Annotated in this window: 48 protein-coding genes and 2 pseudogenes (1 of these 50 running past the window's edge); 27 read left to right on the plus strand and 23 right to left on the minus strand. The window is 40.3% G+C overall.

The features are described 5' to 3' along the window. Positions 1-385 precede the first annotated feature (385 nt). The 3 genes from ACNKW3_RS17320 (at position 386) to ACNKW3_RS17330 (ending at position 3306) form a co-directional block, all read left to right on the plus strand. Complete coding sequence (locus ACNKW3_RS17320) at positions 386-925, plus strand: gamma carbonic anhydrase family protein (protein WP_427400588.1); 540 nt, start codon at positions 386-388, stop codon at positions 923-925. A 159-nt stretch (positions 926-1084) separates the two neighbouring features. Then, the gene (locus ACNKW3_RS17325) at positions 1085-2338 is read left to right on the plus strand and encodes a S1 family peptidase (RefSeq protein ID WP_427400589.1); all 1254 of its coding nucleotides are present in this window, start codon (positions 1085-1087) and stop codon (positions 2336-2338) included. Beyond that, positions 2329-3306, plus strand: a complete 978-nt coding sequence (locus ACNKW3_RS17330; protein WP_427400590.1) for an FHA domain-containing protein — start codon at positions 2329-2331, stop codon at positions 3304-3306. The genes ACNKW3_RS17325 and ACNKW3_RS17330 overlap by 10 nt, the downstream gene beginning before the upstream one ends. Positions 3307-3309: 3 nt before the next feature. Here the strand turns inward: ACNKW3_RS17330 and aroE are convergent, their stop codons facing one another. The 8 genes from aroE to ACNKW3_RS17370 all read right to left on the minus strand — a co-directional run bounded on the left by aroE (position 3310) and on the right by ACNKW3_RS17370 (position 9833). Beyond that, the gene (gene aroE / locus ACNKW3_RS17335; protein WP_427400591.1) at positions 3310-4122 is read right to left on the minus strand and encodes a shikimate dehydrogenase; all 813 of its coding nucleotides are present in this window, start codon (positions 4120-4122) and stop codon (positions 3310-3312) included. 109 nt (positions 4123-4231) lie between these two features. Beyond that, positions 4232-4933: an OmpW family outer membrane protein gene (locus tag ACNKW3_RS17340; RefSeq protein WP_427400592.1), complete on the minus strand. Its 702-nt coding sequence runs from the start codon at positions 4931-4933 to the stop codon at positions 4232-4234. Positions 4934-5072: 139 nt separating this feature from the next. Beyond that, entirely contained in the window at positions 5073-5996 is a 924-nt protein-coding gene (hemF, locus tag ACNKW3_RS17345) for an oxygen-dependent coproporphyrinogen oxidase (protein WP_427400593.1), read from the minus strand. Further along, positions 5996-6547 (minus strand): Sua5/YciO/YrdC/YwlC family protein, encoded by a 552-nt coding sequence (locus ACNKW3_RS17350; protein ID WP_427400594.1) that lies wholly within the window; start codon positions 6545-6547, stop codon positions 5996-5998. Before ACNKW3_RS17350 ends, hemF begins: the two co-directional genes overlap by 1 nt. Before the next feature lies 1 nt (position 6548). Next, a complete protein-coding gene (locus ACNKW3_RS17355; protein ID WP_427400595.1) occupies positions 6549-7118 on the minus strand; it encodes a topoisomerase DNA-binding C4 zinc finger domain-containing protein in 570 nt (189 codons plus the stop codon). A gap of 3 nt (positions 7119-7121) precedes the next feature. After that, positions 7122-7598: a DUF494 family protein gene (locus tag ACNKW3_RS17360; protein WP_427400596.1), complete on the minus strand. Its 477-nt coding sequence runs from the start codon at positions 7596-7598 to the stop codon at positions 7122-7124. A gap of 2 nt (positions 7599-7600) precedes the next feature. After that, positions 7601-8722: a DNA-processing protein DprA gene (dprA, locus tag ACNKW3_RS17365; protein WP_427400597.1), complete on the minus strand. Its 1122-nt coding sequence runs from the start codon at positions 8720-8722 to the stop codon at positions 7601-7603. Between the two features lie 25 nt (positions 8723-8747). Beyond that, positions 8748-9833: a LysM peptidoglycan-binding domain-containing protein gene (locus ACNKW3_RS17370; RefSeq protein ID WP_427400598.1), complete on the minus strand. Its 1086-nt coding sequence runs from the start codon at positions 9831-9833 to the stop codon at positions 8748-8750. A gap of 211 nt (positions 9834-10044) precedes the next feature. On the opposite strand from ACNKW3_RS17370, the gene def reads away from it, so the two are divergent. Genes def through trkA form a run of 4 tightly spaced genes read left to right on the plus strand, consistent with a single transcriptional unit; the run spans position 10045 to position 14234 of the window. Further along, entirely contained in the window at positions 10045-10554 is a 510-nt protein-coding gene (def, locus tag ACNKW3_RS17375; protein ID WP_427400599.1) for a peptide deformylase, read from the plus strand. Positions 10555-10562: 8 nt separating this feature from the next. Beyond that, a complete protein-coding gene (gene fmt / locus ACNKW3_RS17380; RefSeq protein ID WP_427400600.1) occupies positions 10563-11489 on the plus strand; it encodes a methionyl-tRNA formyltransferase in 927 nt (308 codons plus the stop codon). Then, the gene (gene rsmB, locus ACNKW3_RS17385; RefSeq protein ID WP_427400601.1) at positions 11486-12835 is read left to right on the plus strand and encodes a 16S rRNA (cytosine(967)-C(5))-methyltransferase RsmB; all 1350 of its coding nucleotides are present in this window, start codon (positions 11486-11488) and stop codon (positions 12833-12835) included. Before fmt ends, rsmB begins: the two co-directional genes overlap by 4 nt. Before the next feature lie 19 nt (positions 12836-12854). After that, on the plus strand, positions 12855-14234 hold the full coding sequence (gene trkA / locus ACNKW3_RS17390) for a Trk system potassium transporter TrkA (RefSeq protein WP_427400602.1): 1380 nt from the start codon (positions 12855-12857) through the stop codon (positions 14232-14234). 24 nt (positions 14235-14258) lie between these two features. Here the strand turns inward: trkA and ACNKW3_RS17395 are convergent, their stop codons facing one another. Beyond that, positions 14259-15710 carry a TrkH family potassium uptake protein gene (locus ACNKW3_RS17395; protein ID WP_427400603.1) on the minus strand — a complete coding sequence of 484 codons (1452 nt, stop codon included), beginning with the start codon at positions 15708-15710 and terminating at the stop codon, positions 14259-14261. Positions 15711-16137: 427 nt separating this feature from the next. Between ACNKW3_RS17395 and polA the strand changes: the two genes are divergently transcribed. Continuing rightward, a complete protein-coding gene (gene polA / locus ACNKW3_RS17400) occupies positions 16138-18915 on the plus strand; it encodes a DNA polymerase I (protein WP_427400604.1) in 2778 nt (925 codons plus the stop codon). Positions 18916-19039: 124 nt separating this feature from the next. Here the strand turns inward: polA and yihA are convergent, their stop codons facing one another. Next, positions 19040-19648 carry a ribosome biogenesis GTP-binding protein YihA/YsxC gene (gene yihA / locus ACNKW3_RS17405; protein ID WP_427400605.1) on the minus strand — a complete coding sequence of 203 codons (609 nt, stop codon included), beginning with the start codon at positions 19646-19648 and terminating at the stop codon, positions 19040-19042. A gap of 172 nt (positions 19649-19820) precedes the next feature. On the opposite strand from yihA, the gene ACNKW3_RS17410 reads away from it, so the two are divergent. The 3 genes from ACNKW3_RS17410 to ACNKW3_RS17420 all read left to right on the plus strand — a co-directional run bounded on the left by ACNKW3_RS17410 (position 19821) and on the right by ACNKW3_RS17420 (position 21761). Further along, positions 19821-20444, plus strand: coding sequence for a c-type cytochrome (locus tag ACNKW3_RS17410; RefSeq protein ID WP_427400606.1), 624 nt, complete (start codon positions 19821-19823; stop codon positions 20442-20444). Between the two features lie 337 nt (positions 20445-20781). Further along, positions 20782-21297, plus strand: coding sequence for a Der GTPase-activating protein YihI (gene yihI / locus ACNKW3_RS17415; RefSeq protein WP_427400607.1), 516 nt, complete (start codon positions 20782-20784; stop codon positions 21295-21297). 11 nt (positions 21298-21308) lie between these two features. After that, positions 21309-21761: a DUF2489 domain-containing protein gene (locus tag ACNKW3_RS17420; protein ID WP_427400608.1), complete on the plus strand. Its 453-nt coding sequence runs from the start codon at positions 21309-21311 to the stop codon at positions 21759-21761. A gap of 27 nt (positions 21762-21788) precedes the next feature. Here the strand turns inward: ACNKW3_RS17420 and ACNKW3_RS17425 are convergent, their stop codons facing one another. Then, positions 21789-22106: a hypothetical protein gene (locus tag ACNKW3_RS17425; protein ID WP_427400609.1), complete on the minus strand. Its 318-nt coding sequence runs from the start codon at positions 22104-22106 to the stop codon at positions 21789-21791. Between the two features lie 573 nt (positions 22107-22679). Further along, the gene (locus ACNKW3_RS17430; protein ID WP_427400610.1) at positions 22680-25541 is read right to left on the minus strand and encodes an Ig domain-containing protein; all 2862 of its coding nucleotides are present in this window, start codon (positions 25539-25541) and stop codon (positions 22680-22682) included. 580 nt (positions 25542-26121) lie between these two features. Between ACNKW3_RS17430 and glyQ the strand changes: the two genes are divergently transcribed. The 3 genes from glyQ to ACNKW3_RS17445 are packed head-to-tail and all read left to right on the plus strand — an operon-like array spanning position 26122 to position 29595. Next, positions 26122-27042, plus strand: coding sequence for a glycine--tRNA ligase subunit alpha (glyQ, locus tag ACNKW3_RS17435; protein ID WP_427400611.1), 921 nt, complete (start codon positions 26122-26124; stop codon positions 27040-27042). A 6-nt stretch (positions 27043-27048) separates the two neighbouring features. Then, on the plus strand, positions 27049-29130 hold the full coding sequence (glyS, locus tag ACNKW3_RS17440; protein WP_427400638.1) for a glycine--tRNA ligase subunit beta: 2082 nt from the start codon (positions 27049-27051) through the stop codon (positions 29128-29130). A gap of 18 nt (positions 29131-29148) precedes the next feature. Beyond that, positions 29149-29595 (plus strand): hypothetical protein, encoded by a 447-nt coding sequence (locus ACNKW3_RS17445; RefSeq protein WP_427400612.1) that lies wholly within the window; start codon positions 29149-29151, stop codon positions 29593-29595. Between the two features lie 46 nt (positions 29596-29641). On the opposite strand, the gene ACNKW3_RS17450 is transcribed toward ACNKW3_RS17445, so the two are convergent. Further along, positions 29642-31228, minus strand: coding sequence for an ABC-F family ATPase (locus tag ACNKW3_RS17450; protein WP_427400613.1), 1587 nt, complete (start codon positions 31226-31228; stop codon positions 29642-29644). 258 nt (positions 31229-31486) lie between these two features. On the opposite strand from ACNKW3_RS17450, the gene ACNKW3_RS17455 reads away from it, so the two are divergent. Both ACNKW3_RS17455 and ACNKW3_RS17460 read left to right on the plus strand, forming a co-directional pair. Beyond that, on the plus strand, positions 31487-31975 hold the full coding sequence (locus ACNKW3_RS17455) for an RNA polymerase sigma factor (protein ID WP_427400614.1): 489 nt from the start codon (positions 31487-31489) through the stop codon (positions 31973-31975). Positions 31976-31994: 19 nt separating this feature from the next. After that, on the plus strand, positions 31995-32744 hold the full coding sequence (locus ACNKW3_RS17460; RefSeq protein ID WP_427400615.1) for a hypothetical protein: 750 nt from the start codon (positions 31995-31997) through the stop codon (positions 32742-32744). A 24-nt stretch (positions 32745-32768) separates the two neighbouring features. Here ACNKW3_RS17460 and ACNKW3_RS17465 read toward each other — a convergent pair whose 3' ends face one another. The 5 genes from ACNKW3_RS17465 to ACNKW3_RS17485 form a co-directional block, all read right to left on the minus strand. After that, complete coding sequence (locus ACNKW3_RS17465; protein WP_427400616.1) at positions 32769-33533, minus strand: hypothetical protein; 765 nt, start codon at positions 33531-33533, stop codon at positions 32769-32771. A 716-nt stretch (positions 33534-34249) separates the two neighbouring features. Next, the gene (locus tag ACNKW3_RS17470) at positions 34250-35080 is read right to left on the minus strand and encodes a hydroxypyruvate isomerase family protein (RefSeq protein ID WP_427400639.1); all 831 of its coding nucleotides are present in this window, start codon (positions 35078-35080) and stop codon (positions 34250-34252) included. A 136-nt stretch (positions 35081-35216) separates the two neighbouring features. Then, positions 35217-36050, minus strand: a complete 834-nt coding sequence (locus ACNKW3_RS17475) for a DUF2306 domain-containing protein (protein WP_427400617.1) — start codon at positions 36048-36050, stop codon at positions 35217-35219. Between the two features lie 261 nt (positions 36051-36311). After that, positions 36312-36602 carry a type II toxin-antitoxin system RelE/ParE family toxin gene (locus ACNKW3_RS17480; RefSeq protein WP_427400618.1) on the minus strand — a complete coding sequence of 97 codons (291 nt, stop codon included), beginning with the start codon at positions 36600-36602 and terminating at the stop codon, positions 36312-36314. Next, on the minus strand, positions 36603-36833 hold the full coding sequence (locus tag ACNKW3_RS17485; protein ID WP_427400619.1) for a ribbon-helix-helix domain-containing protein: 231 nt from the start codon (positions 36831-36833) through the stop codon (positions 36603-36605). A gap of 247 nt (positions 36834-37080) precedes the next feature. Here ACNKW3_RS17485 and ACNKW3_RS17490 point away from each other — a divergent pair, with 247 nt between their 5' ends. Next, positions 37081-38157, plus strand: a complete 1077-nt coding sequence (locus tag ACNKW3_RS17490) for a helix-turn-helix domain-containing protein (RefSeq protein ID WP_427400620.1) — start codon at positions 37081-37083, stop codon at positions 38155-38157. Here the strand turns inward: ACNKW3_RS17490 and ACNKW3_RS17495 are convergent, their stop codons facing one another. From ACNKW3_RS17495 to ACNKW3_RS17510, 4 genes are all read right to left on the minus strand, one after another. After that, on the minus strand, positions 38158-39201 hold the full coding sequence (locus ACNKW3_RS17495) for a mechanosensitive ion channel family protein (RefSeq protein ID WP_427400621.1): 1044 nt from the start codon (positions 39199-39201) through the stop codon (positions 38158-38160). It lies immediately after the preceding gene. Between the two features lie 89 nt (positions 39202-39290). Further along, the gene (locus ACNKW3_RS17500; RefSeq protein ID WP_427400622.1) at positions 39291-40265 is read right to left on the minus strand and encodes an MDR family oxidoreductase; all 975 of its coding nucleotides are present in this window, start codon (positions 40263-40265) and stop codon (positions 39291-39293) included. A 221-nt stretch (positions 40266-40486) separates the two neighbouring features. Next, complete coding sequence (locus ACNKW3_RS17505) at positions 40487-43609, minus strand: efflux RND transporter permease subunit (protein ID WP_427400623.1); 3123 nt, start codon at positions 43607-43609, stop codon at positions 40487-40489. A gap of 20 nt (positions 43610-43629) precedes the next feature. Beyond that, positions 43630-44790, minus strand: a complete 1161-nt coding sequence (locus tag ACNKW3_RS17510) for an efflux RND transporter periplasmic adaptor subunit (RefSeq protein WP_427400624.1) — start codon at positions 44788-44790, stop codon at positions 43630-43632. Positions 44791-44923: 133 nt separating this feature from the next. On the opposite strand from ACNKW3_RS17510, the gene ACNKW3_RS17515 reads away from it, so the two are divergent. Together ACNKW3_RS17515 and ACNKW3_RS17520 are read left to right on the plus strand one after the other, a co-directional pair. Further along, entirely contained in the window at positions 44924-45538 is a 615-nt protein-coding gene (locus ACNKW3_RS17515; RefSeq protein WP_427400625.1) for a TetR family transcriptional regulator, read from the plus strand. 236 nt (positions 45539-45774) lie between these two features. Further along, positions 45775-46674, plus strand: coding sequence for a choice-of-anchor A family protein (locus ACNKW3_RS17520; RefSeq protein ID WP_427400626.1), 900 nt, complete (start codon positions 45775-45777; stop codon positions 46672-46674). Between the two features lie 264 nt (positions 46675-46938). Here the strand turns inward: ACNKW3_RS17520 and ACNKW3_RS17525 are convergent, their stop codons facing one another. Beyond that, positions 46939-48225 carry a nitrate- and nitrite sensing domain-containing protein gene (locus ACNKW3_RS17525; protein ID WP_427400627.1) on the minus strand — a complete coding sequence of 429 codons (1287 nt, stop codon included), beginning with the start codon at positions 48223-48225 and terminating at the stop codon, positions 46939-46941. A 489-nt stretch (positions 48226-48714) separates the two neighbouring features. Between ACNKW3_RS17525 and ACNKW3_RS17530 the strand changes: the two genes are divergently transcribed. The 8 genes and pseudogenes from ACNKW3_RS17530 to cobA form a co-directional block, all read left to right on the plus strand. Continuing rightward, a complete protein-coding gene (locus tag ACNKW3_RS17530) occupies positions 48715-49578 on the plus strand; it encodes a formate/nitrite transporter family protein (protein ID WP_427400628.1) in 864 nt (287 codons plus the stop codon). A gap of 74 nt (positions 49579-49652) precedes the next feature. After that, positions 49653-51290, plus strand: a complete 1638-nt coding sequence (locus ACNKW3_RS17535; protein WP_427400629.1) for a protein kinase domain-containing protein — start codon at positions 49653-49655, stop codon at positions 51288-51290. A 264-nt stretch (positions 51291-51554) separates the two neighbouring features. After that, on the plus strand, positions 51555-54098 hold the full coding sequence (gene nirB, locus ACNKW3_RS17540; RefSeq protein ID WP_427400630.1) for a nitrite reductase large subunit NirB: 2544 nt from the start codon (positions 51555-51557) through the stop codon (positions 54096-54098). Between the two features lie 10 nt (positions 54099-54108). Then, positions 54109-54459 (plus strand): nitrite reductase small subunit NirD, encoded by a 351-nt coding sequence (gene nirD / locus ACNKW3_RS17545; protein WP_427400631.1) that lies wholly within the window; start codon positions 54109-54111, stop codon positions 54457-54459. Positions 54460-54469: 10 nt separating this feature from the next. Further along, a pseudogene (locus tag ACNKW3_RS17550) lies at positions 54470-55951 on the plus strand (molybdopterin-dependent oxidoreductase); the annotation flags it as partial. A gap of 324 nt (positions 55952-56275) precedes the next feature. Then, positions 56276-56593 (plus strand): annotated as a pseudogene (locus tag ACNKW3_RS17555) (molybdopterin dinucleotide binding domain-containing protein); the annotation flags it as partial. 315 nt (positions 56594-56908) lie between these two features. Then, complete coding sequence (locus ACNKW3_RS17560; protein ID WP_427400640.1) at positions 56909-57223, plus strand: (2Fe-2S)-binding protein; 315 nt, start codon at positions 56909-56911, stop codon at positions 57221-57223. Then, a protein-coding gene (cobA, locus tag ACNKW3_RS17565; RefSeq protein WP_427400632.1) for a uroporphyrinogen-III C-methyltransferase crosses the window boundary here: on the plus strand, positions 57207-57671 show its 5' portion. 426 nt of this gene lie beyond the right edge of the window; the window shows 465 of its 891 coding nt (coding positions 1-465); its start codon is at positions 57207-57209; its stop codon lies beyond the right edge, outside the window. Before ACNKW3_RS17560 ends, cobA begins: the two co-directional genes overlap by 17 nt.

Below are 57671 nucleotides of genomic sequence, written 5' to 3' on the forward strand. Positions count from 1 at the left end.
CTTAAGCGGTCTTTTTCAAGTCCCTCTCAAGCGGGATGCGTATACTACGCGAATCCAATTTCCTGTCAACCTTTTTTTGCAAATTTATTTCATCTTTTTGCTTTTGATTAACAGCCCTTAAATTTTATTCAAAACGCCTAAAATAAAAGGGCGTAATGCTAGGCTGATAAAACCTAAGTAGTGTATTATCAGCCTAGCATTACGTTGCTGCCTGAGCCTTGACCCCGACAGCGAGCGCGCATTCTACAGACAAAGTTTTCCAACGCAACCTTTTTATTGTAAAAAAAGTGAAATATTTGACTGTTCGATTGAAAAACGTTCAAAATCTCAGTTTATGCAACACTAATTAAATATGAGCTCCATAATTTTCATAGGATGTTTACAAATGGCTATAGAAGTATACAAAGCAATATCCCCCTCATTCGACGAATCAGTATATATACACAATAGTGCTGTTATTGTAGGTGATGTTGAGCTCGACCATGATGCGAGTATATGGCCATTAGTTGCAGCGAGGGGCGATGTTAATTATATACGGATTGGTAAACGCTCTAATATACAAGACGGTACCGTTTTACATGTCACTAGGAAATCTGACTTAAATCCAGATGGTTTTCCTCTTATTATTGGGGATGATGTTACTGTGGGACATAAATGTATGTTGCATGGCTGTCAGTTAGGAAACAGAATTCTTGTTGGAATGGGCGCCATAGTAATGGATGGCGCTGTTGTAGAAGATGACGTGTTCATTGGGGCTGGGGCTTTAGTTGCCCCAAATAAAGTTTTAGAAAGTGGATTTTTATATGTTGGCAATCCAGCTGTAAAAAAGAGACCGCTAAAACAAAAGGAAATCGCGTTCTTGAAACAATCTGCTAAAAACTATGTTGTGTTAAAAGACGAATACTTAGCCATGGATAATGCCTGAGTAAGTAAAACTCAAAGAATTTAAAATATAATTATCTAACTTTACAATAGGCAAAGGATTTCTTAAGGTTGAAGAATATTTTACGTTTCTTTTTTCGTCGTCAAGATAAAGGATTCTTTATATAGGGAAATATTTATGTTGGGATTTAGCAGATGCCTGATGTTAGCATCCGCATTTTTGTGGTCAATCGTGAGTCACGCAGAAGAAAATGAAGCAGAACTTTTATTTGACCATTTTGCTCCTGCCCTCGTCCAAATAAAATCGATTAACAATGAATCGAATCAAAAATCATCAATTGGCACTGGCTTTTTTGTTGAAGATAGTGGATACCTTGTCACCAACTATCATGTAGTCGCAAGTGCAGTGCAGTCTCCTGAGCAATATAGCCTAGAGTACATTGACCATGATGAACAAACCCACGAAGCGACCTTAATAGATGTTGATATTGTAAATGATTTAGCAATTTTATACTCAACACAGAAACCAAGTGTTTATTTTTCTTTGGGTTCAAAAGCACCAGCAAAAGGGGCTGATGTCTATTCTCTCGGTAATCCACATGATCTAGGAATGATAGTGGTGCCTGGCACTTATAACGGAATAAAGAGTAAAAGTTACTATGAAAGAGTTAATTTAACTGGCTCCCTTAACCCCGGCATGTCAGGAGGACCTACAGTTAGCACTGAAGGACAAGTTATTGGTGTAAATGTATCTACTGCGGGAAATCAGCTTAGTTTTTTAGTACCCATTGAAAAACTTACCAAACTCTTCGCTGACGCGTTACAACTGAAGAATAATGATATTCAAAATAAAACTCTCATTGCGCGTATTCAACAACAACTTTTCGACAATCAAACTGATTTCATTTCTCGTTTACACTCATCTGAGTGGTCTTTTCATCAAGTGGGAGAAGTATCTATCCCCAAAGAAATGGGAGATATAATGCACTGTTGGGGTGACAGCAATAAAGATCAGGAAAAAACACAATTTATTATTGCTACCACTAATTGTTCATTAGAATCCAATGTTTACATTTATGACAATTTCCGTACAGGTTCTGCAAAAGTTTCTTTTCGATGGATTCAAAGTGAAAAATTAAATGCGTTGCAACTGGCAAATGTGTTTGAAAATAATTTAAAAAGTAGCTTTTTCAACATGTCAGCAGGAAAAGACGATGTCAGCAGTTATCACTGCCAAGAGAGCATTTTTGCAAATAATAACAACAACACTGCAAAAGGTGTCAGTTGCATTCGCGCCTATCGAAAATTTCACAGTCTTTTTGACGTAAAGTTTTCTACCATATTGTTACAGGACACAAAACAAACCTTAGTCGCTGAATACGCGCTTAATGGCGTTTCCCAAGATATGGCCAATATGTTTTTCAAAAAATTTGTGGATAGCATTAAATGGAATTAGTCATTGAATTTATTTCTCGGAATAAGAAAGTACAGCAGTTTGAAAAATGCAGTGGAAATCCAATATCAATAGGTCGAGCTTATAATAACGACATCATCATTCAAGATGAACATGTTTGTCCGCAACACGCTGAAATTTATCAGGATGAATCGGGAGAACTGTTTTTAATCAACAATGATTCTGTCAATGGTATTAAGGATTATAAAGGTAAGGAAATAGCTTCCCGCCATCCAGTCAAGGTTGGAGATATATTTCAACTTGGAAAACAATTCATTCGAATCCTTGACACATCTAGTGCAGTAGAGCCAACTAAAAAGCTACATCTACTTGAAAGTTTCTCGACCAAAATCAATCACTGGTATTTTTCTGCTGTGGCATTGCTTGTATTTTTCGCCGTAAACACTGCAATGACCTATTTTAACACCACCAGTAAAATCATATGGTCACAGATTTTTCTAGACGGATTCTTTGGGATTACTGCAGTAATTTTTATTAGTTTTTTGATTGGTTTATTCGCCAAAATATTTAAAAAAGAAGTGAAGCTTTTCACCATCCTAAACTTTGTTGTGTTTTGCGTACTGTCAATTGAATTATTACAAGCAATTGGGGCAGTGCTGATTTTCAATTGGGGCCAAACAAGTACATTGCAATTTGGTGATACTCTAATAAATTTATCTTTAATGTTGTTATTTCTTTGGGGTACTTTTTACCTAGCCTCGAGTATGAGATATCGCACCATTAGCATTGCTTCAGCCTCGCTCGTTCTTCTAATATTAGGGTTTCAAATTATAAGTTCTATCGATACTGACGAAGTCGTTTTGTATCCTCAAATTTCGCCGACAGTATTACCAGAATACTTTTTATTTGCTGAACCGCAAAGCATAGATAGCTATACTGAAAACACTGATTCGCTATTCTCGGAAGCGCAGAAAGAAGCTGAAAGACGAAACGCTGAATCAGAGAAATAAAAGCTAAAGATCAGATCTTAGTTGGGCTAAGACGGGATTCACATCGGGTCGTTTGCCAAACCACAAATAAAAGCTCTCGGCGGCTTGTCCAACTAACATACCAAGTCCATCTATGCATTTTTCGACTTGGTTTGACCCCGCCAGTGTCATAAATGCCGTCGGTTCATTTAAATAAACCATGTCATAACAGGTTGAACATTGGGTAAATATGTCCGAAGAAATTTCAGGTACCTGCTCGGTTAAACTAAGCGATGTTGCATTTATTATCAGATCATATCCGGAAGCTTGCTCAAATAATCTTATTGGCTGAACAGCATATTGCTGAACTAAGTTTACCAACTCTTGTGCTCGCTCTTGTGTTCGATTGTAAATTTCAATACTTGCGACACCACTATCTACAAGCGCAGGCAAAGCACCTTTTGATGCACCACCAGCTCCAATGACTAAAACTCGACTACCTTGAAGCTGCACGTCATGGCGAATCAAATCATCCACCAGCCCCTTTCCATCAGTGTTATCTCCAATCAAAGTGCCATCTTTTGCGATGAGCGTATTAACTGCGCCAGCTCGTTGAGCTTGGGAGTTCAATTTATCTGCCATCGGAAAGGCTCTTTCTTTGAAAGGCAAAGTGACATTTGCGCCCACCGAATTTGGGTTACTGAAAAATCCTTTAACTTGTTGCTCAAAATCAGCGACTTCTGGACAAGACTTGGTGTAATCAAACGCAAAGTCAAACTGTTTAGCAAAAGCTTGATGAATAAGGGGAGATTTACTTTGTTTTATGGGATTACCGAAAACACAAGCGGCAAATGTCATGTTAGGTCCAGTGCAATATTAAGTGACCTAAGTGTAAAACAAAAACAAGCATAAAAAAAAGCCCCGGCATTTCTGCTCGGGGCTATATAGCACAGTTGTGGTAAAGAAATTAGAATTTGTAGCCTACAGATAAAGTGTAAACCCAAGGATTAATTTCCACAGTTTCAACAGAACCTAAGTCAGCTCCATTTACTTTGAAAGAGGCTTCAGTTTCAATATCGATATAACGAACAGAACCGTTAATATAAATGCCTTCAGATACTTCATAGTCAGCACCTACTTGGAATGACCATCCGAAAGATGCATCTAAATCAAGATCTGAAACAGTTGCTTCTGCTGCATCTTCAATTACACCTACAGTGCCATCATTAAATTCTTCGTCGAAGAAGATAGTGTAGTTTAAACCAACACCAGCATAGGGTTGGAATTTTGCACTAGGATCTGCGAAGTAGTAGTTTACTGTCACTGTTGGTGGTAAATGCTTAGTTGAGCCTAGCTCTGCTGCACCGCCCAAAATATCAATGTCATGGCTAAATGGCGTAGCTGCTAAAACTTCTACATTGATGTTGTCGGTGAAGAAATACGCGATGTTTAAACCTAATTGAGTATTGTTGTCTACATCAACACCACCGACGGTCGCGCCACCAAGGGCGAAATCTGCGCCGCCAACTAGAATATTTGAACTGCTTGCATCTGGTGCAACTGTTGTTAAACCTGCTCGGACTAACCAATCGCCTTTTTCATAAGCAAAGGCATTTGATGTTAAGCCTAAGGCGCCAATTACTGCTACGGTTAATAAAGTTTTTTTCATGTGTTTTTTGCTCCTAAATTATGGGAGCGATAATACATGTCTAAAAACTATAAACTTTGATCTAGATTAACCTTTGAAAAATCATGCAGTTATCAGGCATTTATTCGTTGATCCAAATCAAGCTTTAGGCCTGATAAAGCTATTTTAGCCAATCTATGGGTTGCAAATATTTGTAAAGCTCTGCTTCTGGACTATCTGGGTTAGGGTGATAATCGTATTCCCATCTCGCCATCGGAGGCATCGACATCAGAATGGACTCTGTTCTTCCCCCAGTTTGCAGACCAAATAAGGTGCCTCTATCATACACAAGATTGAATTCGACATATCGTCCTCTGCGGTAGAGTTGAAAATCCCTTTCTCGTTGGGTAAATGAATTTGCTTTACGTTTTTCCATGATTGGGACATAGGCTTCAAGATATCCATCGCCTACCGCCTGCATGAATTCAAAGCAGGTATCAAAGTCCCAAAAATTTAGATCATCGAAAAATAGGCCACCAACACCTCTGGTTTCGTCTCGGTGCTTCAGATAAAAATATTCATCACACCACTTTTTATAGTTAGCGTAAACTTCTTCACCGAAAGGCTCACATAAGTTGGCTGCAACTTGGTGCCAATGTTTAGCATCGTCTTTAAATAAATAGGTTGGCGTAAGGTCAAATCCACCGCCAAACCACCAAATAGCTGGCTCACCTTCTTTCTCAGCAATAAAAAATCTTACGTTGGCATGGGACGTAGGAATATATGGATTATGCGGATGAATCACCAAGGAAACACCCATAGCCTGAAAACGTCGCCCGGCTAATTCGGGACGAGCGGCGGTGGCTGAAGCCGGCATTTGATGTCCAAACACATGAGAAAAGTTAACGCCACCTTGCTCTATTACGCCACCATTTCTTAATACACGAGAACGACCACCGCCACCTTCTTCTCTGTCCCATTTATCTTCTTTGAAATCGCCCTTACCATCAACCAATGACAGGGTTTGGCATATATTATCCTGAAGACCTAGCAAATAGTCTTTGACCGTTTGCACTTGTTCTGACGTAACTGGAGATAGTTTCATTATCGAATTGTGTCCATTGTAACTGCGTTAATAATTGTACTTGGCTTTTGTTGGTTTCCCAAATCACCTTCGAGCAATCTGACTCGCTCGCCGAAATATGCTTTGACCATCTCTTTTGACGTAGCTGGTGTTTGCCCAGCAGGGTTGGCACTAGTTGAAACCAATGGGCTATTAACGGTTTGGCATAATGTTCTTACCAAAGGATGCTGAGTAACTCTAACCGCCACTAGCGGATTATTTCCGCATATCCAAGCGGGCGTTTTAGCTCCCTTGGGAACAAGATAGGTAAATGGCCCCGGCCATGTCGCTTTAATTTTGTCGAAGTTGCTTGTAGAAAGCTGTTCAAAATCAACGTAACCGTTTAGTTGCTGTATTTCTCCTGCAATTAGAATAACCCCTTTTTCTACAGGACGTTGTTTCAAATCTAGGATTTTTTCCATCGCGGCTTGGTTTTGAGGATCACAGCCCAGGCCGAAAACGGCTTCCGTGGGGTACGCAAATACATCTCCCGCGGCAAATTGCCGACGAAAAAGCGTAGGATCAAGGTGCATATTATTCTCTTTGTTGCTTATGCTTACACTGTGGGTTGATACAAAGATACTGATTATCTTTAGGTAACTTTACCATAACTGAAGCATCACAGTTTTCGCATTTTACACCAACGGGTTCTTGATTTAACACAAATTTGCATTTTGGATAATTGTCACAAGCATAAAAATACTTACCAAACTTGTTTTGTTTCTTCTGAAGCGACCCATCACTGCACTGAGGGCAGCTCACCGCTTGATAATGGTCTTTCTTGTCGTGACTTTTATTGTAAGAAATATAATGGCATTCAGGGAAATTAGTGCAACCGATAAACATCCCATAACGACCTTTTTTAACCGCTAGAGGGCTTTGACATTCAGGGCAATGACTGTCATCCATTACTTTAAGCACCACCACTTCCAATGAAGAAAGGCTGTGCGTATAGTCACATTCAGGATAGGCTGAACAACCAATAAAACTGGATTTGCCTTTATGTTTTATAAGGAAAGGAGACTGGCACTTTGGGCAATCACCATATGCAGCTTGATGGGCTGTATGTTCATAAGAAAACAGCCCGTTATCCTGTTTTGACATTAGTTAATGGAGATAACCTTCTGGCACCTCAAAGAGCAATTCTTCCATTTGTTCATATGCTTTTTCCTTCCCTGGTACATTAAACAGTACCATTAGAACTACCCACTTCAAATCAACAACACAAAACTCTGTGGAATCCAATTCCATAACCCGATCAATCACCATTTCTCTGGTAGAAGAATCCAGAACATTGATGTTTTCAAGGAAAGAAATAAAACCACGGCATTGAGAGTCTAAGCGTAACTGCTCGTTGTAAGTATAAACACGGGTAGATGATGGAAGGATAACAGATGACAAATATGGCGTTTGCTCTGTCTGCTGTAACTCTGAAAGTTTCTCTAACCAATCTAGTGCTTTATAGATTTCATCGTGATGAAAACCCGCACGAATCAATTCGTCAGTTAACTCATCTTGATCAGTTTGAAGATCAGACTCGTGATAAACGAGATTTTCAAACAGATACATGAGGATATCAAACATAATTAGCCCCTCAACTTTACGTAGCCCTCCGCAGTGGAAGCTACTAAACCACGCAACTCATATTCTAATAATTGTGTTAACACATCTACAACTGGTGTGCCAGTGCGTTTAGCAATCAGATCAACTGATGTAGCGCTATCTCCTACACTATCTAACAATGGATCAGTTGCCAAGCTTTGATTGCAACTTTTTTCAATTTTTTTATCAAGCAAATTAAAATCAAAAAAATCCGGTACGTTTTGCATAATATCGGAAGCGGATCGCACTGGAACCGCACCTTCTGTTATTAATATATGAGCTAGCTCGCCATTGGGATTAAACATACTGCACGGAACAGCTAAAATTTCTTTGTTTTGTTCTAGTGCGCATTTGACCGTCACCATGCTGCCACTTTTAATTTTACCTTCTGTGATCAATACAGCACTGGCAAGTCCACTGATCAAACGATTTCTACGGGGAAAATGAAAAGCCTTTGGTTGGCTCCCAGGAAGAAACTCTGAGATCAGCAATCCTTGTTGCTTAATATCCGAATATAACTGACTGTGTCGTTTAGGATAGACAATGTCTATACCACAACCTAAAACACCTATAGTTGGTATCTTGTTGGCTAAACTAGCACGATGACATATTGCATCAACACCAAGCGCTAATCCACTTACGGTAGATAAACCTTTATACAGAGATAACTCAGGCATTAGGCTATTTATTACATCGTAAGCATATTGTGTTGGTGCTCGGGTGCCCACTATGGCCAACATTTTTGAGGTTAATAATTCGAGGTTACCTTCAGCAAAAATCACCAAAGGCGGACTATCCATAGTATAAAATTGTTCTGGATACAATGAAGAATAAATCGGAAGAATGTGTCTATTACTGCCGCTATTTAACCAACTTAGTGCTTGAGATATACGCTTTTCAAGCGGTTGATTTTGCCCTTGAAGCGCCTGAAGTTGAGATTGATTCCAACCCAAATCAACAAGTTTTTTTGGTTTAATATCGATTAATTCATCCAACGAACAACGTAAGTGTTCGCTGGTTTGCAGAATACGCTTGATACCAATACTAGGTAAGGACGCCAAGCGTAGATAGTGTTGCAGTTGTTGCGTATTTCCTTGAGTAACCATAGTCAATCCTTGACATTTATTTACTCTATGGTGCGGCGATTATCTCCCCACCTTTCAAGTGTGTTTCAACCTTAGTAACATAAGCATAGCTACCGTGTTCAAAGGTGTTAAATACTATTAGCTCTCCTACTTTATAAGCAGGCTGCTCAATAGTCTCAGACATACTAAACAAAGAATATAAACTCGCTCTTTCCAATGAATACGTTTGTTCTTCTTTAAACTTAATGTCCGCACCTTTTTCGTATATACCAAACACTGTACCAGGCGATACTTTGCGACCACCTAAATTGATGATAACTATGTCCTGTTTGCCTATAAGGGTTCGGCCAGTGACATTTTCAACCAATTCACCTCTTTGGTGTTCTTTGGCTGGAGTAATAACCAAATCTTTGAACTTCTTCTTATAATCAGGAGCTAATTTGTCACCTTTTCGAGCTTCAGAGTAACTACCTTCTAGTTTTACAAGATGACGACCGTTTTGGGCATCGGCAACCAAACTGGCTTCGCTAATACTCTCCACTTGCAATCCAAGAGATTGCCCTGCACTGTCTTTTACTTCTCGCAGCTTTCTCACTACTTTGTAATCGCTCTGCGAAGCATCAATGTCACGTGTGAGTACAAAATCTTTACTAGCAAACAAAGGTGAATCTGCTCTATCACCCAATAAATTGGGTAGCTGATGGTACTCTTCAATGTCCATTAACTGCCCATCTTTGATAAAGGGCGCTAAGCGTGACCAAGGCAAAATATCAATAGGAACAGGTTTAGAATTGATTTTAACGTCTGGGGTTAAAATGAGATTAGATTTTTCTCTTACCACTTCTAAAACTGGCTGCCCATTTTCGTAACGCAGTTTCAATACATCCCCAGGATATATTAAATGAGGATTTTCAATTTGTGTGTTGTTACGCCATAATTCTGGCCATAGCCACGGCTTATCTAGAAACAAATTCGATATGTCCCAAAGCGTATCGCCCTTTTGAACCACATAAGTTTGTGGTGCATCTGACTTGATGTTTAATACATCAGCAATGGCGCTTTGAATACTCATACAGAGTAGGCAAACTGCGACCGCAGAACTGCATATGAGTTTGACTATTTGCTTTGCCATAGGCTTACCTTTTGTTTTAGACGCTGAAATTCGTTTATCTATGTATCGCTTGTTTGTATAATTAGTTATCGGTTTGAATTCCGTTAAGTTAACCCTATTTACTATAAACAAGAGAAATACGTATCTGCATAGTACCGAAACAGCAGATAGGAAAAGATACATATTCTGCTAAATGCGTATTTAATTAGATACTGACCAAAAGAGTGATTTTATGTCTGTACTTGAAGTTTTAACCTTCCCTGATGAGCGGCTGCGCACTATTGCCGAGCCCGTTAGCGAAGTAAACGATGAAATCCGACAGCTTGTTGACGACATGTTTGAAACCATGAAAGATGAGAAAGGTATAGGTTTGGCCGCAACTCAAGTTAATGTTCACAAGCGCGTGGTAGTGATGGATGTGTCCGAAGAACAAAACGAACCTAGAGTATTTATAAACCCTGAAATTGTAGAAAAAGAAGGCTCTACCATTAGTGAGGAGGGTTGTTTATCTGTACCTGGGAACTATGCCAAGGTCGATCGTGCTGAAAAAGTCAAAGTAACTGCATTAGATAAAGACGGCAATCCGTTTGAACTAGAAGCAGAAGGTCTGTTAGCTATTTGCATTCAGCATGAATTAGACCATCTTAAAGGCAAATTATTTGTAGACTATTTGTCGCCATTAAAGCGTCAACGAATTCGTAAAAAATTAGAAAAAGAAGCAAGGCTAGCAGCTAAAGCTTAGGAAAAAGTGTGAGAATAGTTTTTGCTGGTACCCCAGATTTCGCGGCAGCCCATTTGCAAGCATTATTGGATGCTGAGTTTGAAGTGGTCGCAGTTTATAGTCAGCCGGATCGACCTGCTGGTCGTGGTAAGAAGCTTCAACCTAGTGCGGTAAAACAACTCGCATTAACGCATAATATCCCAGTCGAACAACCCGTAAAATTGTCGTCTGAAGAAGCTCAACAGCAGCTTTCCTCCTACCAGCCTGATTTGATGGTAGTGGTCGCTTACGGGCTACTTCTGCCAAAAGCTGTGTTGGATATCCCAACGAAAGGCTGTCTAAATGTGCATGGCTCTATCTTGCCCAAGTGGCGCGGTGCAGCACCTATTCAACGCGCCATATGGGCCGGTGATGAAGAAACCGGGGTCGCTATTATGCAAATGGATGTTGGTTTAGATACCGGCGATGTCATAAATATTGCCACCTTGCCTATTACACCTGAAGATACAAGCGCCACCTTATATACAAAGTTAGCAGAATTAGGACCGAAAACCCTAACTCACACGTTAGCTAATTTAGATTCTTTTGAGGCTAAGAAACAGGATGATTCCTTGGCCACCTATGCAAAAAAACTCAGTAAAGAAGAAGCTAAATGTGATTGGCAATTATCCGCTGAGCAGATAGAAAGAAATGTTCGCGCTTTTAATCCCTGGCCAGTCGTATGGTTTCCTTTAAATGCGCAACCGGTAAAAGTCTGGCAAGCCGAGGTCGTGTCTGGCAACACAGGAAATCCGGGCGAAGTACTGAGCTTTGATAAAAATGGGTTACAGATTCAATGCTCAGACGGCGTCATCAATATTACTGAGCTTCAGTTACCAAACAAGAAGAGACAACCGGTGTCACAAATCGTTAATGGAAATCCAGATTTACTTAGTCCAGGCGATCTACTCTCTTGAATAAAATAAACACCTCCAATAGAGCCGGTTCATTTAAACCTCATCATAAAGTACAGTTGCGAGCTGACGTTGCTTGGGCATTATATCAAGTTCTCGAATCTGGCAAGTCTTCTCGAGAATTACTTCCCGTCTTGCTACAGCGACATAAAAACGCCAAAGACAAAGGTTGGCTTCAAGAGGTTTTCTTTGGTGCATTGCGTGATCTACCCAAACTACTGTTTTGGACTCAACAGCTCATAGACAAACCGATAAAAGGTGATAATAAAATCATCGAGCACCTTATTATGGTGGGATTGTTTCAACTACACTTCATGCGCACATCTGATCACGCTGCGGTTTCAGAAACTGTAGAAGCCTGTAAAATATTAAAGAAACCTAAATTTGCCGGTTTGGTAAATGCTGTTTTAAGAAATTTCCAGCGTAATAAAATAGCGGAACTTGCTCTACCGTCAGAGCATATGGAACATGGGTTTCCCAAGTGGCTATTGAAAAGACTGCAATCTGACTATCCACAAAATTGGTTGAGTATAGTCCAAGCATCAAACCAAAAAGCCCCTATTTTCCTTCGAATTAATCTGCTTCAAACTACAAAAAAAGATTTTATAAAGGCTCTTAATGCGCAAGATATTGAATTTACAGAATTCGGCGACATTGGTATTCAATTATTATCAGCAGTGAATGTCCCGAGCTTGCCAGGTTTCGAACAAGGTTGGTTCAGTGTACAAGATAAAGCGGCTCAACAATGCGCACATCTTCTGGACGTTCAACCCAATGAAGTTGTTTTGGATTGCTGCGCCGCGCCCGGTGGTAAAACGGCAGCTATATTAGAAGCTTGTCCAACGCTTAAGTCTTTATATGCGTTTGATAACCAAGCCAAAAGATTGGTCACCATGCAGGAAAATTTACAGCGCTTAAACTATGATTTAAGCAATGTTCATATTCTAGAGGCAGATGCGACAAAACTTACACAACAGGCTGATTTGCCTCAGTTTGATAAAATTCTATTAGATGCCCCTTGTTCAGCAAGCGGTATTATTCGTCGCCACCCTGATATCAAATGGTTAAGAAAAGCATCAGATATTTCGACATTAGTTGAATTACAGGCAGAAATTCTTGAACAAGTTTGGCAAAAATTAAAAGATGGCGGTACATTATTGTATGCAACTTGCTCCATTCTACCTCAGGAGAATACTCAGCAAATTGCAAAGTTTCTAGAAAAGCATGACAATGCGGCATTGGTTCCGCTGCATGACAAAGAAACGCGAGAACTTCCTGGTTGGCAAATACTGCCGGGAGAGCAGCAAATGGACGGCTTTTATTATGCCAAAATTAAAAAGCTGCAATAATTATTAACTGAGCATAAGAATGAAAATAATCATCATTGGTGCCGGACAAGTTGGCGGCACTTTGGCAGAAAATCTAGTTGGTGAACAAAACGAAATAACCATAGTAGATTCAGATGCCCAAGTTCTGGAGAACTTGCAAACCCGATTAGATTTACAAGTTGTTTGTGGCATAGGTTCGCATCCCGATATATTAAAAAAGTCAGGAGCCGAAGATGCTGATATGATAATTGCTGTTACTAACAGCGATGAAAGTAATATGATGGCCTGTCAGGTTGCTTACAGTTTATTTAAAACGCCCACCAAAATTGCTCGCGTACGCTCAGAACAATACATTATTTATCAAAGCCAGTTGTACAAACATCAAGATATCCCGGTGGACCATCTGATTGCCCCTGAACAATTGGTAACAGTAGCGATTAAGCGTTTAATCGACTATCCAGGGGCATTACAAGTTGTGGAATTTGCCGAAGGTAAAGCCAGCTTGGTAGCGGTAAAAGCTTACTATGGTGGTTTATTGGTTGGCCACGCTTTATCAGCACTAAAAGAACATATGCCAAACGTTGAAACCCGAGTGGCAGCCATTTATCGTCGCGGACGTCCAATTCGTCCGCTAGGCTCTACTGTAATAGAAGCCGATGATGAAGTATTTTTTATCGCCGATACCAAGCACATTCGTGCGGTCATGAGCGAACTTCAAAAGCTCGAATCCAGTTACAAACGCATTATGATTGCCGGTGGTGGTCTCATAGGAGCGGGTTTAGCTAAACGACTAGAGTCTACCCATAACGTTAAACTGATTGAATTTAATCCTCAACGGGCCGAATATCTCTCAACAATTTTAGATGAGACCATAGTATTTCAAGGGGATGCTAGTGATGCGGCACTATTGAGCGAAGAAAACGTTGAACAAGTTGATGCTTTTATTGCTGTGACCAACGATGACGAAGCTAACATCATGTCTGCTATGTTAGCCAAACGCATGGGCGCGCAAAAAGCCATGGTGTTGATTCAACGAAGTGCTTATGTGGATTTGGTGCAAGGTGGTGACATTGACATTGCTTTTTCTCCTCAGCAAGCCACGATTTCTGCGCTACTTACTCACGTAAGACGAGGCGACATAGTAAACGTTCACTCACTACGAAGAGGCGCAGCAGAAGCTATCGAAGCTATTGCCCATGGCGATGAAACTACTTCTAAAGTGGTCGGGAAACAAATTCAAGACATTAAGTTGCCACCGGGCACTACCATAGGCGCTATCGTAAGAGAAGAGTCTGTTATCATTGCTCACAGCGATACGGTGATAAAAGCTAACGACCACGTAATTTTGTTCTTGGTGGATAAAAAATTCATCCGCGATGTAGAAAAACTCTTCCAACCCAGTGCGTTGTTTTTTGGATAAAAAACCTTTTCTTGTTTGGGTTACTTAACTTCGCCAAAACGTAGGTGAAAATAGTACTAACAAGGAAAAAACTTCCAAACGACCAAATAGCATAGCGACTACCAATAGCCATTTACCAGGATCGGATACTTCCGCGTAAGTGCCAGCAACTGTGCCTAATCCAGGACCTAGGTTGTTTAATGTTGCCGCTGTCGCTGAGAAGGCTGATATATTATCTAAACCAGTCCCAATTAAACCTATCATAATGAAAACAAAGACTATCGCATAGGCAGCAAAGAATCCCCACACCGCCTCGACCACGCGATTTGGCATTGCTCTATCCCCTAACTTAACCGCATAAACAGCTTTTGGGTGAATCAACCTATCGATCTCCCGTTTGCCTTGCAAAAACAGCAACAGCACTCGAATAACTTTTAGTCCCCCGCCAGTTGAACCTGCGCATCCCCCAATAAAGCTAGAGAATATGAGCAATATTGGTAAAAAAGCTGGCCAAGCAGAAAAATTCTCAGTGGCAAAACCTGCTGTGGTACTAATTGAAACAGCTTGAATCAACGCCTGATCTAGCGCCACTTCGGCTGAATCATAAACTTGGTAATTTACTAAAACTAAGAAACAAACAGTAATAAGACCAAATTGTATAGAGAAAAACGAACGACATTCAGGATCTCTAAAATAGTTTCGAATATTTCGTCCGTGAACGGCTGAATAATGTAGGGCAAAATTAAGTGCAGCGATCCATAAAAAGACAACGCATACCAAGTTAACCGCCACACTATCAAAGTAACCCAAACTTGCATCGTAAGTCGAGAAACCACCAATCGCGATAGTTGAGAATGAGTGACATACCGCATCAAACATATTCATGCCTGCCAGCCAGTATGCGACAGAACAAGCGATGGTTAATGAAAGATAAATATACCAAAGGTGTTTTGCTGTATCAGCAATTCGTGGGGTCATCTTTGAATCTTTCACTGGCCCAGGGGTTTCAGCTCTGTATAACTGCATGCCACCAACCCCAAGGATTGGTAAAATCGCTACAGCTAACACAATTATCCCCATACCACCAAGCCACTGGAGTTGTTGACGATAAAACTGAACAGCCTTAGGTAAAAACTCAATTCCCTCGATTACGGTAGCACCTGTAGTGGTCAAGCCTGAAAACGATTCAAATAATGAATCTGTAATCGTCATACTAGGCTGGTTTAGTAAAGCGAAAGGCAGCGCACCGAAACTTGCCAGTACCGTCCAAAACAAGACGACTATGAGAAAACCTTCTTTGGCTCTTAAGTCAGCTCGCACCCGCCGGTTGGGATACCAAAAGAGTAAACCGGTAAATAGTGATAAGAAAAATGCCGTTACGAATGCTAAACCACCCCCGTCTTCATAAATGAGGGAAATTAACGCAGGTGGGAGCATGGTGGCACTAAATAGTGCAACCAAAAGTCCTAGTATTCTTATTATGGCGCGATATTGCAAAACTGCAGGCCTTGATTATTGTTATGTGTTAATAAAATTTTAGATGTAACTGCTAGAGCACACTTTTCATCTAAAACATTAATGCCAATTCTTATTTTCTATTTATAACCTATTGACCAAAAAAGATAAAAAAATTTGTGCAATTATTTTCTTGGAATATGAAAATTTTGTGTTAAATTAGTCTGAATCGGGTCAACAAGAAACCCGTTTTCTACACAGCAAAATAAGAATAAAGGATATCGGCTCAACGCCTTCAGTGATTCATCCCTTTCAATACTTAGATACTTGTTTCAGTTGAAATAGGTAGATTTTTGATGGGCAAATGTTACTTATTCACAAAGTTATCCACAAGCAATGATTCGCTTTCCGAAAAAAATTCTAATAAAATCATAGACTAAAAAATTGAAGCTAGGTAGGCTAAATAATTATGCACAAAAATTCATCTTCCCCTTTAGTCCTAGTTGACGGTTCTTCCTATCTATTTAGAGCTTTCCATGGTTTGCCGCCACTTACTAACTCCAAAGGCAACGATACTGGGGCGATTTATGGCGTAGTCAATATGCTACGAAGCTTAGTTAAAGAATATAATCCCGAATGTATGGCGGTAGTATTTGATGCCAAGGGTAAGACCTTCCGTGATGACATCTATAAAGAATACAAAGCCAATCGCCCACCCATGCCTGACGAGCTAAGAACCCAAATTGAGCCCTTGCATACCATAGTAAAGGCCATGGGATTTCCTCTCATCGTAGAAGATGGCGTAGAAGCAGATGACGTTATAGGAACCCTTGCCCGTCAAGCCAGTGAACAAGGTAGAGCGTGCGTTATCAGTACGGGCGACAAGGACATGGCCCAATTGGTTGACGAGCATGTAACCTTGATCAACACCATGACTAAAACCACTATGGATAAACAGGGTGTTGTTGAAAAGTTTGGTATTCCAGCGGAATTGATTATCGACTTCTTAGCCTTAAAGGGCGATAAAGTTGACAACATTCCTGGTGTACCAGGCGTTGGCGATAAAAGCGCAATCGCTATGCTTAATGGCATAGGCGGTGTAAAAGCTATTTATGACAATCTAGAAAAAATAGCCGAATTAGATTTTCGCGGCGCGAAAACTATGGCTAACAAGATGGCTGAATATAAAGAGCAAGCGCTACTTTCTTATGAACTGGCTACTATAAAAACCGACTTATCTTTAGAATATAAGCCTGATTCTTTGCAAATGCAGGAAATGGATCGGGCAACATTAAAGGAATTATTCACCGAACTGGAATTTAAAAAATGGCTTGCTGAAGTCAGCGGTGAAGAAAAAGACTATATTGAAGAAGCTATAGGTTCAAAATCTGAATCTTCGTCTTCAACTACATCCGTCGATAGTGATTTCGACCTTTCTGCCTACAAAATTATTTTTGAGACATCCGAATTAGATGAACTGATCAGCAAATTAGAAAAAGCTGAAATCTACGCCATTGATACTGAAACTACCAGTTTAGATTATATGGAAGCAGAAATTGTCGGACTTTCCTTTGCTTTGTCGGATAACGATGCATACTACATTCCTGTGGCGCACGATTATCCAGACGCACCGGATCAGTTAGAGCGCGATCAAGTGTTGGCGAAATTGAAACCTCTTTTAGAAGATAAAAATGCGAAAAAAGTTGGTCAACACATAAAGTATGATCAAAACGTACTTGCCAACTATGATATCGAATTACAAGGTGTTATTTGCGATACCATGTTGGCGTCTTATGTATTAAACAGTGTCGCCACCCGTCACGATATGGACAGTTTGGCATTGAAATATCTCGGACATAAGTGTGTCAGTTTTGAAGAAATAGCGGGTAAAGGTGCAAAACAACTGACTTTTAATCAGCTAGATATTGAAACTTCCGGCCAGTACGCTGCCGAAGACGCTGATGTGACGTTAAGATTGTATAACAAACTATCAGCGTTATTAGCTGAACAAGACGGACTAACTGAAGTGTTAAATGACATTGAAGTTCCGCTTTCAAGTATATTGGCTAAGATGGAGCAAAGAGGTGTCTTAATTGACTCTCAAATGTTATCTCAACAAAGTCAAGATTTAGCTAAGCGCATAGTGTCGTTAGAAGAGCAAGTGCATGAACTCGCGGGGGAACCCTTTAATCTGGGGTCAACTAAACAATTGCAGCACATTCTATTTGAAAAAATGGAACTTCCTGTAATCAAGAAAACGCCAAAAGGCGCCCCTTCTACTTCGGAAGATGTGTTACAAGAATTGGCCAATGACTATGAACTACCAGCGTTGATAACCCAATATCGTGGCCTGACAAAACTTAAAAACACCTACACCGATAAGCTGCCCAAGATGATTAATCATCGTACTCATAGAGTACATACCTCTTATCATCAAGCGGTTGCCGCTACCGGGCGGTTATCGTCTAGCGATCCTAATTTGCAAAATATTCCTATTCGAACCCAAGAAGGGCGTCAAGTACGGCAAGCTTTTGTACCCAGAGAAGGCTGTAAAATTGTTGCCGCCGACTATAGCCAAATTGAACTTCGAATTATGGCGCATTTAAGCAAAGACCAAGGTTTATTGAATGCGTTTAAAGAAGGTAAAGACATTCACAGTGCCACCGCATCTGAAATATTTGGCACAGCTGTCGATGATGTAACTACAAATCAAAGGCGCAGCGCTAAAGCAATTAATTTCGGGCTAATATATGGCATGAGCGCGTTTGGTTTATCCAAGCAACTACATATATCTAGACAAGATGCCCAAACCTATATGGATAAGTATTTTGAGCGATATCCCGGCGTACTAGCTTACATGGAAGCAACCCGTGAAGGTGTAAAAAAGACGGGTTATGTTAGTACAGTCTTTGGACGGCGTTTATACCTGCCTGATATAAATGCGAGTAATGGCGCTCGCCGCAAAGGAGCAGAAAGAGCAGCTATCAATGCGCCAATGCAAGGTACAGCTGCAGATATTATTAAAAAGGCCATGATTGAAGTGTCTAATTGGATAAGCCAATTGGATGATCAAGAAGATATCAGCATGATCATGCAGGTACACGATGAATTGGTGTTTGAAATTAAAGAAGACAAACTCGATACCTTTATACCCAAAATCTGCCAATTGATGGAAAACTGCGTCGAATTGTCAGTGCCTTTAATTGTTGAAGCAGGGGTTGGTGATAACTGGGATCAGGCGCATTAAAAATTTTTTTAAAAAAAATTAAAAAACTTCTGAACTTAATTTAATTGGGAGACTCATAAGCTATGAATGTGTTGTTCTCCCTGAGTGGTTTGCCCCGTTAGTGTGTTACGGGGCTTTCTTTTTTCTAAGCCTCAGGTTTCTCAATCTCCAACCAATTCAGCAAAACATTTTCAGCCTCAGCAAGCCCAACGCCCGTTAAAGAAGAAAATGCATGCACCTTTATGTTTCCTTGAAAGGCTAATGAAGCTTCTCTAACCATCAATGTTTGCGCTTTACGTTTACCCGATTTGAGTTTGTCTGCCTTGGTCAACAGTATCAGCACAGGTAAGTTAGCATCCACTGCCCAATAAATTAAGTCCTGATCAAGATCTTTCAACGGGTGCCGAATGTCCATCAGCACCACTAAGCCACTTAAGCATTCACGCTTTTGAAGATACTCTCCTAATGACTTTTGCCATTTTTTCTTCATTTCAATTGGCACTTTTGCAAAACCGTAGCCGGGTAAATCCACTAAACGCCGAGTTTCATCCAACTCGAAAATGTTGATTAATTGAGTTCGGCCTGGAGTTTTACTGGTTCTAGCAAGGGCTTTTTGTCTTGTTAATTTATTTAACGCACTGGATTTTCCAGCATTGGAACGGCCAGCAAAGGCAATTTCTTTTCCCTCAAATGGTTGTAAGTGAGAAATATCCGGTGCGCTTGTAAAAAATTTTGCTTTGGTAAAATATGACATTAATGACTCTGAAACGCTAAAATTCAGCGATTGTTTACAGTTTTTTTGTAGTTTACATGATTTAAATCCATAGTATTAACAAGGAATTGTTTTTTTAACAGTATATTTGTGTAAAATACGCCCCATCTGCCGTTATAAGGTATCGAGATTCGATTCGTAAGAGAGTACATCTATGAAGAAATTATGTTTGCTGTTTGGTTTTGTTTTATTAAGCATGAATGCAATAGCCGCAGAAGGTGATCCTGAAGCAGGTAAAGCAAAGTCAACGACTTGTTTAGCATGTCACAATGCTGATGGTAATAGTACCATTGAAGATAACCCTAAAATTGCGGGCCAGCATGAAGGTTACCTTTTTAAACAGCTTACTGAATTTAAACTGGGCGCAGACACTGGTGGTCAACAAGGCAGAAATAACGCTGTCATGTGGGGCATGGTTGCGACCCTGTCTGAACAAGACTTTAAAGATCTAGCTGCATATTTCTCTTCTCAAGAACTTAAAATCGGTGAAACTCCTGAAGATGTAGTTGATGCTGGTGAAGCTTTATACCGAGGTGGCGATCCAGAGCGAGGCATTACCGCTTGTATCGCATGTCACGGTCCTAGTGGACAAGGTATGAACTTAGCTGGTTTTCCAGTCATTGGCGGCCAACACGCAAAATATACTAAAACCCAACTTGAAATGTTTCGATCAGGACAACGCAATAACGACCTAAACGGCATGATGCGTGACATAGCGGCACGTCTGACCGACGAAGATATTGATGTATTGTCAAAATATTTAGCCGGATTACACTAATCTTTTGAGTTTTTATTGCTGTATAAAAACCCATATTTGATTATTATTTATACAGCAAACGTGTAAAACTTGATAATTAAAATTTTTCTGGGTATAGTAGCAAAATAAGAAAGCGTAATGGATTACCCAAAACGACGTTGTTTGGTTTGTGAATAACAATAAAAAGCTGACTTTACAATAATATACACAAGAAGTGTAAAACGGGAGAGGTGTCATTAGACACTAATTAATATAAGGTGATAGTCTTCGGGTTATCACCTTTTTTCTTGTTTGTTGGAAACCTAGATCCTCAATTAGGTATTCCGTTCTGAATGATTTCATACTTGGATAGAAGATAATGGCTGGTCGCAAGAAGACACGCAAAGTTGGTAAAATTGGCGTTAGCAAAACAGATGCCCCTAGAGTTGTTCAAAAAGACAAAAAGGAAAAACGTCATAAAGGACACAAAGCTGGCTCTCGTCAGCATTTGGCAGAAAACAACAAGAATAAAGAACAATCTGCTGGAAAACTAGATCCAAGAATAGGCAGCAAAAAGCCGATTGATCTTTACAAGCATAAAAACAAAAAACCAGAATCAATGGATGCACCTAAAACACGTTTTTTCTCACCGCAGGAAGAGCTAGATGCGATCGAAAATGACCCAAGATTAGATGCCTTGTTAGAAAAACAAGAAACCAAACGTTTAACCAATGAAGAGCAAACTTACCTTGATAAAACCTTGGCCAGACACCGCAAACTTTGCGATTTGTTGGGCATCGATTTAGAGCAAGAAGACTCTAAGAACGATAAAGAATCTGATCCGTTTTCCGGTCTAGACGCAATTAAACTAGATGACTACGACGACGAAAAATAAAGAGTTTTAACATGCTACAGTGGATATTGGTTGGGCTAGGCGCGCTCATTATTCTTGGATTAGGGATTTATGCTGGCCGTTTGTTGTTTTTACTTAAGGCGCAAAATGATCGCCAACAAGCCGCGCGAAATAAACGCATCGAAACAATAACCAAAAGCATTCAGACCATTGCCTTTGCCATGGAGCAACAACAATGTGATCCTTCAGAAGGAGCTATACGCATTTGTAATTTACTAGAAGCGCTCCCGTTGGATCCTCAGCCCGACTTTGTACAAAAATATCCCGCTATGTTTGCACTCTACGCCGACATTCAACACTTCCCGACGCATGAGGCTCGTCAAGCCTTAAGCAAGGCAGAACGTCGTCAGCAAGATACCCAAAGAGAACAAATAGAAAGTGATTACGAAAGTAAAATTCAACCAGAGTTAGTTGAGTTAAAACAGTTCGATACTAGTAAGCTCTGATAAAGGCGTAATGGTCACGCCTCAAAGTTAGCTGATAGGTACTAGCCCTTTTTGTCTATCTTCAATTGCCTGCTGCAAACTGAATCCACTTTTACGCCAAGCAGCAGCTTCGGCAAAAGTGAAGTTTTCAGATGTCCATTTTGATGCTTCTTTTGGTGTAAACCCTGCTAACTGCCAGTTTTTTGCCGCTTCGGTCGAAAACCCCTGTTTATGCCATGCATTGGCTAGAGATTCAGAAAAACCTGTATTTGACCATACCTCCACTTCAGTTTCAGTTAATGAAGACGAGGTTGAACCACAAGCGGAAATAGCCATCAAAGTAATAAGAATCAATACTGGTTTCATAGTTTTACTGCCTAATTTGAAAATCAATAATAGTAGTTTAACTTATCTAAATCTTTTTGAATCTAATTAAAGTTTTAACAGATGTTTCAAACTAAGCCAGACGATGATGTTTTTGGCCATACATGGATAATCTTCATTACTCGAAACTGTGAATATAACCGATTCGACATCACTTGTTAGAAAGCTAAACTAAAAGACGGGATTTTGCTTTGTTAGGTGATTCTAATCAACCGTGTAATTATCACTTTTGGGTAGTTGCTTGCTTCAATAGATTTCAAAAAATAAAAACGAAACAAAGATTCGATAGCCATATCAGAATTATTTGCATCATAAGACCATTTTTAAGTTAGCTTAGTTGATTGACTTAATAAATTCAGCTCACCTATTTCCAAGTTTCCTTTAACATAAACTTCTTAGGAAATCTGTCTTTTTCAGCAGTAAGACTGGTGTTAAAGACAACTGATTTACAAAAATCATGGTGACGAGATCAAATAGATAGTTTGTCTTTAAGTCAAACAACAAGCCTTCAGCTAACACAACTCCGTTAAGGAATAATTGAAAAAGTAAAGTCGGTCACATCCAATACCTCAATCTTTTCATTTTTATTCCCTGTTTAAGAAAAAACACACTCAATAAATATATGAAAAACGGATAATGGAAACTTCCTCCCCCACTTTCTGCGACAGGGTTAGGGTTAGGAGGAGGTTGCACAGCTTGACCAACAACAATTTGTAATTGAAAAGTCAAAGTCGCTCCTTCATCATCACTAGCATTGATAGTTACAGTATAGGTGCCAGATGTAGCAATACTTCCTTCAATTACACCTTCAGTCCCTGCTGTCATTCCAGGTGGAATGTTTGAGTAGCTGTATGATACGCTTTCGCGATCAGGATCAGCGATATAATCTCTTAAATCACCGATATAAGTTTCGTTAACGTCTAAGTATTGAGTAGCTATAGATACTAATAATTCGGGGGCGTCATTTACATTTACAGGCGTTACCCCAAATGCTATTAGTAATTCAGAATCTAAAAACAAACTCACTAATATGTTATCAGAAGGAATATCAGAAGTATCATCAACAAACATATCTTCATTGGTTAATCTAAAAAATAAAGACTCTTCGTCCCATGTTATTTTTGAATGATTCAGTGACTCGATATTTTCCCCATTTATTTGAAGCTGGAGGCGTTCTTTATCATAGTTGATAAAACTGTCTGCTATATCAATTTCCAACACCGTATCTTGTAGCGCCTCTAAGCTACCAAAATTGAAATTGCTTTTAAATATCATGGGTTTTGTGTTTGTAAACGATGCGACTTTTAAACTTTTCATTTCGTCAATAGTGACGATGATCACCTTGTTATTAGAGGTTACCGCATAAATGTCACTATTAGAAACAGGATCTTCTTCTTGACCGCTTTCATAAAGGGTTTGGGTTTCCATATCAAATAGAAAGGGCTTGCCTCTTGAACCAATGAAATAATTGGTTTCGTTGGTTTTCAATGGATTTGTGAAAATCGAGTTATTATTTTGAATTTGTACTAGTTCCCAATCATTGTTTTCAGATTGTTTCGCGTAATGGAATAAGCGCCCAAAAGTAAAACTTAACTTTTTACCATTATCGTATTCAAATACATTATCAAGTCGACTAGATAATCCATTTTCATTGGGTATGTTCAGGCTTTGCACTAAATCGAGCTGTTCATTATTATCATTGACCTGAAACACCCATAAAAATGAGTTGTCAGAAGACATCGGTGGAGCCGCGTAAATGGCGTCTGAATCTTGTGGCTTTTGATAAGTTAATTCTCGATCTAACGGTATCACTTCGCCTTCAGGAAATAGTTGGTGAGTGTCGCAAGAGGAAATTAAGCCTGAATTATCCATCTCGCAAATAGAATAAGTTACATTACTTTCATTAGCGCTATAATGCATTAGAACAAGCGATGTATCATTTAATAAAAATGAACCTTGAAGGTTTATATTTTGGTTTGCCGGAAACAAATACTCTTGGGAAATATTTAAACCTACTTCGTTATACTCAATTACCAAAATTGATGTATTAAGTGTTTCATTCGAACGGGTTAATAAGTAAGCTCTATTCCCGATGTTACCTACTATTTTATAGTTAGACTGATTAGCCAAAGAAATACTCTGTGGAACTTCCAAAGAGCCTATGTACCCCATAGAATTTGATTCTTGAAAATATTCCCAAATAAAAATAAATACCGTTTCGTCATCAAAATTTCCTTTATGGCCTAATAAAACAAGTCTATTGGTTTCAATGTCAAAAAAGTAGCCTCGTACATTATCGGGTAAATAATCATTCAATATAGACGTAAATTTTGTTTCCAGTTTATTGAGTTGATTACCTTCTGTAATTTGGAATAATTCAAATGTTTCTCCAACCCCTAATATCAAATTATTGTCGACGAAAAGATAATCACTATGACTTATTGTAAGTGGCGTTCCAGATAATTCAATTCTGGTATCCGTCCAATCTATCACTGCGGCATAAAGGTTATCTTCAATTCCTACTATTAATTGTTTATTCAACTGATTTGAAACGTAGAAATTTAAACCTAACGAGTCATTAAGAGTTACTTGTTGGATACTTTTTTGTTGTAGGTCGAGACTAAACAGCTGGCTATTCGAATTATTTGCCACAAACATCGACTGTGTTAAATGATCATATTGCATCATTGCAATGCCAGCATTATTCACAAAGTCAAATTCATCATCAAATTCATAAATATAAGTTCCAATATCAACGATCGAACCGCCAATATTTTCAAATCCTTGAAAGATGTAAGTACCAATTTCGAGGGTACTTCCAATCCACAAAATTTCAGATTCAGAGTCGAATGTGGCAGATTTTGCGTAAACTGTTGGAGTCAACTCTTGCTCAGCAAGTATTGTCAACAAATTAGACTCGGTATTTATTGAAAATGTATAAAAGGATGAAACAGTTAAATTAACATAGAGACCGTCATAAATAGGGATTATTTTGAGGCTAGAAAATGCCGCTGAATATTCCGGGGACAATTGTTGATTGCCTTGATAGTTCAAATTACCGTTCGAATCTATATCCCAGTAAAAAATAAAACTGCCGGATATAATGATCAGCGAATCATCTTGAATTAAAAGTTTACTTTGTCTTTGAGTATCTAGAGCGCTTAGATCTATTGCGTTTTGAAATTCATAGTTTCCGTTAGAAGAAAGTGCGAACCTAATTATTTCATTTGACCTTTTCTGTTGGTTCCACGAAAGGGAAAAAGCTGAATTTGAATTTTCATCCAAGACTAAATTTTGGTCTAGACTGAAACTGGGTGAAATTAATTCTTCTTCAATGATGTAAGCATTCTCTGCCGAACTATAAAAACTTGATAGGAATGATAGGACAAAAAGCCATTTAATTACTACAGATTTCATTTTCTACTTCCATTTAGAAATGTATTATCAAACCAAATTTATAACTTTTAAATGATTCACTCAAGTGAAAAAGCTTTAGTTCGTGACTAATCAATGTACTGTAAAGCACTATCAAGAACATGTACATTATAGATTTATTAGTTCTGGAGAACTAGGGTTAATGGATACTAATTATTTTGCTTGTACTATCCTCTGGATAAAAAAGAGAAATTGAACTGAGCTTGCGGGTTTTTCTGAATACAATTATTAGGTTATCGCAGTGTAAGTTGTTTCTTTATAAAAGACTAATAAGTAAAAATAGAATTCTTATCACATATTTCTGCTGTAATCCTTTTAATCTAACCAATCAAAATAAAGATAAAAGTATTATTAAAAAAATTGAAAATCTCGGCCTTTAGTTCTTCTAAAAGTAGCTGATTCCAACTACCCTCATGTTTTTGCAAAATAAAGCCAAATTTCTATATCCCAACCACATATTACGAAGAGCCATTTTTCCCTCTATATGGATACCCAAAAGCGGTTAAAAACGCTATACTACCGCCCTTTTGAATCCCAAGAATTAAGACAAAACGATAAGCGAATGCAAAACACCGAGCAAAAGTACGATTTGAATACCTTTCAGGGACTAATTTTAGCCTTGCAAGATTACTGGGCACAACAAGGTTGTGTGATCATTCAACCGCTTGATATGGAAGTAGGCGCAGGTACTTTCCACCCTATGACATTTCTACGTTCACTTGGCCCAGAGCCAATGAACAGTGCCTATGTTCAACCATGCCGCCGACCTACTGATGGACGTTATGGTGAAAACCCGAATCGCTTACAACATTATTATCAATTTCAGGTGATGCTCAAACCGTCTCCTGACAACATACAAGAGTTGTACTTAGGTTCTCTTAAAATGTTAGGTTTTGACCCTTTAGTTCACGATATTCGCTTTGTAGAAGATAACTGGGAGTCTCCTACCCTTGGTGCTTGGGGCCTAGGTTGGGAAGTTTGGTTAAACGGCATGGAAGTCACCCAGTTTACCTATTTCCAACAAGTAGGTGGCTTGGAGTGTAAGCCTGTTACCGGCGAAATTACTTATGGCCTAGAACGTTTAGCCATGTACATGCAAGGTGTGGACAGCATTTACGATTTGGTATGGACTCAAGGTCCTTTTGGCACAGTGACTTACGGCGATGTGTTCTTACAAAATGAAAAAGAGCAATCTGCCTATAATTTTGAATATGCCGATGTGGATTTTCTGTTCGAGAGTTTTGATCAGTTTGAAAAAGCTTGTCAGCAACTTATTGAAGCTGAACTGCCCTTACCTGCTTATGAGCAAGTAATGAAAGCCTCTCACGTATTTAACCTGTTAGATGCCCGTCATGCTATCTCGGTAACCGAACGCCAGGGCTACATACTGCGCGTGCGTGCACTCGCCAAAGCTTGTGCAGAGATGTACTACGCCTCGAGAGAAAGCCTAGGATTCCCACTTTGTAATGGAGATAACCAATAGATGTCTGTGCAACACCAAAATCTACTAATCGAACTGGGTACCGAAGAATTACCACCAAAAAGCCTTAAAAAGCTTTCTGATAGTTTTGCGCAAAACGTAAACGACGAAATTAATAAATTAGGTTTCAACTTTGATGGCTTTACCACCTACGGCACGCCTCGTCGATTAGGTGTTTTATTACATACTGTCGAACGCGTACAAGCAGACAAGATCGTTGAAAAGCGCGGCCCAGCAGTAGCAGCAGCATTCGACGCCGATGGTAATCCAACCAAAGCAGCTCAAGGTTGGGCTAGATCAAACGGTATTGAAGTGGCTGACGCTGAGCGCCTGACGACTGACAAAGGTGAATGGTTATTACACAAAGCTAAAGTCGCTGGTCAGTCGCTAGATAGTGAGCTCACTGCCGCATTAGAGCGCGCAATTAAACAATTGCCGATTCCTAAGCCAATGCGCTGGGGAAGCTCAGATGCTGAATTTATTCGTCCAGTTCACACTATTTGTGCACTCTATGGCGACGAAGTGTTAGACGTTGAATTGTTTGGCATAAAAGCATCAAATCAAGCCTCTGGCCATAGATTCCACGGTGATCATCGCTTTACCCTTACTCACGCTGATAAATACGCTGAACAAATGAAAGCTCAGTATGTGTTAGTGGATTATGCTAGCCGCGCAGACGCAATTAAACAGCAGTTAGAAGCGAAAGCAGCTGAGTTAGGACTGACTGCAGATTTTGATCAAGACCTACTAGAAGAGATTTCCTCATTAGTTGAGTGGCCAGTAGTCTTGCAAGCGGAATTCGAACAAGAGTTTCTTGCTGTGCCTAAAGAAGCGCTTATTTACACCATGAAAGACGATCAAAAATACGTGCCTTTGTTGACCGCTGACGGTGAGCTAAGTAGCAAGTTCTTGTTCGTATCTAACATTGAGAGTAAAGACGCTTCCCAAGTCATTTCCGGTAATGAAAAAGTAATACGCCCTCGTTTGTCCGATGCGCGTTTCTTCTTTGAAACTGACCAAAAAACCACTTTGGAACATAAAGCGGAAAAACTTAACAGTATCTTGTTCCAGAAAGAACTTGGCACTATTGCTGAGAAATCTGATCGTGTTGCACAAATCACTCAAATTATCGGACAGTCTTTGTCACTGGACAAACAAACCTTAGAGTTCGCAGCTCGTGCGGCTAAACTGGCTAAAGCTGATTTGGTCTCGAATATGGTTATGGAGTTTACTTCAGTACAAGGTGTGATGGGCTATTATTATGCCCTGCATGACAACGAACCTTACGCCGTTGCTCAAGCGATTAAAGAACAGTATTTACCGCGTTTTGCCAATGATGAACTCCCCTCCAGCATGACAGGTGTTTTAGTTTCTTTAGCGGAAAAACTCGACACCCTAGTAGGTATTTTTGGTATCAATAAAATTCCTAAAGGTGACAAAGATCCCTTTGCGTTGCGCAGAAGCGCCATAGGTATTTTACGTATTTTAGTTGAAAACAATTTAGATATTGATGTTAAAGACCTGGTTGAAAAAGTGGTTACCACCTTTGGCGATAAACTGAAAAATGCCAATACCGCAGAGCAAGTTGTCAGCTTCTTATTAGACAGATGTAAACCCTTTTATGCCGAGCAAGGTATAAGTAGTGATGTCGTTACTGCGGTAATGATAGTCACTAAGCGATACTCGTTGTCTGATATTAACAAGCGCGTTGTGGCGGTATCAGAATTTTCAAAATCTGAAGCTGGTGCAAGTTTGATTGCCGGTAACAAGCGCGTTAGCAACATTTTGAATAAAAACGATATCAAAATTGAGAGTTACGCGTCTGTTGATCCTAGTCTATTTGAACATGACGAAGAACGCACATTGTTTGAAGCTTTTGAGAAAGTAAAAGCTAACTTAACGTCTTCTGACTTAGATTATTCGACCGTACTGACTCAATTATCATCACTAGAGCAGCCCCTTTCAGGCTTTTTCGATAAAGTGATGATAATGGTGGATGAGACCTTAATTAAGGAAAATAGAATACATTTAGTAGCGAATGTGCACCTAGGCTTTATGTCGGTGGCTGACATTTCCGTGATTAATGTGTAACGCTGGAATTAGTATTAAATGATGTTTAAAAAAGACTTTGTCTTAGTAGGAACAATGGCATTGCTGCTGACTGGCTGTGCCACCCCTAACGTTGAAGATATATTCACTCAACAACCCGACAAAGACTACTCTAATATGTACCTACGCGGCGTGTTCAATTGGTGGGAAGCAAGTGACGCATTTAAACTTCGCTCCGTATCACTAGATGAATATGCCGTTGTGATCGAATTAATTGCAGATGGCCAACCTTATGACTTCAAAGTGGCAGATTCGGGCTGGGCAAATGATTTAAACTGCGGCGTAGAATATGGTCAACAAACCTTAAAGCTAGATGACACAATCGAACTCTATTGCGCAGCAGATTCAGCTAACTTGCAATTTACCCCTAGCGAAACCGGCAATTACCGCTTCGTTTTTGACGTATCCGACAACGACGAACCTGAGCTCACCATCATCAAAATATAAAATGAACTACGGCTCCATTTTTCAATAATGGAGCCGTAGTTCATTATTATGCAGCTATGTGCGCCTGAAACTCTTCGTATGAGCCATCAAAGTGGGTGATTTTGTTATTTGCAATCTCAATCACTTGAGTCGCTAGTGAATTCACAAATTCTCTGTCGTGACTAACAAAAATCACTGTGCCTTCAAACGCCAACAGTGCATTGTTCAGCGCTTCAATTGATTCCATATCTAAGTGGTTGGTGGGTTCGTCCATCACCAATACGTTAATATCTTGCAGCATGATTTTGCCGAATAATAGTCGGTTTTTCTCACCACCTGAGCAAACACTGACCTGTTTATTAAAGTCATCAGAACCGAATAACAAGCGGCCTAGCATGGCTTTTACTTGTAAATCATCATGCTTTGGCTGGCGCCACTGGGACATCCATTCAAACATTGTCATGTCATTAGCAAAATCTGCCGTACTGTCTTGTGGAATATATCCAACCGCGGCGTTTTCCGCCCATTTCACTGTCCCTTGATTGGCATTTTGATTGATCAAACATTTGAGAAGTGTGGTTTTACCCGCACCGTTTTCACCAATAATGGCAAGCTTAGCACCGGCTTCTAGTAAAAGGTTGGTATTGCTAAATAATGGCGTATCTGTATAACCATGCCCTAGATCTTCCAGCGTCACCGCTAATCTATGCAGTTTTTTATGTTGAGTAAATTGGATAAATGGCTTGCGACGACTAGACGCTTTTATTTCATTTAATTCAATTTTCTCTAATCTCTTAGCTCGCGAAGTGGCTTGTTTTGCTTTAGAAGCATTGGCAGAAAAGCGAGCGACGAAGCTTTGCAACTCTTGAATTTCAGCACTTTTTTTCGCGTTTTCATGATGCAACTGTTCTTGTACCAAATTAGATGCCGCAACAAAAGCTTCATAGTTACCTGGATAAATACGTAACTCACCATAGTCGATATCCGCCATATGCGTACAGACCGAATTTAAAAAGTGACGATCGTGTGAAATGATGATCATGGTGGATTTACGTTTGTTCAACTCATCGGCTAACCAGCTGATGGTGTAGATGTCCAAGTTGTTGGTAGGCTCATCTAACAGCAACACATCAGGTTCGGCAAATAAAGCTTGAGCTAAAAGTACACGCACTTTTCGACCGGGCGCTACTTCTTTCATTAAGCCAAAATGATAACTTTCTTCGATACCAGCGGCAGATAAAATATCGCCGGCTCTAGATTCTGCTGTGTAACCGTCCATTTCAGCAAACTGTACTTCTAGATTGGCCACTTCCATGCCCTCTTCTTCGCTCATTTCAGGAAGTGAGTATATTTCGTCGCGACGTTTTTTCACTTCCCATAATTCACGGTCACCCATGATTACGGCGTCTACTACGCTCATCTCTTCAAAGGCGAACTGGTCTTGGTTCAAAATACCCAACTTAGTGCCTGGCGGCATAGATACATTGCCAGCGGTTGGGGTTAGTTTGCCACTGAGGATTTTCATCAAAGTAGATTTTCCACAGCCATTGGCACCTATTAGGCCGTAACGATTTCCATTACCGAATTTAGCTGAAATATTTTCAAATAATGGCGCTGAACCAAATTGCATCGTTATATTGGCGGTAGTAATCAAAACAAATCCTAGGAAGTTTAAAAGTTGAAGTAGACTCAAGATAAGGTCTCAAGGGCGCGCAATATAAAGAAACAGAGGCGAATTGTCGAGGAAAAAATGGTTAAAATTAATACTGCCCCTAAGACTTAACATTGCTAATAAGCTAACCTTGATTCTAATGTTCTGAATAATCCTTTTTAAAACAGGTACAAATTTATTTTATATTCCTATGTAACCTTTCTCGGCCTTATCACTAATATCAATAAACGCTGTATTTAAATGAAAGAATTCGAGCAATTATACCAATCACTGTCGAAGGATATTTTCCGCTTCGCTTGCTTTTTGTGTCACGACAAAGAGCTCGCCCAAGACATAGTCGCGGAAACCTTTGCCAGAGCCATAAGCAGTGGTCAATCCATTCGTGGGGAAACCGCTAAGGCTTATTTATTCAAAATTGCCCGCAATTTTTTTCTTGAGATACAGAATAAAGACAATCTTGCTAAGCGTCATCTTGAAGAAACAATAGAGCAGTCCGAGTTATTGGAACATCAAGCGTTTCAAAAAGATCAGCTAAGTGAGCTACACAACTATATGCAGCACATGAGTTTAGAAGCTCGAACGGCGCTTAGCTTAAGTATGAGTGGCGCAAAGATAAGTGAAATTGCATTTATCTTATCTATCTCGGAAAGCGCAGTGAAGGTGAAAGTATTTAGAGCCCGCCAATTCTTGAGTGAGCGTTTGAATACGTCGAATAACCAAAAAAACTAAGGTTTTTGTAGGAAATAGTATGACCCAGTTAGACAAAGCCATCATTAACGATTTAATTTTACTCTATCAGGCTGACGAAGCCAGTGCGCAAACGCGATCTTATTTGGAGCAAATAGCAAAAACTGATCATGCATTGGCCGCTCAGCTGGCCGCTAAAGTTTCTCCATTACCAGAAATTAAGTTTGAATTGGATAATAGTGATATTGCCCAGAAAACTACCTTAACCAAGATTCAAAGCCGATTTAAAAAACAAATTGCTATGTTAGCTGTGATCACATTTTTACTCCTTTGTATTCCTTTTTCTGCCATGCAAATAAGTGGCGAAGTAAATTGGACAGTATTCGATTTTTTAGTCATGGGTGGACTCATTTTTGGCGCGGGAATGCTCCTGTTGTTGCTTATCAAAGAAAGTAACAAATGGGGCACCAGATTCGCCTATGCCATTTATATAGGGCTAGTGTTTTTGACCTTCTGGATAAATCTAGCTGTAGGTATCATTGGCGAACCAGACAACACGATAAACCTAGTTTATTACGTTTCCTTGGTGTTAAGCATCTTGGCATTGTTTTGGTGTAGAGGACGAAGTAAACCAGCAAGTATAATAATGCTATTGAATGCCCTGTCCTTTTTGTTGATCCCCGCCTTGTCAGAGTTAACCTTACCCGGCAGCATAAGTGACTCTCAGGGAGCTTTGGTTGTTACCCTGTTTAGCCTAATTAGCGCTGCTGGCTTTTTAATGAGTGCCTTTTTGCTTTATCGAAATCGGTAATCGACAGGTACCGTTGCCGACGGTTTACATTGGATAACCAAGTGCTTCAAGGTCTCCTCTAAGCCTTTTTGCTATGATGCTAGAAAACACGGACTGGTAGTAAGCATTGTCCTCCCACACGTAAAACTCAGTGACAAAACTATCATTCTTACACGCCACAGATAGAGGAACATTTAACAGTCGAGGTCGCACTAACTCTGGCGTTGGGGATTCTCCACTTAAAATAACATCCACAATTTCCTTCGGCCCGTCGTAAATCAATGGTCCCTTTTTCGTTAACCCTTCATCCATAAAAAAATCTGACAATTGCAACGAAATCCTATAAGACTCTTGATTTGCAGTTTGGAGATACACTAGCAGTTTAAGTAACCGATTACGCATTTGAGATGACTGAAAGGGCAAGAAGCTTTGGTTGTTTAAGAACTGCTCTAAGGAAATCGTGTTAGTGTCGAAACTCTTGGTTGCGCCTATGGGTTTAAACGCTGCTTGCACTCTATCAACTGCCTCTTCACTCGTTCGGCAGTTTCGCAAGTCATCAATTGCTAATTGCACGATTCGTAATGGTTCCTCTAAATCGACTATTACTTCCTCTAGTAGATATACATTGTTCTGAAGGTCATTCATCATCCTATCCAGCGCTTCGTTATAAAGCGCCTTGTCTTGTTTGGTTGCATTCCAGTTGCCTAGCAAAATACCGAGGTAAACACCGAATACCACAATAAACATTTCGATCGCTACAGTAATCCAATCTTGTTGGCGCAGCGCTTTTACAATCCGTTGTATAATCATTAGGTAGCATCTCCTTTGCAATAATGGAGTCGGGGTTAATTATTCTTATCCTGATGACAACTTAGGAATCTGTCAAATACTTAGGACTTAAATTGGTTTAGATTTTCACGTGCTTTTTTTGGAGAATTGTCTCGTGCATTGGGGTCACAGGACTGAGAGACATAAATTTTTAAGGAGGTATCAATCGCTTGTTTTGTAAAATGCTCCGTTCTATTTAAACAAACCTAATATCGCTAAATTTTCATAATAATGAAAAATAGAGTCAATTCAATTGTCCACAAAGTAAGAAATAAAATAATTTTTCTTTTGGTAGTATTGCCGAATTGCTTAAATAAAAAATCTAAAAACAGATCTAACAAATACATAATCAATACAAAGGAGACAACTAAAATAAATGCATTAAAAGTCGACAATAAAAGAATCGAGACAAAATACAACGGAAGCCAAACCGCTCCTCGATACCATTTGTCAGATCGTCTCATTTCTCGCATAAGCTTACCCTAAATCTAACTTCTGTTTAGTTATGAATTTAACAGACCAACCGAATGCATAAAGACATATACCACCGAAAAAACCAACTACATACGGATAAATGTCCTGCGGAAGAAAAATACCTATTCCAAATGAATCAAAATAAACACTAAAAAACACATGTATTGTTTATTTAGTTCTACGTATAGGATATGCACTATAAAACCGCCCGATAACTGGATCATTTAGATATCACAAATCTCAATAGCTTGTTTTAGTGACGCCACTTTGCCCTCATTGGTTTCAGGTGTTGGCACGAATTCCTGGGCCAAGTAGCCTTTAAAGCCGGTTTTATAAATCGCTTTAGCGATGGCGGGATAATAGAGTTCCTGGGTGTCGTCAATTTCATTTCTACCCGGTACGCCAGCGGTGTGGTAATGCCCGAAATATTGATGATTATCTTGAATGGTTCTGATGATATCCCCTTCGCTGATTTGCATATGATAGATATCGTATAGCAGTTTGAAATTCTCTGAGCCCAAGCGCTTACAAAGCTCAATAGCCCAAGCAGAATTGTCAGCCATATAATCAGGATGATTCACTTTGCTGTTAAACAATTCCATTTGAATGATCACCCCTTTTTCTTCAGCACGGGGAAGAATTCGTTGTAAGCCTTTTGTGGCATTTTCCAAGCCTTGTTCTGGGCTCATCCCTCGGGCATTACCGCTGAAACAAATCAAGTTTTTATAGCCAGCTTCGGCAACTAAATCGATATGGCGTAGATAACGTTCGGTTAGCTCATCATGAAACTCGGGATGAATCCATCCATCTACCAAATTAAGTTCAGCGCCGTTGCACATAGATGAATCTATGCCATGTTTTTTAAGCACTGGCCAATCGCTTGGGCCCACTAAATCAATGGCAGAAAACCCAAGGGACTTTACTAGTTGACAAAGTTCCTCAATGGATAAATGACCATAAGTCCACCGGCTCACTGAATGGTGAATATTACCTTTTAGCTTGCCTATTCCATTGGAAGATTTTGCGCTATTTGCGATAACCGAAGAGACGGGCATGCCGACCAATGCTGAACTTACAAGTGCACCTTTTAATAAACTTCGACGATCCATGACGGCTCCTTTATACATCAAATTTACCGGCCCACTTTAACCTATTTTTAACAAACATCAATTAATGACTTTGGTAATGCTATTACAATCCTGCACTTATTCTTGGCCACCACATCATCATGGTAGCGGCAACAACGCCAACTATGGTTATCGCACATCCAATGGTTGCTGTAGTACTCACTACGAAATAAGACTTTCTGTCTCTTCGTTTTTGTGCCCAAAAATACACTTCAGCCATTGCCATAGGCAAAAGGTAACAAGCAAAGGACATTATCAGGTCAGCTGGTCCGTCAATAGTCGCGTTATTCCCGTTTGGTCCTTGGTTAACCAGATACCACCCCATCATATAAAGCCTGAAGGTCCAGACTCCATTTACCAAAATGAAAGTGTGTATAGCGAATCTCATATGTTTTTGAAATTGCTTTTTTAACGCATATTTCCAAGCTAATGCCGCAAAAATCAGTATCAAGATGCCATTAAGACAAACACCAATTGCACCTATATCGCTGAGTCTGGAGCCTTTTATCAAAGTTAAATATAAACCGGTTAAAGCCCCCATAATACCTAACACTAAAAATAGTCTACCATTCCATTTATGGAATAAAGGGAATTGAATTCGTATATATGGAAAGAGTTGTAAAATACCGCTAGTACTTAACACGAGTGCACTTAATAGATGAGAAATTAATATGGCATTTCCCGATGTATCTCCCTCAACGATCCCTCGAATCATATGTTGAGTGTTTTCGCTTGATAAACTCCCGCTGAAAAAAGGCAGTGCAAACTGAATTAAAATATATGCAGCAAACATCCACTGTCCTATTAAAGCAACAAACGCCCAAAGTTTGATGACGAAACTTAAATAGCTTGATGTTGTTTTTACGCTAACAGCACCAACTTGCGAGATAGACTGCATGATAAACTCTCCATTTATACAAAGTGAGCATTTATCATGGTGTTATTAGGTGAGTTTGGCTTATCAAATTCGGATTTTGAGAGTAAAAAAGCCATGTTTCTTGATAAAAAAACGACTCTCTATGTTTTGTATTGATGTTTTTGATCGTAGCCAATTAACGTCGGAGACCTAGCTATTGTTATTTTGTGGTTGTCAGTAATAAAAAAGTAGCTAGAAGGGCAGGAATTTAATTTAATGCTATCTGGCCAGAGTGTATGGAGATTATAGCCATTCATCAATTTCTTGGCCTCCAATGATGGCCACTATTTCAACTCTATTATCCTGATCCAAGCGATAATAAATTGTGTCTGCCTTATAAACACATCGTCTATAACCGATTCGAATATGATCGACAGCTTGATATGCCGATGGATTTTGGGCGATATTTTCAAAGATATCAAAAAAGCCCCAGAAATATTTATCTGCCTGCAGTTCACCAAACTCTGCAACACCATAGTAGTAAATTCGCCTTAGGTCTTCCTTTGCATTCTGAGATAAATTGTAAAATGCCATTTATCGATTTAAATCTTTTTTGAACTCACTGAGCATTTCAGCAGGAGACTGGTCAACAAAACCGCTGGATTCTGCAAGAGCTAGTTTTCGATTAATGACTTCTGCGCGTCTAGCCCGGCGAATCAAATCATTAACAAGCTCGCTTTTGTTAGCGTAGTCTCCACTTTCTTCAACTTGGTTTTTAAGCCAAGCATCATTTTTATCTGTGAGAGTGATACTTTGACGAGGCATAATTTTTTATCCTTCAAGATTTAGACTGGTGTAATATTACACCAATGGAGTTTATTAATCTTGGTTAACTTTAATTTTATTGCCTTTATCAAGGAGGTCGCGATTTTCATCGCAATGACGATCTTTTTGGGTTGCGATTTTCAACCCAACGACGGAGTTCATTTGAAACATTCCCTAACATTGTTAATTTGCTTATAAACTACACAATGTCGTAGACTAAATTTATACCGCCAAAATGAGTTTGCATATGTCCATAACGACCGCTCAGTTCACCCTCTTGCTAATGAGCTTAACGCTAATGCTGATTCAATTGACGGTCAAAAATAAACGTTTAGAGCATATCTTTTTTGCGATTTTTTGCGGATCTATGGTGATGGTTGCAGTTAAGCAATTGAGTGCTGAGAGTTTAGGTCCCATGCAATATCTTATTGGCGTAGGTACCTGTGCTACCTGCAATTGTATTTGGCTAGTAGCGCGTTCTATGTTTTCTGGAGAGAAGTCAATTCAAGGAAAACACTTGTTGTTTGCCGGTTTGATCGCCGTTTTGGTGATTAGCAGTCAATTAATACAATTAAGCCTCGCCACTATTTCAGATCATGGACAATTCTTGAGGGTCGTCAGTCGATTTATAGGCGAAACTATTACCCTTTTATCATCTACCGTTCTAGCCTTAACTTTTTGGGAGGCTATAAAAGGGTTTAATCAGGTTAATAAACCTCAAAGAGTCCAAAGAATTTTGTTTTTAGTACCATTTTGTTCAGGGGTATTTTTATGCAGTATATTTGCGAAATCTTTCTTATCGGAAAGCCAATACACTCTAATATTCCCTTGGCTGGTAACCTTTTCAGCAAGCTTTATTTTACTTAGCACTCAAGGAATTTTATGGTGGAGAAGAAAAGAAACCAAACAGCAAAGCGTCGAATCCACAAACGCTCAGCAATCGAACGAAATTCAGAAAGACGAAGTATTGGCTAAGGCTATAAATACTCTAATGGCTGAACAGAAGTTATATTTATTGCCCAATTTAAAAATGTTGGATTTAGCGACTAAATTGGACGAGTCTGAATACAAAATAAGCAGAGTAATTCGCAATGATCTTGGCGCGAAAAATTTCAATGCTTATATAAATCATTTACGCCTAGAACATTCGCTTCAGTTACTCATAGACAAACAAACCCAGCATTGGACAGTGCTTGTTATCGCCTTGGAAAGCGGGTTCTCCTCAGTCACCTCATTCAATCGTGCTTTCAAAGCTAAATATCAGTGCACGCCGAGTGAATTTAGACTTAACCAAGACAGCCACTCAGCTATTTTGGCCGGGTAATTATAAAATATTGTCACCTTGTTCAGGTGAGCGTGCTTGAGCAGCTTGTTTGCGAATGTCGTTTGCATCACTTTCGGTATCATCCAAATGCTGTTCAAAATCTAATATCTGCTCTTGCGGTTCATCAAGTTTAGGCGCCTCTTTTTGCGGTTCAACCCCCACCTCAGCGAACTCGTCATCTTTCACCAATCTAACGTTAATACCGTCAGGGAAAATACGTTCGCGAACATCATCAGGCATGCTGATGCCATTGGATTCAAAAGCGCGCATCACTGTTCGCATAAGTATTGAAGAGACCTTTAGCAAAGAGTGTTGTTCGCTATTTATCCAATAGTACAACTTTAAATTGATACAACTCGAACCAAGATTATCTAACAACACTTGCGGTTCAGGATCAGCAAGCACAGCAGGATGGTTAGCCATAACATCCATGGCAATAGCCTGCGCACTTAACACCTGAGATTCATACCCAATACCAATGATAAAGTGTCCGCGCATTTTAGGGTTGGCAGAAAAATTCTTAATCACGTTCTTATATATAGTCGCATTGGGAATTTGAATATGGTTCCCATCAAAATCTACCAGCGTAGTAGCTCTAGCGGTAACCTGGTGAATAACACCCGTGTGCCCAGCTACATCAACCACATCGCCAATTTTAAACGGCTTTTGCACACTTAAAAGAATACTTGAGATGAAGTTTTCAGCGATATCTTTGAAAGCAAAGCCCACTATCAGACCGAGTAATCCAGTACCACTGATAAGGGCAATGGCAAACTCAGTCAGTCCCGCCAGTCGCAGGAAGATATACACGCCTACCATGATCACAAAAAAACTGGTGGCGCGCCTTGTGACTATGCGAATAAGCTCGCTTTTACTCAAATAATCTATAGGTTTGATAAGGAATCGAGAAATTGGGCCGGCTAAAAAGAACAGCACCAAAAAGCAAACTAATCCAACACCAATCGATGGTAACCGCTCTAACAAATTTGCCATCATGTTATTCATGTCAACAAAGAGCGCATCAGTTGTTTGATCTAGCGGCATAGTCCTTTTTCCTTTTGCCAAAACTGGTCTTTTCTTACCTTAAGATTAATACCTTAGCGCTCGAAGAAAAGACCATTATCAACAACTTTTTAGCCAACCTTAACGACCAAGCGTCCACTAATTTTGCCATCAATAAGTTGCTTGGCATATTCAGGGCAATCTTCTAGTTCAATTTCTTGGGTATTCTTTTTCAAAAAATCTGTGATATTAGCGTCACTTAAGGCTTGCCATGCCTGCATTCTTCTCTCGTAAGGCTGATAAACACTGTCCACTCCGACTAAGGTTACACCGCGCAGAATAAAAGGCGCTACAGAAGCGGGAAAGTCCATACCTTGCGCTAGGCCACAAGCCGCTACAACACCGCCATACTTGGTAGCTGCGCAGGCATTTGCTAGGGTATGACTACCGGCTACATCCACTACACCCGCCCAATGTTCTTTTTGTAACGGTTTACCCGGAGATGAAATCTCATCACGGGATATGACCTCTGATGCTCCCATCTCTTTTAAAGTTGCGTGATCTTTTTCTTTACCTGTGGATGCGGTAACTTGATAGCCCTTTTGCGCGAGCAAAACTACAGCAATACTACCTACACCGCCGGTGGCACCCGTTACTAAAATGGGACCAGATTCTGGTAAAACACCATTATTTTCTAATGCATTTACACAAAGCATAGCGGTGTAGCCTGCGGTACCTATAGCCATGGCATCCCAAGTCGACATAGTCTCAGGCAAAGGAATTAACCAATCGGCTTTAACTTTGACTTGCTGCGACAATCCGCCCCAGTATCTCTCACCTACGCCCCAACCATTTAATACAACTTTATCGCCCTTTGAAAAGCGGTCGTCTTTACTCTCAACCACTGTACCGGCAAAGTCGATACCTGGCGCCATTGGGAAATTTCGAATAATTGGGCTTGCGTTGGTAATGGCAAGGCCATCTTTATAATTTAGCGTTGAGTACTCGACATCCACCAGCACATCATTGTCAGGTAGTTCTGACGGATCTACCTGTTTTACAGATACTTCATAGTCTGGTGTTTTATCGATAATTAGCGCTTGCATCTAAACCTCCGTTGGATTCGCATAAAGAAAGCGATACATGTATATATGTGTCCTGCACGCTCACTTAGAAAACTCTATATATTGAATACTTAAGAACCAAAGATAAAGCTTAGCAGACTTAAGTCTTAATACACTTTAACTTTCAAATTTAACACTATTAGGCAGGTTTATTGGTCGAGAAATAAAAAGGCCGCCTAATTAGGCGGCCTTTTAAACCTAGGTTATTCTTTTTCCGAAACCTCGTCGGGTTTACCAGGGCTGAATATTTTTTCCACCATAACGTAGAACATAGGCACGAATAAGATGGCAATAAATGTTGCAGCTAACATACCGCCCATTACCGCAATACCTATGGCATTTTGCGAGGCAGCACCTGCACCGCTGGCTATGGCAAGTGGTGTTACACCTAAAATAAATGCCATTGAGGTCATCAAAATAGGCCTAAAACGCTGCGCTGCGGCCGTGGATACTGCTTCCATTAGAGGAACTCCTTCTTCCACTTGCGCCTTTGCAAATTCAACAATCAAAATAGCATTTTTAGATGCTAATCCTACTGTGGTTAAGAAGGCTACCTGCAGGTACACGTCGTTAGGTAAACCAAACAGGTAGGCCGCTGTCACTGAGCCGAGAATACCCAATGGCACAACTAAAATCACCGAAAATGGGACAGCCCAACTCTCATAAAGAGCCGCTAGACACAAGAAAACCACCATTATCGAAATAGCGTATAATAATGGCGCCTGAGACCCAGCCTGTTTCTCTTCATAAGATAATCCCGACCATTCAATGCCAAATCCAGGCGGTAATTGACCAACGAGTTTGACCATTTCATCCATGGCTTCCCCACTGGAAATACCAGGAGCTGGACTACCTTGAATGTTAACCGATGGCAAACCGTTGAAACGTTCTAACCGAGGCGAGCCATAAGTCCATTCAGTGGTAGAAAAGGCACTAAAGGCTACCATTTCGCCTTGATTGTTACGCACGTACCATTTATCCAAGTCATCTGGTGTCATACGGTGAGCTGCATCGGCTTGCAGATAAACGCGCTTGATACGCCCTCGATCGATAAAGTCGTTCACATAGCTGGAACCCCAAGCAATCTGTAAAGAGGCGTTAATTTCGCTCAATGACACTCCTAAAGCTGAAGCCTTTTCACTATCGATATTCACTTTGAATTGCGGCACATCTGACAAACCATTTGGCCGAACACCCGCTAGCTTAGGATTTTGTGCAGCCATGCCTAATAACTGATTACGCGCATTCATTAGGGCTTGGTGTCCATTACCAGCGCGGTCTACAAGTTGTAAATCAAATCCAGTAGCATTACCTAATTCCATAATTGGAGGCGGTAAAATAGGGAATGCGGTAGCATCTTGTAGTTGCATTAAAGCGCCAAAGGCTTGATTCACTATAGCGCCAGCCGACTGATTTTCATCTTCGCGATCAGACCAATCTTTAAGATTTAAGAACGCCATACCTGCATTTTGTGCAGATCCCGAAAAGCTGAATCCGACCACAGCAAACATACCGTTAACTGCTTCGCCTTGTTGATCTAAAAAGAAATCTTCCACTTGCTTAACAGACTCTAAGGTTCTAGTCGCAGTCGACCCTGGCGGCGTATTGATTAGTACAAACAATCGCCCTTGGTCTTCGTTTGGCAAGAAAGAACCCGGAAGCTGACTGAAGATCATGACCAAGCCACCTACTAGCAAGCCATAAACTACCAGATAACGTTTGAATCTAGCCGCCATGTGAGATGAGGTTTTCTCGTAGCGATCACGACCGCGATTAAATAAACGATTGAATCCTCCGAAAAAGCCCTTGTTCTTATCGTGATCAGGCGCATGCTTTTTCAATAAGGTGGCACACAATGAAGGCGATAGTACAATTGCCACTAACACTGAGAAGGTCATTGCTGACACTATAGTGATGGAGAACTGGCGATAAATTCCACCGGCAGATCCACTAAAGAATGCCATAGGAACGAATACGGTAGATAACACCACAGCGATACCAATCAAGGCACCTGTAATTTGCGTCATGGATTTCTTGGTCGCTTCAACAGGAGACAACCCTTCTTCTTCCATAATACGTTCAACGTTCTCAACTACTACAATGGCATCATCCACCAACAAACCTATTGCCAATACCATGGCAAACATAGTCAGCACATTGATACTAAAACCAAACGCATAAAGCACACCGAAGGTACCTAATAACACCACCGGAACTGCTATGGTAGGAATTAAGGTCGCACGCCAGTTTTGTAGGAACAATAACATTACCAAGAACACTAGCACCACGGCTTCCACTAAGGTGTAAACCACTGATTCTATGGATAATTCAATAAATGGGGAGCTATCGAGTGGATATATTAGTTTAACGTCGTCAGGCAAATTAGCGCTAAGCTCTTCTACTTTGGCTTTTACCGCTTCAATTGTTTCTAATGCGTTTGCACCAGAAGCCAAACTAACTGCCATACCTGATGCTGGGTAACGGCTATAACGTACAATTACATCATAGGATTCAGCGCCTAACTCAACTCGAGCAATGTCTCTTACTCTTACTTGAGAACCATCGGTGTTAACCCGCAATACAATATTCTCAAAATCTTTAACCGTTTGTAGCCTTGATTGCGCTTGAATAGTGGCATTAATTTGCTGACCTTGAATAGACGGCAAGCCACCAAGTTGTCCAGCAGAAACGTCAGTATTTTGGGTTTGAACGGCGTTTTGAACATCTAAGGGCGTTAGATTAAAACTATATAATTTGTTTGGATCTAACCAAATACGCATTGAACGCTGGGCGCCGAATACGCGCACATTACCAACACCATTTACTCGAGAAATAGGGTCGCGATATTGAGAAATCAGCATGTCACTAAGTGCATATTGGTCATAGGCTTCATTTTTAGAATAAAAGCCAACCACCAAGGCAAACGAATCATTCGATTTAGTAACTGTTACCCCTTGTTGTTGCACAGATTGGGGCAACAAAGGCAAAGCGCGTTGCACTTTATTCTGCGTTTGTACCTGAGCGATATCCGGGTCGGTGCCTGGCGCAAAGGTCAAGTTCACAGACATGGTGCCGTTTGAGCTACTCGCTGAGAAATAACGTAAATTATCGATACCTGACAAATTCTGCTCAATAATTTGCGTCACTGAGTTCTCAATGGTTTCAGCAGAAGCACCAGGATAAGTTGCGGAAATAGCCACCGAAGGTGGAGCTACTTTTGGATATTGTTCAATTGGCAACGAATATATTGCCAATGCGCCCGTCATCATAGTAATTATTGCGAGCACCCAAGCAAAAACAGGACGGTCAATAAAAAATCTAGCCATATTCTAAAAAGTCCTATTTATTATCGTTGAGCTGTAAGTACTTTGTCTTCAGAGTTGCGCTGCCAAGCGATAGGCGTTACCGTCATACCTTCACTGGTTTTTTGGTATCCAGTCACTATTACGCGGTCCCCCTCATTTAGGCCTCCCTCCACCACGTATTGGTCTTTATAGGTTCGGCTTGATTTTAAGGTGCGACCTTCTACTTGGTCACTGCTATTAACGACAAATACTTTTAATGAGCCGTCAGGCTGGCGCGTGGTCGCTCGTTGTGGGACTAATAACTCAGGCGATGTATCCAAAACCACATGTGCTTTTACAAATAAGCCGGGCATTAACAAGCTTTCTGGATTTGGAATTTCGGCACGCAAAGTAACCGAGCCCGTTGTTTGATCTACTGTCACTTCTGAGAATTTTAACTTACCCGTTTGATTAAATACTTCACCTGTCACTTCATCAAGGGTTAACTTAACCGGTAACTCTTTCTCTTTGCTTAACTGTCTACGAATATCCAGAATGGCGCTCCCAGACTCCTGCATATCAACAAAAATAGGGTGAAGCTGTGTAATCGTTGCTAATTGCTGACTCTGGTTAGCGTTAACTAAAGCACCTTCTGTAACGAAAGAGCGGCTAATTTGACCGCTGATTGGCGCATACATCTTGGTATAGTTTAGGTTAACTCTTGCTAATTCTACTGCAGCTTCAGCAACACTTATTGCTGCTACCGCTTGTTCACGTTGGGCTTTAACGTCATCAAATTCTTGTTGGCTAATGGCGTTTTTCTTAATCAAATCTTGATAGCGAGTTAATCGCGCATCTAACGTATTTAAATTAGCTTGCGCACTTTTGACATCAGCAACAGCAGCATTCAGCTGCGCTTTATATCTAGCATCATCGATTTGATACAATTGCTCACCTTGCTCAACATGCGCACCTTCTTCAAACAAGCGTTTTGTGATGACACCATCTACTTGAGGACGTACTTGTGACTGTCGGTAAGGTGTAATACGGCCCGGAAGGGCTACTTCATTTGCAATTAATTGCGTTTCTAATGAAATCACAGATACTTTTGGTGGTGGCATTCCTTGAGCACCCATTGCTGCGTTTTCTTCGCCTTGGCCAGAACATCCTGCTGCCAATGCAATTACTGCAAACATGAAGGATAACTTAAGTTTTTGTTTCATATAAATTTTCTCGAACTCTGAAGTGTCTGTAATTTTTTAACCTTAGTAAATAATAAATTTACAGGTTAGACAAATAATAAACTTAGTAGTAATATACATACATGTATGTATGTTGTCAAAGAAAAAGGTACTTATGCGTCGCACAAAATTAGAAGCAGAAGAAACCCGAGTCGCTATATTAAACGCTGCAATTGACGTTTTTATTGCAGAAGGTGTCGCTAGAGCGTCATTAGATAAAATTGCGAAAGCCGCAGATGTAACACGTGGTGCAATTTACTGGCATTTTTCGAACAAAATAGAAATCTTCGATGCCCTGCATGAACAACTGCATAAACCTTTTATTGAACGTGTTCTAGAAGGTTTAGAACTCTCTCATGACGATCCAGCTGATCAACTGCTTTCCATATGTACTGATATACTTACCGAATTGGATCAAGATGAGCAAAAACGAAAATTGCTGACGTTGTTTTTGCTCAAATGTGACTATTCGGGAGATTTTCAACTAAGTAAAGAAAAGTTCTTATTAAGCAAACAAAAAACTATTAGTACCTTTGCCACTTATTTTGAAAAAGCTTCCGCTAAAGGAAATTTATCTACAACTGTTGACCCTCGTTTGTTAGGTATTGCATTGCAGAGTTTTATCCGCGGAATTGTTATGGAATACCTAGAAGCGCCAAGCGGAGTTGATATTGCTAAAGACGGTAAGGCCCTACTAAAATTACTTTTTGCTGGGATCAAAGCCGAATAATCAAGAGCGAATGTCAGCTTTTTTATCAGATCACATGGTCAGACCTCATACCTTTGCAAGGTAAATTTCCAATCTATTGTTTTTATTGTGTATTTCAATTTGGGCTCAATAATTGCAACTGCATATTTTAGACATGGGCTAGTTTGTGGCTGCCCTCTTTATTGTCTTATTACGTTCAGATTTACCTTAATAAATCCGATACCTATTTAGCAGTAACATCAGTAAAGGATAAAACCATGTGTTTAAAAACACTAAAAAGCGCGCTCTTGCTTTGCACCTTAGCGATAAGCTCACATTCAATTAGCTCTCCATTGAGCGAATACAACCTAATCTTATCCGGTGACTATGTTTATCATGGTGGTGAAGTTGAAGGTGCTTCATTTATTGGTGGTGAATTAGTTGCTTATGGTCATTCTCCCACCTTTGGCACGCGAGATATTCCTATCGCCAATAGTCTTTCAGTTGTAGGCGACATAAATGCGGCAAATTTAAATATCAACAGAGGTAATCTTACCTATGGAAGTGCGCTCAATGTTGGCAATGTAAATATGAACAGTGGTGGTAGCGTTTCTCATGATAATGATCTGAGCATTGATGGTCTAGTAGCAGACCTTCTAACTCAAAGCTCATATTTAGCTGGACTTACAAGTAATGGCGTTTTTAATGCTGGCTATTTAACTTACACAGGTTCTGATGAACTAGCGATATTTGAAGTCAATTTTGATCAAGTGTTTGCCCAAAACACTACTTTAAAATTAGCCTATGGTAATGCCTCAACTGTGGTGATTAACGTGCATGGAGAAAACGTTAATGTTGCGGGTGGCGTAAATATTACTGATGGTTTCAGAAATTTAGGCGCTAATAATATTATCTGGAACTTTGCTGATGCTTCCTCTATTAATTTCAATAGTATTTGTATGTACGGCGCGGTATTAGCTATAAACGCGGAACTCAGCGGCGGGTGTGTATTCGATGGTGGTGTGGCAGCAAAATCTTATGAAGGCTCTGCAGAGTTTCATCAGTTTTTAACCAGTACGCCCCCTCCTACATCAAATATCGAAGTCAGCTCACCTACCATGTCGATACTCATTTTGAGTTTATTTGCCGGCATATTAATCCGCCGCAGATTTGCTTAATATGTGAATTGAGTTCTAATTTCATGTTCCGCTAGTTAAGCAAGCCGTTTACTTTACGTAAATTTATAAAGCCCTCTATTTGAATTGAGGGCTTTGGCTTTATTTTTATACATCTCAAGTTAACTTTATGTGTAGGATTTGGTCGAATGATTCCACGTATATTGCCTGTCATAGGGTACATCTAACAGATGGGCCTATCTTTCACATCTACTTAATACCGCTCCGAGAGACTCGGATAGAATGATGGGGTACTACACAATTCAATTATTGATTCATGCGGCTGACAATCCGCTGTGCAAGGTCAGCAATTCGTACGTTCTGTTCCATTGCGGTAGACCTTAATTCTTTGAATGCTTGTTGTTCGGTAATCTTCATATGCTGCATTAACAGAAGCTTAGCTCTATCTATTACTTTTTGTTCGCTTAGAGCTTCCTTTGCAGCTGCTAACTCGTTCGACATGTCCTGAATATGCTGTGCTTGTCCTCGAATAAGATCGTAAAATGACTTATGCACTGACATGTTGCCCGTTTCAGTGATTGTATTTTGATTAACATCGACTCCGTGTAATCCTCTTACTGTCGTATCAAATAGCATAGTTACCGGCGCATCATTATGAGGAGCGCTATTGTTCAATGAATCGAGTAAAAGCTTATGATTACGTAGTTCTTCTTCTGCTTGTTTGATACGTTCATTCGCTTGCTCTGTTAGCCGCTCAGTTAGGTGTTCCTCAATTTTTTGCATGGCATCAATGCGCTTAGTAGCAATGTCGTACCACACCTCGCTAAGCTCTTGGGAACATGCCTGACCTGATGCCAACCCACAAATCATATGTCTGAGTTGACTAATTTGTGCTGATATCTCATTTTTTTGTTGAATATCCCACATCGATAACTCTTCACTGTCTGCAAATTTAATGAAAGTTTCAAAACAGTGGGTTTGGGATTCTGTCAGTGAGCTTATACGCTCACAAAGATCGGAATCGAAGTGGCTTTCTGAAAAGCCAATGGCACCCCATGCCCGCTCTTGCCCTGCAAATTCTTTACCTTGCATAAAATTAAATAACGCAACGAGTAAGCGGGTGATTTTTGGATCGCTGGCAACATCAGCCGCTTCAAATATTACATCAAGTAAGCCCGCAATTAATCGACAATAGGCATTTGTTGACTCTAGTGGTGACAGTTGCTGTTGGTGTATTTTCTCGCGTAAATTAGGTAGATGATCCATGCCCTGTAATGCAAATGTGATGCTACCCAGTAGCCGCATCGATTGTCCGTTGTCCATTCGGCCCAAATAAAGAGATTTTAATAGGCTACGTAGATGTTGTTCGCTTTCTTCACTAGCGATTATTTGTTTAAGACGGTTTTCGGCAAATAGTTCAGCTTTTGATCCTAAATAGACGTTGCTAATTCCCCTTTCTTTTTGCAACTGGTGGATAATATCTTTTACGGCCTTTACGGTTTTACAATTGAGTGATAAATGATGTAGCGCCTGTATCTCCTGATGTTTAGCAGAGAGTAAAAAGCGTTTTGTAATATCACTATGTGTGTTCATAAATAGATCCACTCAATTGGAATCTTGGTGCCTAAAAAAACTAAAGCAAATGTTATTCCTATTTTGAGAGCAATGCTGTTTCGTGTTATTTACTGTGCATTTAGCGTAAATTCGGCGTTTTTACGTATTATTTTTAGCATTTTTGACAATGGACACCCAACAAAAGAGTGCGGTTACGCACCGATATTGGGATGTCTTGACCTATTTTAGCGCAGAAATGTGACGACTATAGTTATTAGATTATGTCTGATACTTCCGGTTTCTGAAGTTAACTAATTGAATTTGTTTAACATGTGGTTTAACTGATGGTTTTGGCACTGTTTTTGTATAATGAAAATCAGCAAACCTTGTTTAGGTTAACAAATTTTTTTTCGGATAAAGACGTCCGCACACTCTCCAAAAGGAGCGGTTGCGGGCGTTTTTTTTTGCCTTAAAAAATAGCCAAAGTGTTTGTGGGCTTTCGTTTAATTATTAAGTTAGGGGACTAAAATGGCTTATTTACTTCCTTCAGAATTTGCGACCAAAATGGTCGATGCTGGTGAATCTAAAATTTATATGTCAACGCGTGATACTTTGATCCGCGCGTATATGGCTGGTGCCATTTTGGCATTGGCAGCAGTTTTCGCGGTCTTTGTTGCCGTACAAACTGGTGTATTCTTAATCGGCGCAATTTTATTCCCGGTTGGCTTTTGTATGCTATACCTAATGGGATTCGACTTGTTAACCGGTGTTTTTGTATTAGCGCCATTGGCTTGGTTAGCTAAGCGCCCAGGGGTGACTTGGCCACAAATTCTTCGCAACTGGGGACTGGTATTTCTAGGTAATTTCGCTGGCGCATTGACTGTCGCATTTATGATGTCATTCATCTTTACTATGGGTTACAACACTGATGGTGGCGCAATTGCAGCTAAAGTAGCAAGTATTGGTGAAGCCAGAACCGTTGGTTATGCTGAATATGGCGTAGCAGGTTGGATTACCATTTTCATCCGCGGCATGTTGTGTAACTGGATGGTCTCTATGGGTGTTGTCGGTGCTATGATTTCAACTCATGTGAGTGGTAAAGTTTTGGCTATGTGGATGCCAATTATGCTGTTCTTCTTCATGGGCTTTGAACATTCAGTAGTAAACATGTTCTTGTTCCCCTTCGGTTTGATCATGGGCGGTGATTTTTCAATCATGGATTATTTCATTTGGAATGAAATTCCAACTGCACTGGGTAACTTAGTAGGTGGTCTATTGTTTACTGGTTTAACGCTATACACTACTCACGTTCGCACTGCACCAAAACGCACGTTAACTAAAGGTGGTTCTGTAGACCCAGTATTAGCTTCTAAGGTTAGCGATAAAGTTTAAATTATATGCTCAAATGTCGTCAGGGATCTTTTTCCTCTAAAGGCGCAAAATCAATAAATCAGGACTGTCTAAAGGTGACAGTGCCTGATTTATTTGATCTTGAACGCCGCGGAATTGTTGCTGCCATTGCGGATGGCATAAGCAGTAGCCAAGTAAGCCAATATGCTAGTCAAGATGCTGTTGCTAATTTTGTAAGTGACTATTTACTTACTAGTGACATTTGGTCGCCTCAGCGCGCAGCACAAAGAGTTCTCGAAACAATTAATACGCAACTTTATGTTAAAACCCAGCTTAGTCCCTATCAAGAAAATCCCAACAAAGGATATGTTTGCACTTTCAGTGCCTTAATTTTGTTCGGTCAACAAGCCGTCTTATTGCACTGCGGTGACAGTGCAATATACAGAATACGCCAAAATCAAGTCTCTCTTTGTACAAAAGCCCACAGACAACAAGGAGAGGATGGTAACTATTATTTAAGTAATGCCCTAGGGATTCGCCCAAATTTAAACGTTGATATTATAATCATGGACATTGAACCAGATGACTCCTTCGTGTTGATGACAGATGGTGTGTCTGAATTTCTTGAGCCGGATGATTGGCTAGCAATCTTCAATGATAATAAAGAAGACCTTGATTGCTGTTGTAGCATGATTGCACAAAAATGTTTAGATGCTGGCAGTGATGACAATATTAGTTTGGCCATTATCAATGTACTAAGTACTTCAGATCATTATCCAAACTACTCACCCGAGGGTTATTTGCCCTTTGTAAAGTCACTTGAATCCGGCACTTTATTGGATAACTGGCGTGTCATTCGTGAATTGCATCGCTCTGATCGAAGTCAGGTATTTTTAGCCCAACACATTGATGACGGTAAATCCGCGGTAATTAAAATCCCTGCTATCAGCATGCAAGCGAATTTACCTTATTTAGATGAATTCGCCAAAGAAGAGTGGTTAGCTAAAAAAATCAAGCATCCTCAAGTAATTCGTTGCAGTAATTTTACCTCTAGCCGTAGCAGATTCTATGTAATGTTGGAATATATTGAGGGTAAAAGTTTACGCCAATGGATAGATGACAATGGCCCAGCCTCACTGGAACAAGTCAGGGATTGGGCGACACAACTGACCAATGCCTTTACTGCAATTCATCGACGAGGTGTATTACATCAGGATATTCGTCCCGACAATATATTGATTGATGATGAGGGCATACTAACTATTATTGATCTGGGTGCAGCCAGTATATGTGGGCATAATTTTTTATCCAGCGATGAACAGTTGTTTATTCCTGGGGATTTACTTTTTGCTGCCCCGGAATACTTCATCGGCATCTGGCCCAATGAACAAGCGGATCAGTTTTCTCTAGCCGTGTTATTTTATTATCTACTGTCTGGAGAGTATCCGTTCAATACTAAGGTAGCGCGACAATCTAATTATCAAAATATGAATAAGTTACGCTATATCAGTTTGTTCGAAAGAAACATAAATGTGCCTGTATGGGTGGATTCATGTTTGAAAAGAGCCTGTCAGCCACGAGCGAATAAAAGATACCCGAGCTTGTCTGAATTTGTCTATGACTTACGCCATCCAAACCCAGCATATAGAGATAATTTACCATTGATTGAACGCCATCCAGTGAAATTTTGGCAGAGTGTTTCAGGTATATTGTTTGTACTTCTCATAATTGTGTTAATACACTACCAAAGTTAACAAATGCACCAAAAAAAGGATGCATTTGCTTGTTGTTGGTGCGAAAAAGCTTACTGCTTTACGCTCTTTATCCCTTATCTATTTGTTATTTAAAGCAAAATAGTATTGGCACATAACTTGTATTGAACTCAACACCGTTTTTTAGTTTCTCAAGCGAATTGAGAGTCTAAAACACAAACAATTTAGTAAAAGCTTAAATAGGCAACGAAGCCCACAACCTTAAAGGTTGTGGGTTTTTTTTTGCCTCAAAAATAGGTGAATAAAATGAATCATTCTTCGCAACAACACATTGTAGTGATCGGCAATGGCATGGTAGGCCATCACTTTGTTGAACAACTTGTAAACAGTGAATATAACTGCCGTATAACCGTGCTGAGCGGAGAAAGCCGTCTGGCATATGACAGAGTATATTTATCCTCTTATTTTTCAGGTAAAACCGCTGAAGATTTAGCTTTGACTGATGAAAAAACTTACCAAGACTGGGGAGTTGAAGCTGTTACTAATGCTTGGGTTACAGATATTGATCGTGACAGTAAAGTAGTTACTACCAAAGACGGCAATACTTATTCCTACGATAAATTAGTACTCGCCACTGGTTCTTATCCTTTTGTTCCACCAATTCCGGGTAATGACCAACCTCATTGTTTGGTCTATCGCACCATTGAGGATCTTGAAGCCATCAGCGCCTCTGCTCAACAAAGTAAAATTGGTGTAGTCGTCGGCGGTGGGTTGTTAGGCTTAGAAGCGGCAAATGCACTTAAACAAGCGGGTTTAGAAACTCACGTGGTGGAGTTCGCCCCACAATTGATGGCCGTGCAACTTGACCCTATGGGCGGTGATTTATTAAAGCAAAAAATTGAAGCTTTAGGGGTAACAGTACACACCCAAAAAGCAACTGAAGTGATCGAAAAAGGTCAACATAGCCGTTACCGCATGAAATTTGCTGATGGTTCACACTTAGAAACCGACTTGGTCTTATTTTCTGCGGGTATTCGTCCAAGTGACCAATTAGCAAAAGAATTTGGTCTTGTGATTGGCGAGCGCGGCGGCATAGTCATAGACAACCAATGTAAAACATCTGACAACGATATTTACGCTATTGGTGAATGCGCACTATGGGAAAAACGTATTTATGGATTAGTGGCACCTGGTTACGCTATGGCCCGCGCTGCTGTGGCAGATATATCCGGTAACGAAGGCGCTTTTACCGGTGCAGATATGAGTACCAAACTTAAACTCATGGGAGTTGAAGTAGGTTCAATTGGTGATGCCCACGTCCGTACTCCAGGGGCTCAAGTGTATACCTATCACGATCAACCTGCAGGCGTTTATAAAAAGCTAGTTGTAGATGCAAATCGCTCATTGGTACTTGGAGCGGTATTAATCGGTGATACCAGCGATTACGATACATTATTGCAGTATTCGTTAAATGGCATCGCGCTTCCTGAAAGTCCTCAAGCGCTCATATTGCCCTCTTCTGGCGACGCACCTTTATTGGGTGCAGATGCTCTAGGCGACACTGCCACTATTTGTTCATGCCACAATGTTTCCAAAGGTGACATTGTGGGTGCCATCGACGGCGGTTGTTGCTCTTTAGGCGATGTAAAATCCTCCACTAAAGCGAGCACGGGTTGTGGTGGTTGTGCTGCTTTGTTGAAAAACATTGTCGATAGCGAATTGGAAAAACGTGGCGTAGAAGTTTCTAAAGCTATCTGTGAACATTTCGATTTTACTCGTCAAGAGCTATATCATTTAATTCAAGTTGGCGGCATCAAAAGCTTTGACGAGCTACTTGAAAAACATGGAACAGGGTTGGGTTGTGATATTTGTAAGCCAGCTGCTGGTTCTATCTTTGCGTCTGTTTGGAATGACTATGTTTTGGCTCGCCAGCATCAGCCGCTGCAAGACACCAACGACACCTATTTAGGTAATATGCAAAAAGACGGAACCTATTCCATTGTTCCGCGCGTTGCTGGTGGTGAGATCACACCTGATAAACTAATTTTATTGGGTGAAGTCGCTAAAAAATACAACTTATATACCAAGATCACTGGCGGACAACGTATTGATTTGTTTGGTGCACGCGTCGAACAACTACCCGCTATTTGGCAAGCCTTAGTTGAAGGTGGATTTGAAACAGGCCACGCCTATGCCAAAGCACTTAGAACAGTAAAATCTTGTGTCGGTAGCACTTGGTGTCGTTATGGCGTGCAAGATTCTGTTACCAAAGCCATTGATTTGGAAAACCGTTACAAAGGTTTAAGAGCGCCACACAAGATAAAATTTGCGGTTTCAGGCTGTACCCGCGAATGTGCCGAGGCTCAAGGCAAAGACATAGGTGTTATTGCTACCGAAAATGGCTGGAATCTATATGTCTGCGGAAACGGTGGTATGAAACCTCGTCACGCCGACTTATTCGCTACTGATTTAGATGATGAGACCTTGGTTAAATATATCGATAGAGTCCTAATGTTCTACGCAAAAACAGCGGACCGTTTACAACGCACCTCGGTGTGGATGGAAAATCTTGAAGGCGGTTTGGATTATCTAAAATCTGTAGTTATTGATGACGCTCTTGGTATTTGTGATGAACTAGAAGCACAAATGCAGCTCATTACTGATAGCTACCAATGTGAATGGAAAACGACTATTGAATCGCCAGAAGCATTAAAACGTTTCCGTCAGTTCGTTAACAGCGATGAAAAAGATAGCAACATTCAGTTTGTATCTGAAAGAGAACAAATTCGTCCAGCTACCAATGCTGAAAAATATGCTGCTGGAAAAGCAATTCCAGTAGCTATTGTTTAGGAGAAATTAAATGCTTACACAAGCCAACACTCAAAATATTCACGATATTTGTCATCTTGATGATTTGGTAATTAATAGCGGAGTTTGTGCCTTGGTTGACGGGATGCAAGTTGCAATTTTTACAGTATCTACTGGACAGGAAACACTCTATTTTGCCATTAGTAACTGGGACCCTATTGGTCAAGCCAACGTCTTGTATCGCGGTATTGTAGGTACGCTTAAAGAAAAAATTGTAGTCGCCTCTCCCCTCTATAAAGAGCACTATGATCTTGCGTCAGGAAATTGTATTGAACGTGATGACGTTAAAGTGCAAACCTTTCCTGTACATATTGAAAACGATCGTGTTTTGATTGAAATCTGAGGATACAACTGTGTACGCGGCGCTAACAAACCAATTGCCTATTACTGGACAACACAATGAAAGGCTGTTGCAAACGACCTGCCCTTATTGTGGTGTTGGTTGTGGCGTCGACGTAATTGCTGACAACAAAGAAGAATTTGGATTACGAGATTTAACTGGAAGTTCAGATCATCCAGCAAATTTTGGACGCTTGTGCATTAAAGGCACTCACTTGTTGGAAACCTTAAGTCCAGAAAAACGACTGTTAAATCCTACTGTTTTTGGAAAACAAGTAAGTTGGGATACAGCAATCTCTACTGTGGCTGAAAAAATATCGCATATCGTCAAGGAATACGGTCCAGAGGCTATGGCCATCTATGGTTCAGGTCAATTGTTGACTGAAGATTACTATGTTGCCAATAAGTTTATGAAAGGCTTTATTGGTAGCGCGAACATAGACACCAATTCTCGACTCTGTATGTCTTCAGCAGTGGTAGCTCATAAAAGAGCCTTTGGTGAGGACATTGTCCCCTGCAATTATGAAGATCTAGAGCACACTGATTTACTTATTTTAGTTGGTAGCAACGCGGCCTGGACGCACCCGGTTTTATTTCAACGAATGGAACGCGCTAAATTACGCAATCCGCAGATGAAAATAGTGGTCGTTGACCCTAGAGCAACAGACAGCACTAGTATCGCAGATTTACATCTTGGTTTAAAAGCAGGTTCAGATAGTGCGTTATTTTGTGGTTTATTACATTTCTTGCATGAAAATAATCATTTAGATTCGGATTTTATCCAAACTTCAACATCGGGATTCGAATCTGCTATTGAAGCTGCAGCACCATGGACACTGGAACAAGTAGCGCAAAGCTGTGATTTACCAATTCATACTATTCAAACGTTATATCAATGGTTTAGCCAACTTCCTCGGGTTGTAACCTTTTTTTCAATGGGAATTAATCAGTCCACCAGCGGCGTTGACAAGGGAAATGCGATTATTAATTGTCATTTAGCCACCGGTAAAATTGGTCGAGACGGATGTGGGCCGTTTTCTATCACTGGACAGCCTAATGCCATGGGAGGACGAGAAGTTGGCGGTTTATCTAACGTGCTTGCTGCACACATGGATATTGAAAATCCAGAGCATCACACAACAGTAAAACGATTTTGGCAAGCACCTAATTTAGTCAATCAGCCAGGTTTACGTGCCGTCGACATGTTTAAAGCGGTCGCTGAAGGAAAGGTAAAATGTATTTGGATAATGGCGACAAATCCAGTAGCCAGCATGCCCAACAGAGCTCTGATTGAAGCTGCGCTAAAAAAATGTGAATTGGTCATAGTATCAGAAACAGCCGCTACCAATGACACTTTGCAATTTGCCGACATCGCATTACCTGCAACCGGTTGGTCAGAAAAGAACGGCACAGTCACCAATTCTGAACGACGTATATCTCGTCAAAGAGGATTAGTCATTCCTACCGGACAAGCAAAGCATGATTGGGAAATAATATCTTTGGTTGCTCGCGCTATGGGGTTTGAAAAGGCATTTGATTACCAACATCCGGTTGATATTTTTACCGAACATTGCGCCTTAACCGCAGCGAATAACCATGGCAGTAGAGCTTTAGACTTAGGTTCGCTAGCAACCTTATCCCGCGGAGAATACGATAATCTGCGCCCGGTGCAATGGCCATTAAACAATCAACAGAGCAATAATGCTAGATTGTTCGCCAATGGCAAATTTTATACCCAAGACAAAAAAGCAAAATTCATTAGCATCACACCTAAATTACCTGAACAACAAACTAGCAGTGAGTACCCCTACATATTGAACACGGGGCGTATTCGTGACCAGTGGCACACAATGACGCGTACGGGAAATGCCCCAAGATTACTCAAACATTTGGACCGTCCTTGGTTAAGCATTCATCCCTTAGATGCTAAATCTGTTGGAATTAAAGAGGGCCAATTAGTAGCCCTATCTTCAGCTTGCAACCAAGAAATAAAGGTCGTATTGCCTGCAAAATTTGATAACGGCCAGCGAAAAGGTGAATGTTTTGCACCCTTTCACTGGTCTGCTACCTGGGGATCTCATTGTAAAGTGGGCGCTTTATTAACAGGTGCAAATGATCCGCTTTCTGGACAACCAGAGTTAAAACACGCGGCGGTAAATTTAACTCCAGTTTCTTATAACACCTATGGGAAATTATATGGAAACGCCACTTATTTAGCCGAAATTAAACGCAAATGCGACTACTGGTTAGATACCCCAACAATAGAGAACATGGGTTCTGATATTGCCGATAGTAGCGAGTTGATGACCTTTTGTGCTGATGTGATGTCATGTTTACCTACAGATACACAATGGACTAGTTATCAAAGTGCCAATAAGGCAACTATTGTGGTCACTAAACAAGACAAACTAGTGTTAGTTATCATGTTGTCTGACGCCTATGTAGACATCCCCATGGATTGGTTAGACAGTTTATATACCCAAGAGAAACAGCTAACACCTGAACAAATTAATGGTCTATTAGAACATCAAGCTGATGAAGCTTTTAGACTCGGTAAGTTGGTTTGTAGTTGTCATGGTGTTCGTGAGAAAACCATCACTGATGCCATAAATCAAGGCGTTGAAACAGTTGCAGGTCTTGGTAAAGCACTTAAGTGCGGCACTAACTGTGGTTCTTGCAAATCAGAACTCGCCAGCCTTATTAAATATACAAGCGCGAAAACGCCGCTTGCTTCCACTAAGGAAACCGAAAATGAATCTGTTATTTGATAAAATTGCTGCGCCATTTGTGCAAGGAGCTTTACGGTTACAGTCTATGTTTTCCGCTGGTTACCTTAGCAAGGTAATAGACAAGACTGAAGTTTCAGCTCGAATCGGAGAGGTATTTATCGTCGGTGCAGGGCCTGGCGATGCAGAGCTTTTAACCATGAAAGCTTATCGTTTATTACAAACAGCCGATGTTGTGCTGTTTGATTGGCTAGTAGATGAATCTGTGCTTAATTGTATTCCTCGTCATGTGGCCAGAGAGTTTGTTGGTAAACGTTGTGGTCAGCATAGCATGCCACAAGAAAAAATATGTGAACGCTTAGTATCTTTAGGGCTTGAAGGAAAACGTGTAGTACGATTAAAAGGCGGAGATCCCGCTATTTTTGCTCGCACTAGCGAAGAAACCACTGCTTTGCAGAAAGCGGGGATTCCGTTTGCAATAGTGCCTGGC

The sequence above is a fragment of the Glaciecola sp. 1036 genome (genome assembly GCF_050306235.1).
GTDB lineage: Bacteria > Pseudomonadota > Gammaproteobacteria > Enterobacterales > Alteromonadaceae > Glaciecola.

Coding starts and splice junctions, on each gene's coding strand:
- aroE (WP_427400591.1), bottom strand. CDS start 4,122: ATGACATTTGCCGCTTGTGTTTTCGGTAATCCCATAAAACAAAGTAAA.
- nirB (WP_427400630.1), top strand. CDS start 51,555: ATGAATCATTCTTCGCAACAACACATTGTAGTGATCGGCAATGGCATG.
- ACNKW3_RS17560 (WP_427400640.1), top strand. CDS start 56,909: ATGGATTGGTTAGACAGTTTATATACCCAAGAGAAACAGCTAACACCT.
- ACNKW3_RS17520 (WP_427400626.1), top strand. CDS start 45,775: ATGTGTTTAAAAACACTAAAAAGCGCGCTCTTGCTTTGCACCTTAGCG.
- glyQ (WP_427400611.1), top strand. CDS start 26,122: ATGCAAAACACCGAGCAAAAGTACGATTTGAATACCTTTCAGGGACTA.
- ACNKW3_RS17330 (WP_427400590.1), top strand. CDS start 2,329: ATGGAATTAGTCATTGAATTTATTTCTCGGAATAAGAAAGTACAGCAG.
- ACNKW3_RS17500 (WP_427400622.1), bottom strand. CDS start 40,265: ATGCAAGCGCTAATTATCGATAAAACACCAGACTATGAAGTATCTGTA.
- ACNKW3_RS17430 (WP_427400610.1), bottom strand. CDS start 25,541: ATGAAATCTGTAGTAATTAAATGGCTTTTTGTCCTATCATTCCTATCA.
- nirD (WP_427400631.1), top strand. CDS start 54,109: ATGCTTACACAAGCCAACACTCAAAATATTCACGATATTTGTCATCTT.
- ACNKW3_RS17350 (WP_427400594.1), bottom strand. CDS start 6,547: ATGCACCTTGATCCTACGCTTTTTCGTCGGCAATTTGCCGCGGGAGAT.
- ACNKW3_RS17490 (WP_427400620.1), top strand. CDS start 37,081: ATGTCCATAACGACCGCTCAGTTCACCCTCTTGCTAATGAGCTTAACG.
- ACNKW3_RS17515 (WP_427400625.1), top strand. CDS start 44,924: ATGCGTCGCACAAAATTAGAAGCAGAAGAAACCCGAGTCGCTATATTA.
- ACNKW3_RS17460 (WP_427400615.1), top strand. CDS start 31,995: ATGACCCAGTTAGACAAAGCCATCATTAACGATTTAATTTTACTCTAT.
- ACNKW3_RS17480 (WP_427400618.1), bottom strand. CDS start 36,602: ATGGCATTTTACAATTTATCTCAGAATGCAAAGGAAGACCTAAGGCGA.
- ACNKW3_RS17320 (WP_427400588.1), top strand. CDS start 386: ATGGCTATAGAAGTATACAAAGCAATATCCCCCTCATTCGACGAATCA.
- ACNKW3_RS17470 (WP_427400639.1), bottom strand. CDS start 35,080: ATGCCCGTCTCTTCGGTTATCGCAAATAGCGCAAAATCTTCCAATGGA.
- ACNKW3_RS17525 (WP_427400627.1), bottom strand. CDS start 48,225: ATGAACACACATAGTGATATTACAAAACGCTTTTTACTCTCTGCTAAA.
- ACNKW3_RS17510 (WP_427400624.1), bottom strand. CDS start 44,790: ATGAAACAAAAACTTAAGTTATCCTTCATGTTTGCAGTAATTGCATTG.
- def (WP_427400599.1), top strand. CDS start 10,045: ATGTCTGTACTTGAAGTTTTAACCTTCCCTGATGAGCGGCTGCGCACT.
- ACNKW3_RS17425 (WP_427400609.1), bottom strand. CDS start 22,106: ATGAAACCAGTATTGATTCTTATTACTTTGATGGCTATTTCCGCTTGT.
- ACNKW3_RS17325 (WP_427400589.1), top strand. CDS start 1,085: ATGTTAGCATCCGCATTTTTGTGGTCAATCGTGAGTCACGCAGAAGAA.
- yihA (WP_427400605.1), bottom strand. CDS start 19,648: ATGTCATATTTTACCAAAGCAAAATTTTTTACAAGCGCACCGGATATT.
- ACNKW3_RS17530 (WP_427400628.1), top strand. CDS start 48,715: ATGGCTTATTTACTTCCTTCAGAATTTGCGACCAAAATGGTCGATGCT.
- yihI (WP_427400607.1), top strand. CDS start 20,782: ATGGCTGGTCGCAAGAAGACACGCAAAGTTGGTAAAATTGGCGTTAGC.
- ACNKW3_RS17495 (WP_427400621.1), bottom strand. CDS start 39,201: ATGCCGCTAGATCAAACAACTGATGCGCTCTTTGTTGACATGAATAAC.
- dprA (WP_427400597.1), bottom strand. CDS start 8,722: ATGGTTACTCAAGGAAATACGCAACAACTGCAACACTATCTACGCTTG.
- ACNKW3_RS17370 (WP_427400598.1), bottom strand. CDS start 9,833: ATGGCAAAGCAAATAGTCAAACTCATATGCAGTTCTGCGGTCGCAGTT.
- ACNKW3_RS17455 (WP_427400614.1), top strand. CDS start 31,487: ATGAAAGAATTCGAGCAATTATACCAATCACTGTCGAAGGATATTTTC.
- hemF (WP_427400593.1), bottom strand. CDS start 5,996: ATGAAACTATCTCCAGTTACGTCAGAACAAGTGCAAACGGTCAAAGAC.
- ACNKW3_RS17505 (WP_427400623.1), bottom strand. CDS start 43,609: ATGGCTAGATTTTTTATTGACCGTCCTGTTTTTGCTTGGGTGCTCGCA.
- ACNKW3_RS17465 (WP_427400616.1), bottom strand. CDS start 33,533: ATGATTATACAACGGATTGTAAAAGCGCTGCGCCAACAAGATTGGATT.
- ACNKW3_RS17340 (WP_427400592.1), bottom strand. CDS start 4,933: ATGAAAAAAACTTTATTAACCGTAGCAGTAATTGGCGCCTTAGGCTTA.
- ACNKW3_RS17420 (WP_427400608.1), top strand. CDS start 21,309: ATGCTACAGTGGATATTGGTTGGGCTAGGCGCGCTCATTATTCTTGGA.
- ACNKW3_RS17445 (WP_427400612.1), top strand. CDS start 29,149: ATGATGTTTAAAAAAGACTTTGTCTTAGTAGGAACAATGGCATTGCTG.
- ACNKW3_RS17355 (WP_427400595.1), bottom strand. CDS start 7,118: ATGTCAAAACAGGATAACGGGCTGTTTTCTTATGAACATACAGCCCAT.
- ACNKW3_RS17485 (WP_427400619.1), bottom strand. CDS start 36,833: ATGCCTCGTCAAAGTATCACTCTCACAGATAAAAATGATGCTTGGCTT.
- ACNKW3_RS17360 (WP_427400596.1), bottom strand. CDS start 7,598: ATGTTTGATATCCTCATGTATCTGTTTGAAAATCTCGTTTATCACGAG.
- ACNKW3_RS17410 (WP_427400606.1), top strand. CDS start 19,821: ATGAAGAAATTATGTTTGCTGTTTGGTTTTGTTTTATTAAGCATGAAT.
- polA (WP_427400604.1), top strand. CDS start 16,138: ATGCACAAAAATTCATCTTCCCCTTTAGTCCTAGTTGACGGTTCTTCC.
- trkA (WP_427400602.1), top strand. CDS start 12,855: ATGAAAATAATCATCATTGGTGCCGGACAAGTTGGCGGCACTTTGGCA.
- ACNKW3_RS17475 (WP_427400617.1), bottom strand. CDS start 36,050: ATGCAGTCTATCTCGCAAGTTGGTGCTGTTAGCGTAAAAACAACATCA.